The organism is Clostridium sp. LXY-7, from assembly GCF_056172015.1.
In genome coordinates this window covers 576,717-634,387 of record NZ_JBLLJL010000002.1, presented here as the reverse complement: position 1 = coordinate 634,387, position 57,671 = coordinate 576,717, and the positions used below count along the sequence as shown (strand labels likewise).

Here is a 57,671-nt window from a genome sequence, read left to right as displayed (position 1 = left end):
TCTAAAATTTTAAATTGTACTAAATGCACATGAATAGGATGGGGAAAATTAGTTAGATTAATTATATTCCATATTTCTATGCTATCTAAAGCAGGCTTCTCTGTAGTTGGGTCATCCCACATATGATTATTTAACATAAGCATAGGCCTGCCATATTGGTCACCACTAGCACTTAAAGTCAAATTCCTTGTTTTTTTCGCCATGGATTCATCTAGCATAGTCATAGGTCGTAGAGTTTCTGGAATCTTGCTATTATCGGTAGATTTTAAGGGAAGTATAACTCTGAATTGCATTATTAAGCTTGTGTTTGGATCAATATCATTATTTACTAAATTTATATATGCATCTTTTAGTTTTGAAAAATCTATAATAATATCTGTCCTTTCTGCTGGTTCTAAAGTTATGGATTTCAGTTCTACAGGTTTATCAAGTAATCCACCATCAGTACCTATTTGGTAGAATCCTTCTCCGTTAGATAAGCTTAATGTATAAGCTCTAGTATTTGAACCATTTAAAAGTCTAAGTCGATATTTTCTTGGTTCTACTTTTAAATGAGGCCATATCTTTCCATTTACTACAATAGTATTGCCTAAAAAAGCAGGGACTACAGAAGGTTTTACAGATACAGGAAATGGTGGAGCATCAGGGTAGAAAAGAGAACCATCCTTATTAAAACTCTTATCTTGAATCATAAGTGGTATATCATAATCCTTACTAGGCAGTTCAAGTCGATTTTCAAGAACATCTTCTATTATATAAAAACCCACTAAACCTGCATATACATTTAATCTAGTAGTTCCTAAACTATGATCGTGGTACCATAAAGTTGTACCAGGCTGATGGTTAGTATATTTATATATTTCTCTTTTAAAGGTCTTTCCCTTAAGCAAATAGTTGTTTGTAAACCAAGCATCTGGGTGACCATCACTATCTGAAGCCACATTAGCACCATGAAGATGAACCACAGTTCTTACTTCAGGAGAATCCATGGCACCATGCAAGGTAATATCCACAGGAAGAAAATGCTTATAGGGTAATTTGTTTATCCATTTCACTAAGATGGTTTGATCCTTAAATACTTTAAGCGTAGGGCCTGGATAACAGCCATTGTATCCCCATATAATGCTGCAAGGAAAATACTTGTGAAAGTAATGGATAGATTGTTTCATACTTATTTCATAATATTCTATTCCACCGAGAGTTGCTGTAGGTTTCAGTACATGAGGCTTTGGAACCTCGTCTACAAATTTAGGAATAGTATTAGGGTCAGAGGGGTCTACTTTATTATTAAAAGAATTATTAAATTCATCATCTTTACATTCATAACCATGATCTTTCAAATATATCACATCCTTATTTATGGTCATCTAGTACATAATATGGGAATAGAATTGAGGTGATACATTTCTTAGATACATAATACATGAATTTAAACTCTGTTTTAACATATAAACAAGAATTTAAAACAGAGTCTAAATTTAATCTACTAACACCCTTTTATATAGAAATATCAAGACTAATATTGCTACAACACCTATAGCTAGTAAGGGCATTAAGGCGGTTAAGGTTATTTCATTTAGGCTAGTTAAAATCTTCATGGCATGGGTGGCTGGTAAAACATTACTTAACTTTCCAAAGAAGTCTGGTAGCATATCCGATGGAAACATAATGCCACTAAGGAGCATGGTTGGTAAAAAGAACATCTGTGAAACCATAGTCATGGTGGAAGTTTTCTTGGCTAGTATACCAATAATTAGTCCTATGATTATGCTTACACTAATAAACAAAATTAAAAGTAAAAAATAACTTATATAATGAACTGGATACTCTACCTTAAATATAATTGGAGCAGAGATATAAATAATAATAGACACAATTAAAATATGGATTAGAGCAGATACAAAGTTTGTAAAGAGCATTACCCAAAGTGGAATGTTACCAACCTTATAGGTCTTCTTAGCATCTGATGCAAATAACTCTACCACAGGACCTGGTGATCCTAAAAGTGCTGCCATGGAAATTGCAAATATGGTCATAGATTGCATTATAGTGGCTTTTGAAAGTGGATTTATGCTTGAGAATACTGAGCCCATTACCACATAAAAAATTAGAGGTATTATATAATAGGTAAGTAATATTCCCTTATTTCTAAAATCTAGCTTCCACTGTAAAAATGTACTGTATATTAATGCCTTCATATTATTCCTCCTCCTTTTCCTCATTGATAATCTCAATAAATCTTTCCTCTAGTGAAGATCTTTCTACTTTTAAATCTACAATCTTATCTCCATTTTCCTTAACAATATAAAGTATTTCTGATAATGCCTCTTCAATGTCACTGGCAAGTAAGGTTATATATTCTTCTAAAAGATGTATTTTCTTGCTATGCTTAAGGAATATTTTGTTAAGAAGGGAATTGTTTAAAGTTTTTACACTTATTTTTATATCACTATTTGTAGACTTGATTTCACTAGGAGTTCCTATGGTGGTAATTTTTCCGCTTAAAATTATTGCAATTCTATCGCACAGAGTTTCTACTTCAGCCATATCATGACTTGTTAATATAATAGTTACTCCTCCTTGCTTTAACCTCCGAATTTCCTTGTGTAAGCTAACTCTTCCCTCTACATCTAATCCTGCTGTAGGTTCATCTAGAATTAAGAGTTTAGGTTCATGGGCTATGGCAAGGGCTAAATGTAGTCTTCGTTTTTGACCTGTGGACATATTTTCATATTGCTTTTTATAGCTCTCTCCTAATCCAAAGGTATCAAGAAGATCCTTCCTAATTGGAATGTTCTTCCACTTACAGAATAAAGTCATGGCTTCTAGGGCAGTAATATTACCTTGTAAGGAAGAGGATTGAAGTTGAACTCCAATTAACTTATTAATATCCACATTTTCTTTTACATCTTGTCCAAATATCTCAATGATACCACTATCATAAGACTTTATACCTTCAATACACTCAAGAGTGGTGGTTTTACCAGCACCATTAGGACCAAGTAATCCAAAAATCTCCCCTTCTCTTACTTCAAAATTAATATTGTCTACAGCGGCAACTTTTCCATAGGATTTCTTAAGATTCTTAACTTTTAAAATTATGCTCACAATTTACTTCCTCCTTGCTCTATTTATATATTCTAGATTTTAATTAGATTTTGTAATGATTAATATATATGAAATTTTTCCATAATTTATCATCTTAAGTTTATTATAATATATTACGACACATAGAATGCAATATATATTTGAAAAAATTTACTTTTTTTTAATAGTCCTCATTTTAATAAAGTGTTGATTTTAGAACTACATATTATTACGAAGCAAACCATTTGCAGGAAGCTTAGATTTACTTAGGCTATATGAAAGTAAAAAGCGTTAAGAAATACAACTTGTTCGAGAGAATCGAGTTGTTGTGTTTTAGCCTTTTACTTGAATAGAGCCTTAGTAAATCAAGCTTTCGAAACGGTTTGCGAGTAATAAGATGTAGTTCATTATCAACACTTTATTAAAACAAAGCCTTAAAATAAAAAGCCAGCGATGATATAAATTCATCTACTGGCTTTTTCAAATTTTAAGGCAATAGGTTATAATGGTTTAATTCTGATGGAATCACTACTATTAATATAATCCTTTATACAGCTCATAAATCTCTTCCTTACTAAGAGCTACATAGTTATTTGCTAGAAGCCTTTGTTGAGTCATAATTACATTCTCAGCAAATTCACCTATCTCTTTTTCTTCCATACCGTAAGCTCTTAATTTTTTTCTGCTAATTAAATTATTTAAAAGCTGTTCTAGTGAATGATACACATCTTCTCCCTGCTTAATCTTCAATAAATCTGCAAGTAGGGCATTTACATCCTTTATTTTCCCCTCTGGATTTTTCTTATTATAGTATTTAAATATTTGGATAAAAAATTGATAATTTGCTTCTCCATGAGGAACATGATATCTTCCTCCAAGAGGATAGGAAAGTGCATGAACAGCTCCAACTCCTGCATTACCAAAGGAGATTCCTGCATAGTTACTAGCTATTAAGAACTCTTCTATAATCTCTGTTCTATACTCTTTTCCCTTTTCTATTATTTCTTTATAACCCTTTATTATCATTCTTATTGCCTCTCTGCTATACATCTCTGTATAGGGTGTGGCCTTGGGTGAAACTAAGGATTCCATGGCATGGATAAGTGCATCTATGGAGCTATAGACAAAGAATTCATAAGGCAATCCTTTAACTAGCTCTGGTATTAAAACTGCATAATCCGCATAGAGTTCTGGCACTGCTAATCCCATTTTAGTTTTTTTAGCTTTTATTTCAGCAATGGATATATTAGTAACCTCACTACCTGTACCACAAGTGGTAGGTATAATTATAAGCTCTTTGTTTTTAACTGCAGCTACCTTCTTTTCAAATAATTCACTTACCTTTTCCACCTCTTTAAGTGCCAATAATTTTGATATATCTATTATTGAACCTCCACCTATAGCTATGACTCTCTTAAAACCTTTAGGAGCAATTTCTTTCATTATTTTATCTATTATATCATCGGAAGGCTCTTTTAAATTATAATCTTCTTGAAAAATATAAGAGCATCTTAGGTTTAACTCTTCAAGGAAAGTTTTGTGTAAGAATTTATTTGTAAATATTAAATCATATTCTCCAATAGAAAAATTCTCAACAAAATTTCTACAACTATTAAATTTTATAATCTCTGGTTTAATCTCTAATAACATCATAAAATCACCCTCTTATTATATATTATTGTGCCCATATTTCTTCATCGGTAGGTACCTTTGCATCTTCATTATAAAAACCTATCCTTGATACATTTATTAAATGTTTATAATCTAAGTTTTCTGATATACTGTTATTTCCCCAAGAGCCACAACCTAAGGTTGTAGTTGGTGCAAAGCCATTATATAGGCTTCCTCCTGCAGTGGTTGAAGAAGGTTGATTGACCACAAGTCTACTTACAGTTAATTTTCCTCCTGCATATTCTATATGCTCTTTATCATTTGAGTGTATAGCACAAGAATGCCCCTTTCCTTCTACATTTAAGTTAGTCTGAGCTATTTCCACTGCTTCTTTAAAGCTATCATATTCAAAGCTAACCATTACAGGGAACATTTTCTCCTTGCATAATGTATCATCTATACCTTTTCCTCTACCCTTTAAAATTATTACCTTAGTATCCTTTGGCACTTCTACTCCAGCTAAGGCTGCAATAAATTCAACGCTTTGCCCAACAATTTTTCCATTTATACTTCCTTGTATGAATAATACCTTTTCAAATTTTTCTATAATATCACTGTCCTCAGTATAATAAGCTCTATTTTTCACAAACTCATGCATTATTTCTTTATAATTTTCCTTAGGAGCTATTATACTCTGTTCGCCAGAGCATATTATGCCGTTGTCAAAGGTTCTTCCTGTTATTATTTTAGGAACTACCGCCTTTATATCTACATCTCTATCTATAATACACTGTACATTTCCCGCGCCAACTCCATAAGCTGGTTTCCCACTACTATAAGCTGATTTAACCATTCCCATACCACCTGTAGCGATTACTACATCTGTCTGTGTCATAAGCTCTGAAGTTAAGTCTATAGAGGGTTCTTCTATAGTTTGTATCAAATTCTTTGGAGCACCTAACTTTTTTATAGCTTCATTAAAAAGCTCTACCACATATTTAGCACATTTCTTTGCTCTAGGATGAGGTGCTATAATTATGGCATTTCCCCCCTTTAAAGCAAACATAGCATTACACATAGGAGTAACTATAGGATTTGTACAAGGGGTAACGGCTCCTACTACACCCATAGGTTTGGCTACTTTAATAAGTGCTTTATCTCTTTCTTCCCCTATAATTCCTATAGATTTTTTATCCTTTAAATTGTTCCAAATAACCTTGGACTTTCCTTTATTCTTTGTGACTTTGTGGTCGTATACTCCCATTCCTGTCTCTTTTATAGCCATTTTTGCTAATTCTTCAGCTCTGTCATATATTATTTTTCCAATTTCTCTAACTATCTTATCTACTTGTTCTTGAGTAAAGTTTTCATACTCCTTTTGTGCAACTCTTGCTTTATTTACTAAATTCTCTATATATATTTTGTTCTCCATCTTAAGTTTCTCCTTTTCATCTATTTTAACCTTATCTAATATTTCTTTAACATATAAACTATTTCCCATTTATCACTTCTCTCCTTTTCTACTTAAAATTAACTTGCTATCACCATGTTTATTCCTGCATTGAAAGCCAATAGATTTTTTTTAATACTAGCTTTTGGCACATTATCACATATAGCCTTCTCTAAATTTTCATAATCTATATCCTTAGTTAGTGCAGCTAGTATTCCAAGGCACAATATATTTATGGCTTGAGCATTATCAAGAACTTTTTCTGTACAATCAAAGATATCAAATTTTCTCACATTTTGTCCTTCAGAAACGTCTATACTACTATCAGTTATAATCATGGTATCCTCATCACAGAAATTTTTAAATTTATCTAAACCACTTTGACTTAAAGCCAATATTATATCCGCTTTTTCTACTCTTGGGTAACATATATCTTCATCAGAGATAATCACGTCAGCTCTACAACAACCGCCTCTAGATTCTGGTCCATAATTTTGAGTTTGAACTACATGCTTTCCTTCTAATACTGCTGCTTCTGCTAAAATTACTCCTGATTTTACAATTCCTTGTCCACCTAATCCAGTGAAGATTATTTCTTTTTTATTCATTTTCTTATCCTCCTAAAACTACTTTACAGATATTTGACATAAAATAGACATTAGTTATTTCTTTTGAAACTGCATTATATATTCTTCTACATATTCAGGTTCTACAGTATTCTTAAATATGCCTATTTCATATGTTTCCTCCTGCTTCTCACTGACCTTTTTTCTTAAATTGTCTATCATGTCAGAAGGTTTTCGTAGTGAATTTCTTCTTCCAAATTGAACGGGACAAGGTGTTAAAGCTTCTATTATAGAGAACCCCTTCTTATCAAAAGCCTGTTTTATAACATTTACTAGATGTTTATAATGTGCTACAGTACTTCTTGCTATATAGGTTGCTCCTGCTGCTTCACACAATTTGCATATATTAAAATCCCTACATATATTTCCACTTTCCGTAGTAGTAGTTCTAGCATTTAGTGGTGTGGTTGGAGAGCATTGACCTCCTGTCATTCCATATATGTTATTATTAAAAACAATAACCTTTAAATCTATATTTCTTCTACAACCGTGGATAAGATGATTTCCCCCTATAGCGGTACAATCTCCATCTCCAGTTAAGACTATTACCTCTAACTCAGGATTTGCAAGCTTTATGCCCTCTGCATAAGGAATTGCTCTTCCATGTAAGGTGTGTACTGTATCGAAATTCATGTACTGAGCAGCTCTTGAAGAACAGCCTATACCTGAAACTACACAAATCTTATTCTTATCTATATTTAGAGAATCTATGGCTTCAACTAGTGCACTTAATATTATTCCATTACCACAACCTGCACACCAAATATGAGGAAGATGCTCTTCTCTCATGTATTTTTTAACTAATGCTTCTTTCATATTTTCCCTCCATAATTGCGCTTTCTAATTCCTCAGTTTTAAAGATTTCACCACAATATTTATTAATACCTACAACCTTGCATCTATCTCCAGCGATTCTTTGAATTTCAAAGATTAATTGACCAGCATTCAATTCTGGTACAAATATCTTCTTAATGTTATTCTTTTCTATGATTGATAGTAATGCACTATCTGGGAAGGGCCATATGGTATAAGGTACAAATAGTCCAGTAGTGTTTTGCTTATCCTTTATAACTAGTTCTCTACATACCCTAGCTGTAGAACCAAAGGCAACGATTAATGACTTGCATTTAGCAGTTTTCACTTCATCATATTTAGCTATAGTATCATTATTTTTCTCTATTTTATTTAATAATCTTGAGGTTAACTTCTCTGCAACTTCATTGGAGTTAGAAGGATATCCCCACTGATCATGATTTAAGCCAGTTACATGAAATTTATATCCTTCACCTATGATAGCCATTGGAGGTATTAAATCTTCTGTATTTTTATAGGGTGCAAAGCCTTCTTTTACCTCATCTAAACTAGGCTTCTTTCTATCGATAATTTCTATGTGGTCCTTTAAATAAACACTTTCCCTCATATGTGCTATGACTTCATCAAGTAGTAAAATTACAGGTACTCTATATTTTTCTGAATAATTAAAGGCTTCAATAGTTAATTCATATGTAGAAGCCACACTATCTGGTGCAATTACTATAACTGGATGATCCCCATGGGTTCCCCATTTACTTTGCATTACATCTCCCTGAGATACAGAGGTTGGAAGTCCTGTACTTGGGCCTCCTCTCATTACATCCACTATTACACAAGGGATTTCAGCCATGGAAGCATATCCAATGACCTCTTGTTTTAAGGAAAATCCAGGACCGCTAGTTGCAGTCATTGCTTTAACTCCAGTCATAGCTGCCCCAACTACAGCAGCCATTCCTGCAATCTCATCCTCCATCTGTATAAATTTTCCGCCAACTTCTGGTAATTTTACAGAACTTATTTCTGCAATTTCACTGGCTGGACTTATAGGATATCCACCATAAAATTTCATTCCAGCCCTTATAGCACCTTCAACACAAGCTTCATTTCCTTGTATTAATACCAATTTACTCATCACTGTCTCTCCTTATATTTATAGCAAAATCAGGACATATATTTTCACATATACCGCACTTTATACACTTTTCTTCTTGAACAACTATAGCCTTCATATTCTTTTTTCCAAGTACCTTCTTTGGGCAATTATCTATGCATAGTTCACAGCCCTTACACCACGCTTTATTTATATATATCATTGTTCTAGCTCCTTTAATTATTTATGAATTTTATGATAAATAAAATAGTTAAATTGCTTATTAAATCTCTTCTCCCATTCTTCTATAAGTTCAGCTCTAAATTTAGGATGAGCTATGTTAATTAAAGCTCTTGCTCTTTCCTTTAAAGATTTACCTTTAAGTCCAGCTATTCCATATTCGGTAACGACATAATGTATATCATTCCTAGAGGTGGTTACTGCGGCACCCTTCTCTAAAAATGGAACAATTCTAGATATAGTACCCTTGGCTGCGGTGGATGGCATTGCTATTATAGATTTTCCACCCTTAGATATATTGGCACCTCTTATAAAGTCTACTTGTCCCCCTACTCCACTAAATTGCTTTAACCCCATGGATTCAGCAGCTACTTGGCCCATTAAATCTATTTGTATACAGGAATTAACAGATACCATGTTGTCATTTTTGCCGATAATATAAGGGTCATTTACATAATCTACAGGATGCATCTCTATCATTGGATTATTATCTATAAAGTTATAGAATTTCTTTGTTCCCATGAAAAAGGACACAACCATCTTATCCTTATGAAGAGTTTTTTTCTTGTTATTGATTACACCTGCTTCAATTAACTCTAAAACTCCATCTGAAATCATCTCAGAATGTATGCCTAATTCTTTTTTATCTTTTAAAAATAGTAGTACCGCGTCTGGAATTGAGCCAATTCCTAATTGAAGGGTAGAACCATCATCTATAAGCTCTGCACAATTTTTACCAATAGCTTTTTCGACGTCTCCAATTTCACTAGGTTTTATCTCCATTATGGGATAATTAACTTCTACTATATGATCAATATCTTTTACATGAATAAAAGAATTTCCTAAAGTTCTCGGCATATTAGGATTTACTTCAGCTATGACAATATCTGCACACTCTGCTGCTGGTTTTGTGTAGTCATTAGATACACCAAAGCTAAAGAAGCCATGTTCATCGGGGGTAGAAACTTGAATTATTGCTACATTTACCTTTAAATACTCTTCTCTAAAAAGTCTAGGAATTTCTGAAAAGAAACAAGGGGTAAAATCAGCTCTTCCATCCGATATAGCAACTCTTGTGGATGGACCAGCAAAAAGAGAATTATGTTTAAAGTTAAATTCCTTTTCCTCTTGTACATATCCACCTGAACCCATTCCTATCATGTGAACAATTTCTATATTTGAAAACTTATCACTATCCCTTACCATTTCATCTATAACTGCTTTAGGTTCTCCAGCTGCATGGCCTATTACAACTCTATATCCACTTTTAATTTTTTCTGTTGCTTCGCTTGCAGATATAATTTTTTGTTTATATAATTCTCTCCAATCCATTGTTTTCTCCTTGTGCTCTCAATTATTCTTTTATCTTCGCAATATTTTTAGCTAAATTCTTTTTATCCTCAAGTTTTCCTTGTCTTGAAATCATAATTCTCTGTGCCTGAGGGGAACCAGCTCCATGCATAGATTCTGTTCTATAACCTACTGCTGCAGTTCCTAAGGTTATGTTTTCTATAAGCCTTAAAATCCTCATTCTGTCTTCAGTCGATACACTTGCAACACCTTTTAAATACTTTTCTACATAAGGACCTATTTTGGGATCTCTAAGATCTTTTTCTGAAGGCATAGTTACCATTAATCCTCCTGCAATATCTTCTGCTAATCTAGCTATTTCATAAGGAAATCTAGTTATATTTTGCTTACATACATTGGCAAGTAATAAATCTATTTGATAGTTTCCAGATTTTGTTTTGTGCCCTTCAGAAGAGCATGCTATCCCACAGCTATATAGGGTTTCATTCAAATGAATCATCTCTATAAGCTTATCCTTTATGTGAGATGCTTTGTTTGCACCATTGTAATCTGCTGCTGTGGCTGCAGCTCCAATAAGCACATCTCCTACACCAACTTTACATCCGCCATAGCTTTGTCTATGATAACCTGCAAACCTTTCTACTAACATTCCTGCAAATTCAGTTTCTCCATTTAAGAAGATTCTTTCATTAGGTACAAAAACATCCTCAAAAATAGTTAAAGTTTCATGGCCTCCAAAATTTGAATTTCCAATATCTATGTCAGCATCTTCTTCAATTTTTCTTGTATCGCAGGATTGACGTCCATATATACTAAATATCCCTTCTGTATCTACTGGTACAGAAAATGCCACTGCCCAATCCACATCCTCTGGCCCCATAGCTATGGTTGGCATAACAAGTATTTCATGAGAATTTATCATTCCAGTTTGATGAGCCTTTGCTCCCCTTACTACTATTCCATCTTCTCTTCTCTCCACTACTCTAAGATATAAATCAGGATCTGACTGGTTGCTTGGAGATAACCCTCTATCTCCTTTTGGATCTGTCATGGCTCCATCCACCACTAAATCATTTTCTTGAACATATAACATATATTCTTTAAATTTTTTATGATAATTAGTTCCACATGCCTGATCAATTTCAAAAGTAGTGCTATAAACTGCATTAAAAGCATCCATACCTACACAACGCTGAAAGCAAGAAGCAGTTTTTTGACCACATAATCTCTGCATTTTTACTTTATTTATTAAGTCTTCAGCACTTTGATGAATGTGGCAAAACCTATTTATTTTTTTCCCTGTGAGATTTGATGTGGCTGTCATAACCTCTGAATATTCATCATGTTGTGCTAATTCATAGGTCATAGCCACTGAATTTAGGGATGGTCTAATCATTGGATGATCCACTGGATTTTCTACTAATTTCCCAAATAGATAAACCTTAGTTTTTAGCTTCCTCAAACTTTCTATATATTCTTCTCTAGTCATTAATCCCATAAAAATTCCTCCCTTTCATTTATCTAATAATATTAATAGCAACTTCCATGCCAATTTTTAATATCTGTACAAACTCCCTATTCCCCTCAATTCTTTCAATAAAAAAAATCATATAGCCTAAAATTATCACTGAAAAATTGCAATAATTGTATGCTATATGATATAAACCCTATATTTATCAACACTCTCCACGGTGATATGCAATAATGCAACTATGCAGCATTGCATGTGAAAAATTTATTTATTTAAAATCATTTTCTGATCTAATCCTCATATATTTTTGTCTCTTCCTAATTAGGGTTGATGGATCTATTTTTAAGGCTTTTGCTGCAATCTTTATATTTCCATATCTTGTTAAAGCATCTGTTATAATCTCCATTTCCACCCTGTCCATAATTTCCCTTAAACTATATCCCTTTATGGAATAGTTACTTATGCTAAGTATGTAATCCTGTTCCACTCTTGTATTGCTAATCTCCTGTGGTAAACTACTTTCTTGTACCATGGTATTTTCGTTAATTATAATTTGTCTTTCTATAACATTTCTAAGCTCTCTAACATTTCCTGGCCATTCATAGTTATAAAGATATTCTAAGGTATCTTCACTAAAGCTACATTTAGAATTATATTTCTTATTTATGCTCTCTGTAAAATGTTCTATAAGTAGTGAAATATCCTCTTTTCGCTTTCTTAAAGGAGGTATTTCTATAGGAAATACACTAAGCCTATAATATAAATCTTCTCTAAATAGCTTCATATTTATTAATTCCTTTAAATCTTTATTGGTAGCTGCAATTATTCTTATATCTATAGAAAGTGACTCTGTGCCACCAACCTTTTCGATTTGCTTTTCTTGAAGCACTCTTAAAAGCTTAACTTGGGTGGTTAAAGGAAGCTCTCCTGCCTCATCTAAAAATATGGTACCTCCATCTGCTAATTGAAATAGTCCTATTTTTCCTCCTTTGTTAGCTCCTGTAAAAGCTCCTGGCTCATAGCCAAAAAGCTCAGATTCGATAAGACTCTCTGGTATTGCTCCACAGTTTATTGTTATAAAGGACTTGTCCTTTCTTGAGCTATTATAATGAATGTACTTTGCAATTCCCTCCTTGCCTACTCCAGTCTCCCCCAAAATCAATGCTGTGATATCTGTTTTTGAAATTTTTGTAGCACTCCTTAAAACCTGAACCATAGATTCATCTTTTATGACCATACCGCTAATGTCATATAGCTTTTCTTTCATCTGATTTATCCTTTTATCTTCTATAGAATGTCCAACATAACATTTATCCTTCTCCATAATACACCTCCTCTAATTAGTGAGTAATACTTTTAAACCCGTAACCAAATACCTCATATACATTATTTACTGTTACAAAGGCCTCTTTATCTGTTTCATTGATATAACGCTTTAATTTTGCAAACTCTCTTCTTCCTATAAGTACCACAATTATATTCTTTTCCTTATTTGTAAAGCCGCCTTTTCCATTGTAGAAGGTGGATCCCTTATTTAAATCCTTGATGATAAAATTGTTAATTTTATCATATTCATCACTGATTATAGTAACTTCCTTAGAAATGTTAATTCCCTCTATAACTGAATCTATGACAAATCCATTTATGATTACTCCTAGCATTGCATACATGGATAGCTTTGGTCCAAAAGCAAAGGCTGCAGCTACAGTGATGCTCAAATCTGATAACAATACACCCTTTCCTAAATCAATATGAAAAAATTTATTTAAAATCTTGGCTATGATATCTGTGCCTCCAGTAGAAGCATCTTGATTAAATACAATTCCCATGCCCGCACCAGATATTAAGATTCCAAAGACAAGTTCCAAAAATAGATCCCCTGTAATTGAATGTGTCAAATTTACTGTTTTCTCTAAAATTAACACCATAAAAGATACTCCAAAGCTAGAGTATATGGTTTTAATACCAAAATTACTTCCGATAAAAATGAATGCTACTATAAAAAGCACTATATTTATAATTATCATTATAGTCCCCACTGAAATATTAGGAATAAAGTAATTAATAACTAGAGCTAATCCATTAGCTCCCCCTATAGCTAAATTATTAGTCATTAAAAAAAAGTACATTCCACATGCTACCATGATAATTCCTAGATTGATTAACATAAATTCCTTAATTTTTTTACTCATAAAAATCCCTCCATTGATATTCTGTATTTGATTATGAAATATATTGCCCAAAAAGAAGAAAACCTCTTAACTCAAGAGTTAAGAGGCATAAAACCGTACAGATAAAACCTATATAAAAGTACAATAAATAACGCTTTTATATAGCTATCTTTTTATGACACCCCCCATCAACCGTAGAGTAATTAGTGTATCAATAAAGGCAGGTCTTCTGACTCTGGTTCATAGTTGCTTCAGCCTTCCCAATATAAATCAGTGGCATCTGTTAAGAAGCTTCTCCCCATTACAGCGGCGGGACCGTATAAGATTTTCACTTATTTCCCTTTTAAACAAAGCATTTAAAGCTTTGTACCTCTATCTGATATATTAAATTTTCCAATTACAACTTAATAGAAATTTTTAGAATTCAAAATTTTCTAATAATTATCGAAGTTGAAACACATACTTTTAAAATATCTCACCAATCTGAGTATATCTCTTCCATTAGTTTAATTCAAGAGGAGGTTTAAATCTAATTAAGTATTTTTACATTTTAATACATAAGCTGGAGGTACATTAACAATAACTTTCTCTAAACTTATGTCTCTAAAATAAGTATTAATATACTCCTTTTTAAATAGAGTATATTGAAAAGTTATAAATAAGCCTTCTTGCTTTAATACGTCCCTAGTTTTGTTTAATATGTTGTTAGAAACATCTTTAGGCAAACTAGTAAAGGGTAATCCTGAAACTATATAATCTGCTTTTTCAAATTTATATTGTTTTAAATATTTATCTATATTTTCTGCAGAATCGTTTACTACTATAATATTATTAAAATCAATGTACTTTTTCTTTAATTTTTCACAGAAATTTTCATTATATTCCAGTAATATCAACATTGTATGTTCTTTTTTCTCCTTTACTAGCTTGTCTGTAAATATTCCAGTTCCAGGACCGTATTCTATTATACATTCTGCACTGTCAAAATCTATGGAGCTAACCATCTTCTCTGCAAGCTTTTTAGAACTCGGAGCTATGGCGCCTATAGTTCTTGGTGATTTAATATATTCTATTAGAAATTTTATTGTACCCATACTAAAACCTCTCCCATTATTTTAATTTACTTCATTATTTTAGTATAAAATACAATTATTAAAATTTCATGTTAAAAATTCTTAATTTTTTCTAAACTTATTGTTTTCTGACTTTCTATTACTTATGACTATAGGTCTTTAAATACTATCCTAGTACCTCTTTAGCAATTTTTACTGACTCCTTAGCATCCTTTGCATAAAAATCTGCCCCTATGTTAAGGGCATATTCACTATTTAATACTGCTCCTCCTACCATTACTACGCAGTTATTACAGGATTTTTTCAAATCAACAATAGTTTCTTCCATATTCTTCACTGTAGTAGTCATAAGCGCACTAAGTCCTATTAGTTTCACATTATATTTTAGTGCAGTTTCTACTATTTCTTCCTTTGACACATCTTTACCCAAATCTATAACCTCATAGCCATAGTTCTCTAATAATACTTTTACTATATTTTTCCCGATATCATGAATATCTCCTTTTACAGTGGCTAAAATCACCTTATCCTTTAGAATATTAATATTTTTATCCTCTTTTAAACTTTCTTTAATTATTTCAAAGGATGATTTTACTACCTCCGCCGATTGTATAAGCTGTGGAAGAAATATTTTCCCCTTTTCATATTTATCTCCAACAAAATCTAAAGCAGGTATTATGCTCTCATTGATAATTTCTAAAGGCTCTTTGTTGGATAAAAGCAGCTTTGTAAGGGCTTTAGCGTGTTCCTTTGTGCCTTTTATTATCACCTCATAGAGATTACTCTCCACTACTTCCTTTGAAGTAGTGCTCTTTGATATCTCCTTATCTCCACTATTATAATTTTTTACATATTCAGTGGCTCCAATATCTTCATTAGAAAGTACTTGAAAGGCTTTTATTGTATCCATCATGCTTTTATCTAATGGATTTATTATTGGTAAATCTAGACCTGCATATAAACTGTTAGCCAAAAATGTCCTGTTAATCAGCTCTCTATTAGGTAATCCAAAGGATACATTAGAAACTCCAAGCAAGGTTTTAACGCCTAGTTTTTCCTTTACCATAGTAAGTGCTTTTAAGGTCTCATTGATCTCTTTTTGTTGAGCTGCCGCAGTGAGAGTTAGACAGTCGATATAAACATCACTCTTATCTATTCCATACGCCTGTGCCTTTTTTACAATTCTTTCTGCAATTTTAAATCTCTCTTCCGCAGTATTTGGTATTCCCTTTTCATCTAAAGTCAATCCCACCACTGCAGCTCCATATTTTTTTACTATGGGTAGAATACTATCTAATACCTTTTCTTCCCCATTCACTGAATTTACAATAGCCTTACCGTTATAAACTCTTAAGCCCTTTTCTATAACCGCAGCATTGGTAGAATCTATTTGAAGAGGTGTATTTAATATGGATTGTAGTTCTTTAATTATTTTTACTATTATCTCTTCTTCATTTATATCAGGAAGCCCTACATTTACATCTAAAATATCCGCCCCTGCCTCTACTTGAGCTATAGCTTCTCTTAAAATATAATCAATGTCTCCCTTTCTTAAGGCTTCCTTAAATAGTTTTTTTCCTGTGGGATTAATTCTTTCTCCTATTACTTTTACTCCATTAATAAAGACAGTTTCTGAAGGAGTACATACAGCATTTAAGGGACTACATTCTAAGAGAGTTTGCTTTACATCTTTAACTGCCCCTGACAAATCTCTTATATAATCGTCGGTAGTACCACAGCATCCCCCAATTATGGAAACACCTTTTTTAATAAATCTACGTCCATAAATGGCGAATTCCTTAGAGGATACGTCGAAGATAGTTTTACCTTCTACCACCCGTGGAAGCCCTGCATTGGCTTGAACCATAACGGGGATTTTTGAAAATGACAAGATTTCATCAAGGATAGGCTCAATATCTCTGGGTCCTAAGGAGCAGTTTATACCAAGGGCATCTACTCCAAGCCCTTGAAGTACCATGACCATGGCAGAGGGACTGCAACCAGTAAAGGTTCTTCCATTTTTCTCAAAACTCATGGTACAAAATACAGGTAAGTTGGAGTTTTCTTTAGCTGCAAGGACAGCAGCTTTAGCCTCATATAAATCTGTCATAGTCTCAATTAATATTAAATCTACTCCACTTTTGACCCCTTGAGTTACTTGTCTTTCAAAAATTTCATAGGCTCTTTCAAAAGATAGAGTCCCCATAGGTTCTAATAATTCCCCAATAGGTCCTATATCTAAAGCTATAAGTGTTTCTTCATCCACTATAGCTTCTCTAGCATTACTTATTGCTTTGTGAATTACCTCTTCTACAGTAAATTCAGTATTCTTAAGTTTTATTTCATTAGCGCCAAAGGTATTTGAAGTTATAACCTGTGCTCCTGCTTCAACATAACTTCTATGAGTTTGAATTATTTTCTCTGCTTCTCTTATATTTAAAATTTCAGGTAACTCCCCAGTTTTAAGTCCTATCTTTTGGAGCATTGTACCCATAGCTCCGTCAAAAATTAAAATTCCTCTTTCCAATTGTTTTTTAAGCTTCACAACCCTTACCATCCTTTCTAAATTCGCAGGTAGAATATTTATTACAATTTAGACAATTTCTCTTTTTACTTTCATAGGTATTATCTATAATCCCTACCACTGCAGTTACTGATTTCCTAGGAAGTAATATGCTGTGGTCTGATACTGTAAGTCCTATGGTCTTATTGCCTTCAAGTACTGAGATAAAGTCCTTCTGTGAATCAATAGGTAAATCTCCATAACCTGGGCTAAATCTCCAAGTCAGCCTTTTGTTTTTAGCTATTAGCTCTTTTTCTATAGTCCCACAGATTTCATCACAGGCTTCCTCGATAGCAGTGGTAGCACAGGCATCTAATATAAGTGCCTTGGTCATATTTATTTTTTCATAGTATCTTATTTTCATATCTATCTCACTACCTAAAGTTACTGCTATTAATATGCACTGCTGTGATTTTTCTAAATGCTTATATATATCCCTTCCTAATAATTTCATCTTGGTATCTAGTAAAATTATTTCATCTTTACCTCTATCTATATTAAAAGGTTTATACACATACCTTACTTTTGCTAAATTTCTCATTTCTTCTATGGTTTCTTCAATTAAATTATTCATATCTTTTTCTAAGGTTTGATTTTTAAAACCTAAGTATCTTAGTACTTCTTCTTTTCTAATTGTTAGATATTTCATTATTCTTCACCGTAAATATTTAAACTAAACCCCTTCTCTAATATACATCTAGTATATTCTTTAGCACCAGATAAAGATAGGTCCATATAATTTCCACATTGAATTTCATTAGCAGCGGGAACAGCTTCTTTATTATTTATGGATTTCAATAGTGATGCAACGCCTTCACTTATCTTGGTTGCCACATAGGGATTATTCATTGTGTAAAGATGAATTCCTCTAACACCTGTGGAAATTAAATCTACTATTTGATCGATGGCATAGGCAATTCCAGCATCTCTTAGTGCTTCTTTGTCATGCTCATATCTATTTATTATCTTTATAAATTTTTCTGGGAGAGTAGCTCCACAAAGGGAAACTACTCTCTCAATTTGTTTTTTATTAGTTACAGGCATTATGCCCGCCTGTATAGGTAATTTAATCTTCTTTTGCTCCACTTTATTAGAAAAATCATAGAATAGATTGTTATCAAAAAACAGTTGAGTAATAAGATGATCTGCCCCTGCATCTACTTTCATCTTTAGAAATTCTATATCCCTGACTAAATTTCTATTTTCTATATGACCTTCTGGATAACAGGCAGCTGATAGATGAAACTTATTCTTTGATTTTATATATTTTATTAATTCACAGGCTTGATTAAAATCACCAATGTTTTCACTATCCCTTGAAATATCCCCCCTAAGTGCTAATATATTATGCACAGAATTTTTCTTTAAATTTTCTAAAACATTATCTATTTGCTCTATACTAGAGTTTATGCAGGTTAGATGTGCTAGTGGTTCTATTCCATATTTGTTTTTAACTAAAGAAGTTAATTCGCAGGTTCTATTATCATTAGTACTTCCTCCTGCACCATAGGTTACACTTATATAATCTGGGGTAAGACGACTTAAAGCCTCTATTGTGCTATAAACCGTCTCTATTGGGGAAGTAACCTTTGGAGGGAAAATCTCAAAGGATAGTACTACTCTTTTTTCTTCAAATAAATCTTTAATATACATGTTTTATCTCCTTTGCATTATCTTAATGTACTTATATAGTTCTCATATTATCTAGATGAATTCTGCACTATCTAGTTTTATTTAGGGCTTGGTTTAAGTCGTATATTATATCTTCCACATCCTCTATACCAATTGACAATCTTATCATATCTGGGGTTACACCAGCGGCCCTTTGTTCCTCTTCATTAAGTTGGCTATGAGTGGTGCTTGCAGGATGAATAACTAAGGATTTTGCATCTGCCACATTGGCAAGATGAGAAAATATTTCGAGGTTTTCTATAAATTTCTTTCCTTCCTCTACTCCACCTTTAATTCCAAAGGTAAAAATAGAGCCTGCACCCTTTGGTAAGTATTTTTGTGCTAATGTATAATATTTATTTCCTTCTAGACTTGGATAGTTAACCCAAGATACAAGAGTATGACTATTAAGAAACTCTACTACCTTTTTTGTATTAGCTACATGTTTTTCTATTCTTAGGGATAAGGTCTCTAGCCCTTGAATGAATAAAAAGGAATTAAAAGGACTAATAGCTGCCCCTGTGTCCCTTAATAGTTGAACTCTAGCCTTGGTAATAAATGCAGCTGGTCCTACATCTTGAGCATATCTTATACCATGATAACTAGAATCTGGTTCAGTAAGACCTTTAAATCTACCACTGCCTATCCAATCAAACTTTCCTGAATCTACAATAATTCCTCCTATGGAAGTTCCATGACCTCCAATAAATTTAGTAGCAGAGTGAACAACTATATCTGCTCCAAATTCTATAGGTCTTATAAGATAAGGAGTGCCAAAGGTATTATCAACAATTAGTGGAAGTCCATTTTCATGAGCAATTTCTGCTACTGCTTCAATATCTATTAAATTTATCCCCGGATTTCCTATGGTTTCAATGTAAATTCCCTTAGTATTCTCATTTATAGCATTCTTAAAATTTCCTGATTCATCTGGATTAACAAAAACAGTTTTTATACCATAGTTAGGAAGAGTAGTTGAAAAAAGATTATAAGTGCCTCCATATAAAGTGCTGGCAGCAACTATTTCATCTCCTGCACCTGCAATATTTAAAATTGCATAAGTTATTGCTGCAGAGCCTGAAGCCACTGCTAAGGCACCTATTCCACCTTCTAGAGCAGCAACTCTTTTTTCAAATACATCAGTGGTAGGATTCATGATCCTTGTGTAAATATTTCCTTCTTCCTTTAGTGCAAATAGGTTTGCTCCATGCTCAACACTATTAAACACGTAAGAGGTAGTTTGGTATAGTGGAACTGCTCTTGAACCTGTAGTTGGGTCTGGCTCTTGTCCTCCATGTACTTGTAATGTATCAAATTTTAACTTTCTTTCACTCATTTTAATCTCTCCTCAATATATTAATTTTTAGCTTTGTTTTAAATGGTAGTTCATTATCAACACTATATTAAAATAAAGCCTAATTTTTGAATAAATTTCATTTAAATTAAACAATTCAGCGTTGAAAATTACTTTTTATTTCCACTGATTAAATAAATTTTAACCTTGTAAATCTATAATAAATATTCATCTTTAAAAATAAGAAAAGCCCCCTTTCCCAAATAATTTTGATGAAAGAGAGCTATATTAATTAGCTTTATGAAGTAAATATCTTCTCCCTCATCTTTCTTTAGGTAAAACACCTAAGTAGGATTTAGCACCTTTTCAGACAAATGGGTCTGAAGGTTGCCGAGGTTTCATAGGGCCAGTCCCTCCACCTCTCTTGATAAGAGTATCTTATTAAATTTTGTATAACTTTTAATTAAAACTTCATAGCTTTAATTAAAATAAAAAAAACTCTTTGCTTGAAAGAGGTTTAATAACAATTATTCCTTATCTTTCAGCATTGCTGTAGGATTTAGCACCATGTATAATTAAATACTGGTTGCTGGGCTTCATAGGGCCTATCCCTCCGCCTCTCTTAATAAGATTTTTATTAATTTTCTAAAATTATAACAATTATCTGATAAATTGTCAATGGTAATATTTCATAAATGTCTTCTACAATAATTCAAACAATTCATATTCTTAATAATATTACTTAATATCCTAAATTTGTATTTACTTTATTACTTTAATGTGGTAATGTTTTTATATGCTGTACTTTCCCTTTAGAATTGAGTTCTTTACCGTTAATGCATTCAGAAAATCCTAAAAGGTAGCTCTTAGACAAGAGCTACCTTTCCTCCTTTATAGAGACTTATGTTTTTGATGCGTTTTAAGTTGTTATTAGTATTTACTCATCTCTATATCTTGTTACTCACATGGGATCTAATATACTGTACTAAATAAGCTATTTTCTTAAGAATATTCCATCTATTAAACCGTATTCCTTTGCTTCTTCTGCTGACATAAAGAAATCTCTCTCCATATCTTTTTCTATCTTTTCCACAGGTTGCCCTGTGTTTTCGCTATAAATTCTATTTATTTTGCTTTTTGTCTTTAATAACCAATCTGTGTGTATTTTTAAATCTGTAGCTTGACCTTGCATTCCTCCACTGCTAGGTTGATGAATTAATATTTCACTATTTGGCAATGAAAATCTCTTTCCTTTTGCACCAGCAGCTAACAAGAAAGACCCCATACTTGCAGCTAAACCCATACATATGGTGGAAACGTCTGATTTTATATATTGCATTGTGTCATAAATTGCAAAGCCAGCGGTAACTGATCCACCTGGACTATTTATGTAAAAATAAATATCCCTATTTGGATCTGCAGATTCTAAATATAACATTTGAGCAATAATTAGACTTGCAGTAGAATCATCTATAGTATTACTCAATACAATTATTCTATCATTTAATAGCCTTGAATAAATATCATAGGAATACTCTCCACGGCCAGTTTGCTCTACAACAACAGGTACATAACTCATTAAAACTCACTCCTCATTTACATTAATATATTAGCTAAATATTATACATTTATTAAGCGGCCATCTTCATTGTGCTTTCTATTCTAGTAGGAGATGCTACATCAACTTTTATAACATTTGCCTTTTCATAATAAATAATCTTCCTCTCAGCATTTCTGCATTCCCTAGGAGTTATACCATAAATCTTCTTAAAAGCCCTTGAAAAGGATTCCTCTGAACCAAAATTATATTTTAGCGCAATATCAGTAATCTTATCCTTTGTTTCAACTAACTCTACTGCTGCCTCCGCAAGTCTTCTTTTTCTTACATAGGTCATGATAGTTTCTCCAACTATACTACTGAAAAGCTTATGAAAATAAAACTCTGAAAAATAGCATTGCTTAGCTAGGTCACTCAATTTTATTTCATCACATAAATTATCTTCAATATACTCAATAGAGTTTTGAATTCGTGCTTCATAATCCATGATATATCCTCCTTGTGTGCATCTTTATTAATTATTATATTACATTGATAATGAAAATACCTGTCATTCCTTGCTGTGTTTATTTATTATGGTAATCAATATTTTATGAGAAGTTTTTCTATAATATCTAGGGTAATTATACTACCTACCATTAAAATGATACAATAAATTTCGTGAAAATATTCATGATAAATTAAGCCTAAAAATAAAAAAAGACTCATAGAGTCTCTTCAAATTATATATGTATATATTCAAACTAATTCTTATAGTTTTCCATTTTAATCAAGAGATGTCTATTATTTAGTCTCAATGCTAAAAGGAACTCTATTATCCAATCCATTGGCTATAGCTTGACCTATTTTATCAGAACCTAATTTATCATATAAATCAGTATCAACCTTACTATCTAAAAAGAAACATTCTACTATTATTGCTTCACTATTAGTGCTATTTAATTCAAATAGGTTTTTAGAATATTTTATACCTCTATTCTTGAAACCTAATTTCTCTAAATTACTTAATATAGCCTTTCCTTTTTTTATAGCCTCGGCAGAATTACTATCATAAACCCACACTTCACTGCCAATAGCATAATCTTGAACTGTGCTATAAGCTTTATTTAAGTGCACTGAATAAAAGAAATCTGCATTATTGTCATTTGCTTTATTTACACCATATTTTAAATCATCAACTTGATTCGGTGGATCATGGTATGGTGTACAATCAATGATGTCAGTAACAGGGTTAAGATGATTGAAAGAGCTAGTAAATATTTTTCTAGCTTCCGTAGATTCATCCAGTATTAAACTTGAACCTACAGCCTTAAAATTATGCCCTGCACGACCAGCAAGTTTGTAGTTACGGTCTATTGGAACAATGGCATTTACTCTTGTCATTAATCCGTTAGCAAAGTTAATTACGCCTTGATTATTTTTTGCTGTTAAAAGGCTATTAACACCTTGCTTTGCAGTTGCTATATCATTAGTTTTTTTAGTACTTTCTGCATTAGTGACTAATTTAAGCACATTTGCCATTAACATCTGTTGATATTTGTCTACTGCTGAGGACCAAGCAGCAGTATAGGGTTTGTTTCCTTCATATGTATCGAAACTTATTACTAAATCCCTAGCTTTGTTTACATCAGTTTGAGGTATACTAGTCTTAGGCTGATTATTCTTATCAAATAACAGTCCCATAAAATCTTCAAACAATTTTTGTTGCACCATATCTGTTTGTTTTGAAAATTCACCAATAGCCCAAGAAGCGCTACTGCCTTTTAATTGATTAATTGCATATCTTGCCTTATTTATAGATTCTTGAGTATAGCTATTCTTACATAGAGTTACAGCTTCAAAAGCATTTGCATATAGCTTGTCCGCACTTGGAGCAGCCGCTATAGCATTTGTGAATGTACTTAATAAGAATAGAACGCATATTACCATGCTCATTACTGTAATTTTTAGCTTTTTATTCTTCATCAAATTCCTCCTTTGTATAATTTAATTCCTCACTATCTTAACATTTAATAAAAGATTATACAATAAATCATAAATAATATATAAACCTATAATATATGTTTAATATGTAATAGATTTATATATTATTTGCATTTTTATAGACTTTCATATGGTTACATGATACTATAATACATAATAAGTAGTATTTAAAACTATTTTTGAAAATCCAAAAATATCAAAAGATCCTTTTATGTAAAGGTAGTACTTTAATAGTACTACCTTTTCCTTTTATATTACTAGCCTATAATGTCTTGTTTAACATCATATAATAGTATAGTTATAGTATCTTTTTCCCTTATTTTCGTCTTAGGTTTTACTGTAGTATTATTCACAAGTATTCTTCCGCTCTCTATCCAATGTATTATTTCTCCTCTACTCTTATCACATATTCTCCCTCCTAAAAATTTATCTATTCTCACGCTGTCAGTAAGCACATTAAGACCAATTTGTATTTCTTTAAAACCTTCAGTTATAAGCTGATTTATTATCAAAATTTCTTGAAGACTTAATCTGTTTTCTATATACTCAGGGTTGTTCTCCAATTTTGGGATAGCCTTAAATATACTAATTCTTTTGTTCCACGTATGACCATTAACACATTTGTAAATAGCAAAATAGTGAATATTTTTTCCATTTGCATTTTGTCTTCTTTTTAGTGAATCTTCAAAAATCACCTTTTTACCACAATTATGACAGTATCTTTCCTCTTTTTGTACCTCTATATTGAATATCTCCCAATTTAAAGTTAATATATTTCCCATATTCCTTACCTCCATATATTCTAAATTCATGGCAAGGAATATAAATATTATTTATATTTATTTGTTGTTTTGGTAATGATTTCATCTTTAAATTTTATACTCCTTCCATTTAACGATTACAATTCATTACCTTATTTGATGGTGTCATATAGTGCTTCCCTCCTCTCTTGTAGTGCACTATTTAGTTAATAAAGCTGTAAAATTAAAAAGGCTGTAAGAAGGCATATCTTCTTACAGCTCTTAGTATTGTTTTTGAAATTTTCTACCATAGAATCATTACTAAATAGACCATAGTTATCTAGAATTTCTACTCTTAAGAAGAGTTCATAATCCTAGAATTCCTTGGTAATTATAAATTTTCTATATTAAAAGTAGAAACCATCTATAAAATCTAATACTGAAATGCAAGTTATCTCCTACATTGCTTTATTTCATAAAAGAGTACACTAAACTAACCTAATTAGCATTAGTCAAAAAGCTCTCTTAGAAAATTTTATTCACTTAAGTTTAGCGAATATTAGCAATGTGCTGGTTTCATAACCTACACTCCTCCTTTACTACAACATTATTCTTATAGTAACATAATTAAATAGAATATTCAATATATTTCAAAAATAACCTTCAGTGTCTAAATTCACACCAAAGGCTTTAAAGTATTTATCTTATTATGTTTTAATCTTCAATAAACTTTACTAGCTCTCTATTAAATTTCTCCTTCTCTTCCCAAAATAAACCATGGCCACTATTTTCAAAAGGTATAAGTTTAGAATTCTCAATTTCTTTCTCCTGTGCTATTGCTAATTGGAAGAAACAAACTTTATCATGAACGCCATGGAAAATCACAGTAGGAACATGTATTTCTTTTAAATCTGAGAATAGTGTCTCATCTCTCAGTGAAATTGCTAATTTTGCTGTGGACCATCCTGCTGCTTGCAATCCCATTTGGAAGAACCAATCTGAGAATGGTGCTGTTATATATTGAAAGAAAAACATATCTCCAAATCCTTCTAACATTTTAGGTCTGTCATTATAAGTATCTTGAATCATCTTATCCACAGCTTCTTTATCCTGTCCATAAGGAAAATCTGAACGTTTAGTAAAACTTGGAGCTGCTGCAGCAAAAAGAGCAAGCTTTGATACTCCATAACCATTGTGACGAGCCATATACCTAATAGAAATAGCTCCACCTACAGAATGTCCTGCTAATGTAAAATTTTTTAATTTAAGTGTTTCAACTATACATCTAATATCGTCAGCTAGTCTGTCATAATTGTATCCTGACCAAGGTTTATCCGAATTCCCAAAACCTCTAATATCAATTCCTATACATCTATAGCCCATTTTGGGAAGTTTATTAAATTGATATTCAAAGAGATTATGGTTTGCTGGCCAGCCATGTATAAATAATATGGTTTTATCTGCATCTGGATTAATATCCTCTACATAAATTTTTACTGTTGGTTCTACTTTAACATAGTATCCCAAAGGTATTCCTCCATTAATAAAATTCTTTCATTAACATGTTATTCATTAAATATAAATAGGTGAGCTATTGTAAGAATATTTCCATATGTCTTATAGCGATTTTAACCTAAACAGATTACCCTGTATCAACAGTTTAATTGGTAAGAAAATTATCTTTTAGTTTACAAAATCTTTGTTATAAATACGAAATTAGTCCCTTGTTACTCCTTCCATATAATTAATTCCTCATTTAAATTGGAATACTGAGGGTAACATCAGTTCCCTCTCCCTCTATGCTTTTAATTGACAGCCCTTGTCCATATTCATTAAGTAGCCTCTTATTAACATTTTTCAATCCAATACTACCTGTTAAGTTGTTATTATCTAGTAAACTTTTCAACTTTTCAGTGGATATCCCTAATCCATCATCATGAACAATAATTTCAAGAGTATTATTATTAATAGTTACAGATATCCATACAGTTCCTCCAGAAATACGATTCATGAGGCCATGACGTATTGAATTTTCAACTATTGGTTGGATTATTAATGCAGGTATATGGTATCCTAAAACTTCATCTTCAACATCAAATTCAACCTTAAGTCTATCTCCAAATCGTGCTTTTTCAAGTTCTATATAGGATTTAACGAGAGATATCTCCTTTCTTAAACTGATATATGAATTATATGGGTCAAGGTCAAGGTTGCAACGTAAATAATTGCTTAATTCGCCAATGAGCCTTCCAGCTCTCTCTCCATCACTATAGCACAAGAACATGATTACACTTAAGGCATTATATAAAAAATGTGGTTTTATTTGAGATTGTAAAAATATTGTCTCAACTTTAATAGCTTCCTTTACGACCTCTTTCATTTTTTCAAGGGTCCCTACCCTAGCCTTTAACTCTTTACCATCAAAAGGTTTAACCAAAAAATCATTTGCACCAGCTTCAAGTCCAGTAGCTATATCCTCTGAAGTATTTCTCACAGTCATAAGCAGTATAGGTAACTCAAAAATTCTATATTCTTGCCTAATCTTTTTACACACCTCATAACCTGAGAGACCAGGCATCATCACATCAAGTAATACTACGGATATATCTTTATGAATTTTTATTAGTTCTAAGGCTTTAAAGCCATCGTAGGCAATTAATATCTCATACTTCTCCTCATTAAATATCTCCTGCAGCACTTTGATATTAGAAACCTCATCATCAACAATTAAAAATTTAACCTTTTTAAGATTAACTTTATTATAGTTATCCTTCATTTCTACACTAGAAAGTTCTCCATTACCATGCCTAGCATTGATATTTTTACTTTTATTCTCTCGCTTTTCTTCATTCAGTTTTTTCCTTTGGTCTTCATTAGCTATAGGAATTTTTACAACAAAGATTGAACCTAAATTAGGTTTTGACCACTTTAAATACAAATCTCCATCTAGATTTGAAGCAAGTAATTTTGAAATAGAAAGTCCTAGTCCTGAAGAAGTATATTCAGTAAAATTTACATCTTGATTACATTTATTTTCTATAAAAAGTTCCTTCTGAGCATTTTCATCAATTCCTATACCCGTATCTACAATACTTATATGTATGAAATCGTCTATCCTCTCTGCACTAATTTCCACATAGCCTTTTTCAGTATATTTAAGAGAATTGCTTATGAGATTTACAATAATTTGCTTAAATCTATTTTCATCTGTATAGATGTAATAAATTCCTACTGGTATACTATTTATAAGTTTTATACTATCATCTTTTCGCATGTATTTTAAAACCTCAATCATAGCTTGTACAGTCCCATTTATATCAAATATCTTTTTATTTAATCTAATGCTTCTAGTTCTCAAACTTTGAAAATCAATTATGTCATTTACTAGGCTAGAAAGCCTTGTTGCCATAGAAACTATATGAGATAAATTTTCTTCTTGCCTTTCTGTCATAGAACCTTCATTGGAAGTCAATGTAGCTTCAGCAATGTTTATTATGCCATGCAAAGGGGTCTTAAATTCATGAGAGGTATTTATTAAAAATTCGTCTTTTATTTTATCTGCGGCTATTAACTTATGGCTCATGATTTCTAACTCTATATAGGCCTTTCTGTATTGCCCTAGAAGCATAATAGCTATTCCAATCAATAAGAACAATAAAGTAAATAAGTGTATGATATTGTTAGTTATTATAGAATAGTAATAAAGTATATTGCTAACATATTGAAACATAATAATCATGATTCCCACCAATATAAAGAAGGCATTTTTTCTATTTAAATAATTGTATTCTTCATAGATAACAGCTCTTAAAATTAAAGCTGCTATGAAAAAATAGGTTGATACACTTGATAGTGCTGTAATTTTTTCTATTATATAAGTTATGTTTATAGGTGATAGTAAAGCTAAGGTAATATTGATGGACATAGTAATTATTATAAATCTAAGAGTTTTAATAGGTATAAGGCTTTCATCTATTTCACTTATAAATAAACTTGTTAAGATTAAATTCAAACACACAGCGGCTATCTTTACTTTTATAATTATCATAAAAGGAATCATAGTAAAAATCTGATTAAAGATTTTTTCGTTACTGGTAGCAATAATATAAGCATAAACCATACAGGAAATGCTGAAGTATAAAAACCTCTTATCATCCTTTTTTTTAGTGTAAATTCCAAGATAATAAATACCTGTTAATAAAAGAAAGGATATACACATAGTATCCAAGGTATTTAACTTAAATTTATAATCCAATATATTTTTATCATTTCCCAAATAGATACTCTGTATAATTCCACCATTATAATAGTCTAGATTAGCTACTTGAATGATGATATCTATGGTGCTTCCTTCATAAGGGAAAAAATTAACCTGCGGTATTACATTTCCTATATACCCTCCTTCAAAGCTTGAAGATGGATTCCCACTGCCGCCTATCTCTTTTCCATTTATAAAAATCCTATTTGAGGTTCTTATGTTTATTGTCTTTAGTCCGTACATCTGAGCATTGTGATTTACTTTAATCTTAAGTCTATATGTTCCCACACCTTTATCAGAAATTATATTCTTCATCTCTTTTGTGTGCCATGGATTGGGAACCTTTATATAGAAATCTGGTAATAATAATTTATCCTCAAAATCTATGGGAGCTAAAAGTTCATTAGGATAAAATTCCCAATCACCATTAAGCTTTACATTTCCATTTTCACTAAAATTCCAATTAGTAAGATCCATAACTCCCTTTTCACATAAGGGAGCCCCAATAGTAGAGTTCTTGTTTATAAGGTGACCTATAATTATAATAACTACGATTATTGATATAGTAATAATTTTTCTTATAGAATTATTTTTCATTTTCTATGAATCCTCACTCTCTTAGATACAGATGTATCTTAAATTTTTCAATAAACTTTTACTAAAACTATCTATATTAATGTTTATATTGAAATTAAATACATCATTGCATATATTATACAAAGTTGTTGTTCTATTGTACATACTAGAGCTTTTTTTAGGCTTCCTATATGAAACTGTAGCTAAAAGTTGTAAAGTTATTTACTTATAGAGATAAGTTTAAAAAGGACAGTATCATTTTTTGATACTGTCCTTTATTCTTCATGTCAGAAAAGTGTAAAATTTCATTATAATTTTGCTAAATTAAAACTTAGTTTTTATTTTATAAAATTCTTAATTCGTCTGTGTAGAACCAAAGAATTAGTATCTACATCGAACTATAGTTAGCTAACTATGGGTTTATTATTTCAATTTGACATGTGCTTACGAAATCTACGTTATTACCACTGGTAAATACAACGACGCCAAATTCACTAGCAACAACAGTACCTGTAGCTACACTTTGACCACCAGCCCTAACATTGTTAACATTAATGCCTACTGGAAGTAAGCTTCGGATAGCTGCTTCGCAATCTGTATCACAACCTGGTGGTAGTGGATCAGGCACAGGGATATATTGAATTGTTGGATCATAAACAGCACTAGTTACCTTGATAGCTGCAATTCTACAAATATTATTTGAAGATGTTACAGTAGTTCCAGCAGCATTAGAAAGTTGGAATACTCCTGGATTAGCAGCTGTTACAACTGCAAATGGACGACCAGTAGAAGTGTTACCACTTTCCATAGTAACAACAACATTATCTGCACCATATCTTGTAATTATTTGCGGTAAAAGATTTTGAAGCTGTTCAATACAAGGACATCTTTGAGCGGGACCAGTCGGGCCAGTTGGACCAGTCGGACCAGTTGGACCTGTCGGGCCAGTTGGGCCAGTTGGGCCTGTTGGGCCAGTTGGGCCTCCTGATGGACCAGTTGGACCAGTTGGGCCAGTTGGACCTGATGGACCTGATGGACCTGTCGGGCCAGTTGGGCCAGTTGGGCCTGATGGGCCTGATGGACCTGATGGACCTGTTGGACCAGTAGGACCTGTTGGGCCTGTCGGACCAGTTGGTCTTACAAAAGCACAAGCATTTGGACAAAAGGATTCATTTCCGTTACTTATACACATTTATTTATAACCTCCTGTTGATTTCAATGAAATATGGATAGAGTTCAATCAAATATGAATATGGGTTTCGTTATAATATATTCTCAAATAAGTAAAAATGTTCACTTTAAAAATCTACCGTTGTTTTAGGTTTTTAAAAATTTCCATTATACTTTATTTCTAATACATAGTCGACACTATGGTCGCTAAAATATTATAAGAAGAACCACAGATAGTTTTTAAATATTATATAGCCTTTGTTTTGGTAATTTCTTCATTTAAGTGAAATTAAATATAATTACTAATATTATTGTTTCAGCAATTATCAGTTTAATAATTATACTTAAGTTAGAGCAATAATATTTATAATAGGTCCAATAATTTTTGTAGGATCTGTCTGACCAAAAGCTACTTGGAAAAGACTAGGTCTTCCATTACTTATACATATTTATTCATAACCTCCTATTAAACTTTAGATGTCATTATAATGTATTTAAAGAGTCATATTGCATAATTTTTTGTTATGAGTTAAATTTGCTTTTATTATAATATATTCAGATGTAGAAGAACTGTTAAAAGAATATATGATTTTATTTCAAAGTTGTTCTCTTAATCTTATAATATACTTTTTCAAAATCAATGTCCTTTTGTTTTATTTCCTCAATCTCTTCTTTATAATCAGCAAACAAATCCTTATAAATAAAAAGACGGTATGTTTCCATACCATCCCTATAGTTTCATGTTAAAGAAGTATAAATTTTATTATAATCTTAATAAATTAAAACTTAGTCTTTATTTTATGAAATTCTTATTCTATTGTAATTCCGGCACTTGCAAATCCTTCAATATCATTTAGAACTGATACTCCTGTAGCCGTTGCAGAAAATACTATTAATACACGTGTTTCTGCAGTAACTGCTATTGACAAGCCTGTGGCAATGTCACTAGTTATAGTTGCTATAGCAAGTGGTGCTGGAAGTGTTGGACTTAAAGCTAGAGTTGTAGCTAGTGTAAAGGTATTATTTGGTGGAGGTGGTGATACAAAGATGCTTGCACTAATAGTAACAACTCCAACTCCTACATTTACTACTGTAAGTGCGTTAAAGAATGCTGCAAATGCTGTTATTGTACCATCACGAGGAACTGAAAAAGCAAAGTCACCTGCGGCTACTGTAAGATTTAGTGGGTTTGCAAATGCTATAACACCTGAATTACCAAAACCTATTAATCCAGCAGTACCTGCTACTCCGCCAGCAATTGTTGATAGTGTTACAGGTATTGTACCTGATGCAAATGGCATTATTGCTCCTGTACCATTTGGGCCAGTCGGACCTGTCGGGCCAGTTGGACCTGTTGGGCCTGTTGGGCCAGTTGGACCTGTTGGGCCAGTTGGACCTGTTGGACCAGTCGGACCTGTTGGGCCTGTCGGACCAGTTGGGCCTGTCGGGCCAGTTGGACCTGTTGGGCCAGTTGGACCTGTTGGGCCAGTCGGGCCAGTTGGACCTGTTGGGCCAGTCGGACCTGTTGGGCCAGTCGGACCAGTTGGGCCAGTTGGACCAGTTGGGCCTGTCGGACCTGTTGGGCCAGTCGGACCAGTTGGGCCAGTCGGGCCTGTCGGGCCTGTCGGGCCTGTTGGGCCAGTTGGACCTGTTGGGCCAGTTGGACCAGTTGGACCAGTTGGACCAGTTGGGCCTGTTGGGCCTGTTGGGCCAGTTGGACCTGTTGGGCCTGTCGCGCCAGTTGGGCCAGTTGGACCAGTTGGGCCAGTTGGGCCTGTTGGGCCTCCTGATGGACCAGTTGGGCCTGTTGGACCAGTTGGACCTGATGGACCTGATGGACCAGTTGGGCCAGATGGACCTGTTGGACCAGTTGGACCTGTCGGGCCAGTCGGGCCTGTCGGACCAGTTGGACCAGTTGGGCCTGTCGGGCCAGTTGGACCTGTCGGACCTGTTGGTCCTGTTGGGCCGCTTGGTCTTACAAAAGAACAAGCATTCATACAAAAGGACTCATTTCCGTTACTTATACACATTTATTTATAACCTCCTGTCGAGTTTCCAATACGGATAGGGTTTTCATTATAATATATTCAAAGATAAGCAAAAATGTTCACTATCAAAGTCCCGCATTGTATTTAGTTCTTTTAGAAAACTAAATATTACTTAGAAATAAAATCTTAAAATTTAGGGTATTTTTATTATCTGCCTTTGACTAACTTACTTGCAGAGAAATTTACAAATATAGTTAGCTTAGCTTTTGAATCAATATAGAGGCATTGGCATTAATTCTAGTTCCGCCTGCTAGCGTTTGCAAGGTAACTGCCGCAGCACTTGTATGATTTTTCAAGGTTAAAACATCACCTGAGGCTGCAGTTATAATTACCATACCTGGGTTTGGCTGAGTTCCAGCACCGGAACCGTAAATAGCCCCGGCAACAGGAGCTCCATTTTGGAAAACTGCAAATTGGCTTGGTTGTACACCAGAAGCATTAAACCAGACAGCATAGTCTCCTGCAGTGCCAATAGCAATTGTAGATGTTCCAGGTGCATGGGCAATGGTACCTACAATGACACCGTTAGTGCTAAAAATTACATCTGCTTCTAATGCAACAACTTGGGCTAGTACATTATAAATATAGGCATATTCAGATAATCCCTGAGAGCCGGTTGGACCTGTTGGCCCAGTGGGACCTGTTGGGCCTCCAGCTGGTCCTGATGGACCTGTGGGTCCAGTGGCACCTGTGGTTCCTGTAGCGCCTGCCGGACCTGTTGGTCCTGTGGCGCCCGTAATTCCTGCCGGTCCTGTTGCTCCTGTGGGACCTGTTGGGCCTCCAGCTGGTCCTATTGGACCTGTTGGTCCAGTGGCACCTGTGGTTCCTGTAGCTCCTGCCGGACCTGTTGGTCCTGTGGCGCCCGTAATTCCTGCCGGTCCTGTTGCTCCTGTGGGACCTGTTGGGCCTCCAGCTGGTCCTATTGGACCTGTTGGTCCAGTGGCACCTGTGGTTCCTGTAGCTCCTGCCGGACCTGTTGGTCCTGTGGCGCCCGTAATTCCTGCCGGTCCTGTTGCTCCTGTGGGACCTGTGGGTCCTCCAGCTGGTCCGATTGGGCCTGTTGGGCCTGTTGGTCCTGTTGGGCCTCCAGCCGGTCCGATTGGTCCTGTTGGCCCAGTGGCGCCCGTAACTCCTACTGGTCCTGTTGGTCCTGTGGCTCCCGTAACTCCTGCCGGACCTGTTGGTCCTGTGGGACCTGTGGGTCCTCCAGCTGGTCCGATTGGACCTGTTGGCCCTGTGGCGCCCGTAACTCCTACTGGTCCTGTGGGTCCTGTGGCTCCCGTAGCTCCTGTTGGACCCGTTGGACCTCCTGATGGTCCTGTTGGTCCTGTTGGGCCTGTTGGTCCGCTAGGTTTTACAAAGGAACAAGCACTACAAAAGAACTCATTTCCATTACTTATACACATCTGTTTATAACCTCCCATTGAACTTTATATATTTAGTAGGGTTTTCATTATAATATATTTAAAGAGTCATATTTCATAATTTTCTTTTATCTGGTTAAATTAACTTTTAATATAATATATTCAAAGATAGGCGAACTGTTAAAATACATAGATAATTTTGGTTCAAAGTTCTTACATTAATCCTATAATGTAAGATTTAAGTTCCTGTATTAACATATTGTTGATATAAGAAAAATCGGTACTTTGAGATCATTTATATTGATAATCTCAAAATACCGATTTGTATTTTTACTATAAAATAATTTTTAGTTTTCTGTTTACTAACCCATATCAAGAACGAACTACTTAGATTAGATTGTCTACTAAGAAACTTATCAAAATAAATAGATTTCATTTATTTGCTTGCCATAGCACGCTTTATAGGTGATAGCTTCAATATGACAGAAAGTATAGAAGCCATGGCTCTATGACTATAAAAGGCTTTATTATCAAAGATCAGATCTTGAAGGGTTCCTTTTTCTATTGCCATAAGTACTGTTCTATGTACAGTATTTGCTGGGGTTAAAATTCTTTTTTCTCTTGATACAAGCTTCATAGCTTTTGTAGGACAATTTCTTACACATACCTCACATCCAAGGCATACTTCCTCATTTATCACTGGTTTTTTATCTATTAAAGAAATAACTTCAACAGGGCATGCCTTAATGCATTTTCCACATCCAACACATTGACTGTCCTGAATCTTAGGAAGGGAATTAGTAGTTTCAATAGGGTGAAGAGCGCCAAATTTTTTTACAGCTTTTAATCCTTCACAACAGCATCCACAACAATTGCACAAAAAGCTAATTTGATTTCTTACATTTTCTCCACACTGTACTAAGTTTGCCTCATAAGATTTTTGAAGTACTTCCAAGCATTCTGAGGAATCTATACTCCTAGCATAACCGTGTTTAATTAATGAGTATGCAGTACTATCAAAAGTAAGGCAAGTATCCATAGGGGCAGTACAATCCCTTCCCAGATGATGCATTTTATGCCTGCAATAGCACATACTTAAACCTATGTGTTTTGCTTCTTTTATAAGATGGCTTGCTATCTCATAATCTAATATAGTTAGTGAATCTTCACTATTATTTACTTCTGGTAATACATCTTCAGATACAAAAACTCTTCCAAATCTTGTTTCCGTGCCTAAAAATAATTCCTTTATAAAATCTTCCTGTACATTTAAATATTGATGAAATAACTGAGAAAGTAGTTTCTGGTCCATAGCTTGGCTGGTTCTCATCAGTGTAAATTCAAAGAAACCTGCCATGGGAGGTGAAATAATAAATTTTCTTACTCCATGTTGATCAATATCTAAAATTAAAGCCTTAGCTGCAAGGCCGTCTAAGGCCTTCTCTGTCTCAGAAGAACTTACTTTCCATATCTTACTTGCAGTTTCTATGGTGAAAGGTTTTATAGGAAGCTGAGCTACCAAACTTGCTTCTCTTTCAGTATATAGAAACTTTAATATTTTATATAAAGTCTCTGAAGGTGGAGCACCTTGTGGAAATCTATTTATTCTTTCTTCTAGGCTTTTAAAAGCACTTTTTCCAACTATATGAGACAATTAAAAATCCCCCTTCTTTTGTTTAAATCTATTTGGTTTTCTTCTCATCTATATAAATATCCAGTGCTTTTATGCCCCTATGAGCAAGTTTTACAAATAAAATAAATCCATAAATACTGATACCTAGCAATATAAGAATAATAATTAAATTTAAAAGTGATAAGAATATAACTCCAACATTCATATTCATAATGTAATTAGCCTCCTCAAAAAATTTCAACTTATTTTATAACTTCAAGAAATTATTACTTCTCTTCTAATCCTCATTTGTAGAATGAAGCTTATGAGTTAAATTATACCATTAATTTCATAATTATAACAATTGAATCCATCCATAGTTAATTCTTAAATTTGAACATATTAGAACTTAAAATAAAGACTAAAAAAAGATTTAAGTAAAATCTCTTACTTAAATCTCTAACTATAATTTAATAACTATGAACTGGAGTTAGACTTTTTATCATTTCTATAATTTGATTTTTTTCAATTCCAGCCTGTGAAGTTATTGAAAAACCCTGATTATCCTGAGTCCATTCTGCCACATAAACTAAGCTATTATTGCCTTTAATCGTTATCTCATTATCTCCAACCTTGATTTTTTCAGTTGCAGGATATTTATTATAATCTCCGCTAAGAGATTCTTTACCCTGTGCAGTTCTGTATACCATATCATATTTGCCATTAGTATAGATTATAGAAACGATCTTATCGCCTATAGTGGTTAAGCTATCTTGTTTATAACCTTTAGGAATCACTGTAGGCACCATAAAGTCATATCCAACTGCATCTCTTACCTCTTTCAGATTATCATATTTCTTTATTGGATTAGGAATATATACCTCTGAAAGAGTCTCTTTAGAATTTAGGACTTTGCTACCTGGCATATTAGCTCTTACAGATAATCCCATCATCCCACAGAACACTATTACTCCAAGGAGCTTAAAGCACTTTAACATACAGTTTAAGTGTTTATCACTAATTTTTATTTTAGTCATATTTAATCATTCCTTTCTTCATATCCATAGTTTTCACTTATTATCTTCATTTTTAAGCTTAATTATTATTGGTTTATCATCTATGATAAAAATAAAAAGGCATTGCTGCCTTTTTATTTGTCTTATTCATTTGCACTATTGTGAAATTTGTCCTAGAACAATTCATTGAAACACCATCTATTCTATGATACCTTTTACCTGAAGTTCTCTTTTTGGATACTTGCTAGCTTGTATTGTTAATTCTTCAATCCAAGTATTAAAATCATTGTAGTTACAATTGATTAGTAAACTAGTATATCCTATTCTATCTTCATCCCATAAGGATTTATGTTTACATTCTAATATTACCATAATCCGGATGTATTTTTCTCCATAGGATTTTAATTCAAAAGAAATTGTAGGTTCTATGAAATCTATTCCTTTTAATACATCCTCTTTATTATATATACTTTTTAACCAATGAATAAGTTTTATCATTTCCCATGTTAATAGTGCCGGTTCTATTCTACTATATGTTTTCCCTTCTCTTACTACATCAAACTTTATGTTAAGCCAATTTGCATCATATATCTCATCTATTATATTAGGAAATTGATAACCTGTTATTTCCATGGAAAGTTCATTTCCATTTATCCCTATTAAATTCATTGGATTCACTCTTTAAATCCTTTCACTTAAATATTTTATATTTTTCATTTAAGCTATTGTTACACTTCTTTTTTCTAATATGCAATACAAGCTCTATGAGTAAAATACCAAATATATTTAGTATAAGTATTGGGGTATTCTTAAAGGAGTTAACAAATATACTCCAAATCAATATGCTGGCTGTGTTAGTATATATAATTATTCCTCCTATGGAAGTGAAATATTTTCTACTTTTTATTAGCCTTAAAGATAAATATGCAAGTGCAGCAAATAATGCCACATATATCATAAATCCTACTATTCCTAGATCCTGAAAAGACTCTGGAATAAAGGTCATAGCATTTAATCCTACTTCTGATTCTAAATGTGGTACATAGCGACCCTTACTCATTAACCAGCCTTTAAATATATCTCCTTTTCCAAGGAGGTTAGCAAACAATTTTACAAAGGGATAGAATAAATTTCCCATGAGTGTAAATCCTAAAATTAACTGATGAGCTAAGGCATAGGCAACATTTTCTAGAGTGCTTGTAAGATATACATATATCCAGAGAAGTCCTGAAGGTATCCACATTGGCATTCCATAATGCTCCCACAGAGTTCTTTTATATACTTCCTCTAATACGAATTTCATTCTCATATTTCCTATGTATCCAAAAAACCATATAAAAGCTAATATTGTTACAATAAACCCTCCATATATAAACCACTTTTGCTTTTTAGTTAATCTTTCTTCTATATTTATAAAATTAAACACCTCATATATGCCTATGGTTATAAATAAGAATGCTATAGGGCCTCTATTTAGAGTTAAATATAAAATTCCTATACTCCCTAAAAGTACTAGCAAATCTAACCATTTTCTATAGTTTCTAAATAGTATGTATTTTATTTCTCCACAGAGAACTAACATGTAGATAATATATCCTGCATAATGATCTAGTCCTTGCTTATCTATTTTATTCTCCTCTAATATGGCGAAGCCATGTTTTTTTACATTAAAAATGAATACCACCGCAGCAATTATAAAAATCATATTTGATACTAATGCATATAGCTTATAATAATCCTTATTATTAAAATCCTTAAATAAAAGATACACATCATCCTTCTCTAAGAAAGCAAATTTAGTCAGAATTAAAAAACTTCCCCAAATAATCGTAACTATTATATTTATTTGAATAGTTGGATCATACAAAGTACTCAGCTGTAAATCATAGAGCATCAAGGCTACTATCCAAAGTATAAACATTATCTTCACTTGATCCACTAATATTACTACACCTTTTTCTTTTATAAACTTTCTTATAATAACTATAAAAATTAATAATTGTAATAGTGCTAATAATTGATACACATCTATTCCCCCTTTCTATACATCCACAATGGAAGTGCTTTAATTATAATCCATTATGCTTTTCATAAAGCACTTCAAACTCACTTATAGTAAACTGGTTTTCATACTGATTCTAATAACTAATTTTCCTGTATATGTATATGTTACCATATATTTTTTCAAAATATAATCTTAGCATATAGAATTAATAATATGTATCTTTAAAATCAGCACTATATTAAAATAAAGCCTATTTTTGAAAGCTGTTAAATTTTATTGTGATAGTTATATTTCATATTAATTGGACATTAACAAGGAGGCTTTATTTATAAAATATTGAAATAAAGCCTCCACAATTTATTTATTATTTTTATTTTGTAATATAGTTACTAATCTCATATTAATATTGTCCTAATAGTCCTTTTTTCTTTGCTATTTTACTACATTGATTAAAAATTAATAATCCTATAGTGAAATATATAGCAGAATTCCCAATTATAATTCCAAAGTCACCCAGTGAAAAATCTATAAGGGTTTCTCCACCTAGAGTTATATCGTATATTTTTTCAATGGCTGGCCTAAAAGGAAGTATTGATGATGCTAATGAACCTAATTGATTGCTCCCTAGAATAACTAAGCCTATTAAAAAATATTGGGTTATATTTAATAGGGATTGAACTTTCTTAAATATAAGAGCCAACCCTCCAAATATTAGTCCAATTCCCAGTATACTAAAGATACCCATAAATATTACAATTGTCAGCTCAAATACATTTATATTTAGCCGTAAGTTTTCCATATTTTTTAACTAAATTATTGACTTCTATAGCTTTCATCTTGCCATCTTCATCTCAATTATTTAACTTTTTAGGAATTGTACCATGTACAAATTTACAATTAAAAAGTAGAGTTTATTAATTTAGCTTCTACCCATACAAAATTCAAATATTTCACATCTTTTAATTAATCTTAAATTAGCGGCCTTAACTTTATAGCTTGGCAAGTTCTTCTCGTAGCTCTTCTAATAATTTTTCTTTTTCTATAGGGTCATTATGACCTTCTATAGCTATGTTAAATTCTATTCCAGATAAAATACGGATGGCTTCTTCTAGCTTAGGTTTATCATAATGAGCTTCACCATGATATAAATCCTCACATACACTGTCACCAAGAAATAGTATTTTTTCCTCTGGTAAATAAAAGATTGTAGAATCCTCACTGTGGGTACCGCCAATTCTCAATATGGCACAGGTAATCCCCCCTAAATCTAAAGCCATAAAATCCTTAAACACTATATCCGCACTAGTAATTTTAATCTTTTCTCTTTTCTCATATTCCTTTTTAATCATACTACTGCAAAATTCGATCTCCTCACCTGAGTATACCCGCTGATCCATGGAGTTATCATCCCATCTCCAATTTCTCATCTTGCATAGCTGCTCATGAGTTAATGAACTTGCAATTATTATTGCATCTGTGGCTGAGAGTCCAAAAGTATGATCCCAATGCCAATGAGTAACTGCCACAATCTCTGGGTGTGGTAATTTCCTCTTATCTAACTCTTCAATATAAAGCTCCACATGTTTGTCCGAATTACCACCATCTATCATTAGGCAATATTTATCTCCCTTAATATATCCTAAAACAGGTCTGTCCGTATGTGGGTTGTGCTCCAAATAATAGACCCTTTCACTTAGTTTATTAAACATATTATTTCCCCTCCTATGACTTCAACTTTTTGAACATTTTCTTTTTAATTTTAAAGAATCATTTATATGACCAACTTGATGACGTGTTATAGGCATAAGTAGTATTCCTGCAATGTCTTTTCTACTCCAGAAGTCCAAAAGCCATCTTGAATCATCAATTTCAAGAACACTACCTTCATTTAAAATACGTTGTAATCTTCCAGGTTCTACTTTCTTTTTTAAATCTTCAGGTTTTAGCCTTGCTATTATCTCATGAGTTTTTCTTCCAACAGCTATTCTATAATTTCTTAACTCTTTCATATCAATAGATGAGCTTAAAGAAATAATTTCCTCATCACTCATAGCGCTTCCAGTGTCATAAACCTCAACATTCATTTTTTTATCCAATTATTGCTGTTTATTATCTGCTCTTCATCACTAATAAGTATATTTGAGGTTAAGTCTTCTATTCGTGTTATATGCCAAAGATTCCAAGCGATAGTTACATCCTTAATAGTTGGCATAGTTCTAAAAGCTTTTTCCTCTAATCCGTCCCAAATCTCATCTTCAAGGGTTCTAATATGGCTATGAGACATTTCAGAGGTGTGTACCATAGAGTGTAAATCCAGTAATAGCATCCTTGACTCTTCAAAATTATCTAAATTTCTAATTAAGCTTTTTAATAATGCCTGCTTAGGATTCCATTGTTTAGCTACACTAATCATATTATTGTAATATCCTTTCTAAAACTTATTTACGAACATTTAATTATATATTTCACATTTCTTTATTAATTCTAAATATTGAATATCACCTAGTCCATATTTAGAAAATCTTTGAAATAAGTTTTGGAGTAAAAGATCTTTTTTTAGCTGTCCATGCTTCTTAATATATGAAGCAATCTCATTTTCATTTTTCAGATATTCAAGATAAAGTTTGATTCCATTATACATTACAGGCAGAGGAACGTTACTTGGGAGTTGTCTATAAAGCATAGCCTGCCTATATATTTCTTTATAGCCTTGTATATCCACTTCAAAACATTCAAATTCTTTAATGGTCTCCCTCACTAGGTGGAAAACTATTTTCCCACTATAATTTGTTTCATCTAAATAAGCAAGAATTGTAAGAAGGTTTATTTGACAAAACATATCATCACCAAACCACACTGCAATATAGTCATATTGGCTTTCAAATAAACCTTGTAGGGGTTTTAACACAACCTCCCTGTATTGCTCCAGAGTTACACTATGTGCCTCACAACGGCATGTTATAAACTCTTCAGAAAAAACACTTTCACTAGCCTGTCCTACACACATTGCTTCATTAAAAGGAATATATACCCCCTCTTTCATCAGGTTATTTTCCTTAAAACTATCATACATACATTGTCCATTTAATATATTTAATAGGTTTTTACCATGTTTCTCATATACCTGTTGTTGTGCCTTTTGTATAGATACCTTTTCCTGTTTATCCATTGCATTCTCCACTCCTTCATTAATATTTACTTTAAGAAAGATAACATTTTGTTTATCATAAAGCTGCATTGGCTTTGGATTTTTTGTATAGTATAATTCCACTGTTCCAACGGTTAGCCCTCCTTGTAAAGATAGTATAACAGAATAAAAAATCAAAAATTTGATATAAGTTGTGAAATTATTTTAGCATTATTCTTTGCTTTCCCATTCACTTCTTAAAATTCCCATTTTCACTCTATCATAGAAAACACCTTTTACTTCACACCCATTTCTAATTCTTCCTTCTTCAATAAATCCTAGTTTTTCTCCTAATTTAATCATTCCTTTATTAAGTTCCCAGGTTTCAAAGCCTAATCTTGTAAAATTTCTTTCTGTAAAAAGATAATCTATCCATAAGGTCAAAGCCTCTTCACCTATTCCACATCCCCAAAAATCGTCTTCCACAATATCTATTCCAATCTCTGTCATATGTGGATCTAAATCATTATGATATACATTCACCCATCCAATATGAATTCCATCCTTGGTTTCTATCTCCAAGAATTTATATGGAGGTTTTTTATCTCCCATAATCCATTTCTTATTTCTATTAATAACTGCACTTAAATCCTCATTGTACCATGGACCATCAAATTCCCAGGCTCTTAAGTCTGAACTGTTCCATCTTTTATAATCCACAATATCCTCTTCTACTATGGTCCTAAGATTAATATTCTTTCCTTGAATTTTAAAACCCTTATCCATATCTGTTATCTCCATAATTTTTTATTTTACATTGTGGTCTAAAGCTTAAGCTTTATCTCTCTCTCAATCCGAATAATATAATTTCTCATAAATTCTACAAGAGGAATAGCTATATCAGCCAGTTAAGTAATTTCACATATTTAAAATAATTCATCGAGTAAAATATAATAATTGATCTTTTCATAATTAGTTCTATATCTAAATAATAGAAGAATAAATCTATGTATTTCTTACTTTGAAAATTATGCTCTAAAGAACGAACACATAGAGAAATAATCTTTTATTCCGTATTTTCTTATAATGTAAGAATTAATTTTAAGAAAATTATACCATATTATACTATATATCCATCTATAAATTTGATAAATTTGGTAAAAGAATATTTCTAATACCCTATTATTCAGCTTTCAAAGAACCTTATTTTCGTATTTAATAGTTATATATTTTCTTGTATTGAACTAGTTCCATTCAAATATTCAATCAAAATTTCGTATTTTTCCTCTGCTGTATATTTAGTTCTTCTGGACATAAAAATACTCCCCTTTACAGTGACAGATTTTTATTTTTTAATCTGTCTACTCTAAGGGGAGCATATCATCATGAATAATACGGTATTAATCAACTTAATATTAAACTTTTAAACGCAGTACTTTGTATAAATTATAGATTATTGTCCAATTTAGCTTTAGATTTTACAAGCCAGCTTATAGCTATAAAGTAGCCAATAATAGGGGAAATGCCATATCCCATTAAAGAAACTGGAAAATTTCCAAATTTTGTAGAGATTAAAACAATTATATAATAGATTCCAACTCCTATTGACGCTATATTGGAATCCTTTGGTGGAAATAATATAAATGGTAGTGGTAATATAGAAAGAGAAATAACTCCTAAAATAAACCACACTAATCCCATATTAGCAACTAAATTAAGTATTTCTTCCACATAAACTACAGGCGGCAACTTGTCTAAAAATATCCACGTAGAAATAACGAAAGCCAAAAGTAGAACTGTAATACCAAAGTGGTAAATATTATTTTTAGCCTTATATCCTAGAATGATTATCATTGGAATGATAAATGCGGTTGCTTGTGATGCATCAGGTTGAAACACAAGTAAAAGTGATATTCCTACTGTTAGAATAGCTGAAAACCACCAATCTAGTACTTGTAGAAGTCGCCATAATTCTATGATTATAAATGGTAATATTATGCTTGATATATAGAATCTTAAAGGTCCAATAGATATCCATCTATGAATTCCTTCCATACCTGAATCAAAGAAAGTAAGTATTAAAAATATTATTGAAACAATAAAGGCAACAAATTTACTTCTCCTATTTTTCTGCTCATTTGACAATACAAAATAAGAAATTAATCCTGATATAAATAAACAAGCGACATTTTTACCCCAAATAGTTATTGGAACTTTATTGAGGTGCATTGCTATTGCACCAATCATAACCGATGGCATTGCTATAATTAGTGGTATAAAATTCTGTAACTTTAATTTTTTCATCTTTAACTCCTTGTAAAAATATCAATATGATAGCCTTCATTCTCTTCAAAAATTAATATTTGTTCTCAATGCAATTTAATGCTTAGAGGGAACCTTTCAATAATATACTCATCAAATTTCCTCATATTTACTAACAGATAATATTATTTAATTCTAAACCTCTTTATAGTTTCCAGTTATTTCAATAGTATTGCCATCCGGGTCATCTACTACAAACATATAGTAAGGTGATGCTATATTCAAATACATTATTTCTGACACCTTTCCTATGTTCAAATTTACTAGTCTTATACGCTCTTTTTTTAAATCTTCTATCCAAAAATTTAAAACCATGTTATTTCCGTAGGTAATGTTACGTTTCTTGATGTATTCTAAATAATTGTTATCATAATGGTTTTCTAAATCATCATTTTTTTCAATCATTCTTTCATCAAATTTACTATTAAATAAGGCAATACACTTATTATCAAAATTAAACTGTGCCCAACGATCATAATTTTGTGATGATACTTTCATCTCTAATAATTTTTCATAGAAATCTATAGATTTTTCCATATTTTTAACAATAAGATATGTTGAACCTAAATATAACATTTCACTGAACCTCTCCAATCTTAATAAAGATATATAAATATCCTGTACTTTTCCTTATATTTGAAAAGTTTATCTTCAACTACTTAGAAGTTTTTATATTTCTTTTTTGAAATATATACACTACTATTAAAGCAAGTAATGAAATTATCAATATATGTAGAATTATATGGTATAAATCTGGTATCAGTATACTATCAGACGATGGGATAATATGGTATGTATTAGCAAAAAAATTATTATATCCCCTCAACTTTATTTCAGTTGCACCAAAGATTGTGTAATTCCAATGTGAAAAATATTGAATTATAGCCCAAGCTGTGAGAAATACTGACAATACATATTTCCCTTGTTTTTCTTTTAAGAAAAATAATATAGAAGAAACTACAAAAATTACCCACCAAGCAGTATCAACACTCAGTATACCAGGACTTTCAACTAAGCAAAAGTTTCCTAAAGAAAATCCTGTAATATCTAACGTAAACCAAAAAAGTAAAACACATAATAATATATTTATATTTCTTTTCATAAATCCTCCATTTATATAAACAATTTTCATAATTTAAAACTGTTATGTTACAATTTCTTAAAATTATTCTGTTCTATAGTTGATATACCTTATATTCAGGTTATGACTTAGTCCACTCTTCTCTTAAAATCCCCATAATAATTTTGTCATGAAACCTGCTATCTCTATAAAAGGCTTGTCTCATAATACCTTCTGTTTTGAAATTAGCCTTATTATAAGATGATTTATCTAATAAAAGTCCATCAAACCAATTTGATATTTCATCATTACTTTTCATTTTCTGAAATATAGATAAGGAATATCTTATTACCTCTTTGTCATTTATCCAGGAAAAGAAATATTTTTTATCAGATGGCTGTAAATCTCTTAATTTAATATTCATACAACATCTCTCCTATCGGTATCATACCAGTCTCTATTTAGAACGAAATATCTTACAATGTAGGATTAGCATTAAGAATATTGTACTAAATACATATCAATATATTTGTAGGACGAAACAAAAATACCGCATATTCACGTTGAATAATAATGTGTTACGCCTTATAAGGAGATAATGAAGCAATTCTGTTGTGTTTTATGCTCATGACCTCTATTTGTTGTTGAGTATATAATAGATTTCATTGTCAATCCAAATACCGTCTTCCATAATAAATTTTTCTCTGATACATTCAAATTTAAATCCTGCAGAGAGAACAACCTTTTTTGAGATCTCATTATCTATATTAATGTGTGCTTCCAAACGATGAAAGTTTAGGTCTTCAAATCCAATTTGGACAATTGCACGGATGGCCTCTTTTGCATATCCTTGTCGCCAAAACTGATTAAAAATCGTATATCCAATTCGTGCATATTGAAAATCTTCTCTCATATGAGTAGTTATATCACAGTATCCAACTGATGCGCCATTAATTTTTGAAAAAATGTTCAACATATAGCTGTAGTCTTTTTCACCAAGTTCCTCACGCTCTTTAAGCTTGTTTTTAAACCATTCCTCTGTTAAAGAGGATGTATCAAACCACCCATCATCAAACTTTGTTTTAGATGGTGATTGTCCATTAAACCCCTCAAGCCAGTTTTTGTAATCGTCCATATTTAATGGTCGTATTTGCAGACGATTAGTTTCCTTGCAAATATCCAAATATTTAATCATATAAACCTCCCAAACTAATGTAAATAATCTTTGCTCACTGTTTTCTATAATGAAGAATCAATTATAGAGAAATTGTAATATATAATCGAAAATGTTGATTTGCATAATGTATGTCTTCTACTGGAATATCAAGGTCATAATATTCCTTCCATATTTTTGAGAGTTCTTTTCGTTGGTCATTATCTTTTAAATTTGGTGCAAATGCTTTGCATAAATCACAACAATACCCACATCTTGTTATATTCATCATAACTACACTCTCTTTCTATTTGGTTTTTTCTTTATTAATAATAATCTTTCTATATCTTTGATTAATGTGTCATTTATTATATCTAAATATAACCATTTCCCGTCATGATACTGATGCGTATTATCATAGAAGTTATTAATATGTTCAGAGAAGTCTCTCCTTGATGTTTCAAACTCCTCCCGTTCACTCTTTCAAAATATAATTAAAACACGTAGACCTTTTTCTCTTGGATACAACGCACAAAATGTTTTCGCACTTTTACGATACTTTAGTTCAAAAATACCTGTTTTTCCACCATTATCCCATAATATATCCATATTGTAATTATTATTTATAAAATTATTGATAGAACACCAAGTTTTAAATGCATTCTCCCCCATTAATTGATTCAATTCTTCTTCTGTGGGTAGCTTTTCAAGCATAAGTATATCCCCCTTTAATGAATTTAAATAATTGAAGATTATATAATCATAGCTGCCCCTTGCGGATAATTATGTATATTAAATAACCTTTATTTAGTTCGAAATTATATACAATTGTAATTTAGATGCGTTTATTTTATCCATATTATAACATTATTTCAAATACTGTACTATTCAATTTTCAAAGAATGATTTATATAAGGATGGAAGGTTGTCCTACACCCTTAGTTATTTCTATTTATATTTGTATTACGACGTAAAAAAATATCGCAAATTCATCTCTGGATAATGCGATACTCTAATATGCTATTTATCTTTTTAATTTAATAATGTATGAACTAATAAGCTCATCAACAAACTGGAATTTATATTTATTGTTTAACCTTGAAGACCATTGGACTGTCGTTCCATATTTTCTACAACAATATCATGAATATCACCTAATGAAGCACAATACTCAAGCACTTTCCATGGAGTATTTGTGTGAAAATGAATTTTAATCAATTCCTCATCACCAACCGCAAGTAAGCAATCGCCTTCAATATTTTTTGTAATATACTCGTTTATTTTATCTTCTGAAAGATTTTCTCCTTCAATCAATAACTGCGTATCAAATCTGTATTCAAGCATAATTATTCTCCTTTTCCGTTTTACAAATTACAATTTATCTTTTAGTTAATTATAGCATATCTTGTAAATATCACACTATTCAATTTCCAAAGGACTTTTTTAAAATTTACTTCATCAAATATACATATTGCATACTTTATTTGAATTATAAACTACTTATTTAATAATTTTGCTCTATCTTCATCTGTATCAACTTCAAAGATTAACCAATCTTCATCTTCCTCAACAGATGATTTTTCATATTTATTTAGAAATTTCTTTTATTTCCAAACCTTTTTTTATTACTTCTTGTATAATTGGGCTACAGCATTTTCCTAAAGGATTTTTAGTTTCGCATTCACCATTTTTCATTGCACCTGTTAACGCTATTATATCCTTAATATTTTTCGCCACCTTATTAATAACTGCTTCTATAATTTGCTCTTCAGTTACTTTATTACAATAACAAATATATTTAGGATTAGAGTTACTTTTAAACCAAATAGGTTCTTTTAGATCTTCCACGTTAAATTTAATATCAGATTCTCGACTAAAATATGTTACACAACAAGCTTCATTCATACATAAATAATAGTCATTATCCCCAACACAATCTTTTAATAAATTAAGTACCATGTTCTTTACAGTAATATTTTTTACAAATTTACCTTCTTCTTTACATACTGGACATAAGCTGTTTATTTCTACCATACTGATAGATTCTGTTTTGCTTCCTCAACAAGATTTATTTAGAAAGTTATTTTCCATTAGTGTTCTTTATCTCCTTTGATTTGATAATTTTATTTTTAAATATTTCACAAGTGCATATTTTATCTGTATTTACTTCTGCTATGGATTGTCCTAATTGAATAGTCGCTATTATTCTTTCATCTTAAATAGAATAATAAATATTTTTTTCTCCATTTATTAATGAAAGAATAATTTTATCTCTTGTTTAATCTCCAAGTTAGGCATAAAATTCTTTATTTTTTCATAAGTTAATTAATAGGGTCTCATCTATGTTTGCAATTAATAAATTTGTTTAAATTAACGCTTCTGCTTATTCTAGTCCTAATATAAACATTAAGATGAGCAACTTAAACCCATTCAAATTCATTTTAAGTAGCATTCTTCTTATTTACATTAGAAAGGAGTTTAAAATTATGAATCATTTATCTTTTAATCAACAGACACATCCTTTATATATAACTACAATCCCCTCTGCATCTGCTCAAATTGGAAATTATCATACATTAACAGATACAGTATCATCTTTAGCAAGCTCTAACTTTTATTCTATAAGGCTAAATAATCTTAGTGGAAGTGGTAAAAACATATTTATTGCAGATTTATATATAGCTGATAATCGTACTACTGTATCATCCAATATTACACTATATAAAAATGCCACATTATCTGGTTCACCCACTAGCCTAACACCGCAAAACACCAACTTTGGGTCTTCAAAGTCTTCTGTAGGAACTGCCCAAAGAATTAGTGGAGCAGCTAATCCTATAAGTGGTGGAACTGCTTTTGAAGCTATAATTCAAGCATCTCCTATCTATAGTGTTTCATATAGTGGTAACTTAATTCTTACACCAGGAACTTCATTAACTATTTTAGTACAGAATCTAACAGGGGTTGCAACTATAAATATTAGAATAAGTTATTGGGAACAGTAAATGTTATTTATTATAATAAATAGAGGATAAGGACTACATAGATTTTTAATATTTACAGTCCTTATCTAAAGCCTCATTAAATCAATATAATTAACTCATCTTTTAGATAAACATATTTAAAATCTAAGTTTACTTCATATCCATATAAAAAACACGTCAAACTTTAATTCGCCCTATGATGCAATTGTGATTTAAACACGCTGATTTTACCCACATTATAATATATTTTCAAATACATTACTATTTAATTATCAAAGAACATCTCTATTACTTATTTCGTTCTATAACCATATTGCGTACTTTTTTTGAAATACGACATAAAAAATACCGCAAATTCACTCATGAATACTGCGGCATTTTAATATATTATTTTATACTTATTTTTTAAAATTGAAATTTGTCTAGCTTCGAATTATACTCATAATCTCATCGAAAAACTGGAATTTAACCTCTTTTACTAATTTCATCTGTTATTAATGATTTTGAAATATACATCGCTTTTATTATGTTATTAAAGCGCTTGTGATGAGAGGTACCCTCCTCAAATTTTAGCTGTGCTTTTTCACATTTGCTGATAACTGAAGATACGGGGCGTAGTGCTTCTATCAATTCTTCTTTTGTATATTTGTCCATAACATTTCACCTCAAATTCATAATTTATCTAGTTTGTATTATAATACAATTGTTCTTAATGAAAAATAGCTCACTGACAAATTCCTATTTATCTATATGTCTTATAAAAATAATTTTTACTTAAGATTATTTTACTATCACAAATCAATTATAACATATTTTATAAATACCACATTATTCAATTTTCAAAGAGCCCTTCTATTAATTCGTCATAGCATCATAAGTGAAGTAATAGTTGTTTCTCTCTTTATTTGAATTGCAACGTAAAAAATATCGCAAATTCATTTCTGAATAATGCGATATTTAAATATGTATTTATTTTTACTAGACTTATTGATAAACTGTAATTTTTATAAACAACACTTATAATAAAAACATTGCTGTATCATTTCAAATCTACATTAAAATTCCAAACGCATATCATACCAGACTGCACCAGCAAGTTTAGATTGTGATACCCCCTCATTTTTATATCCAAATTTTTTATAATAATGTATTAACTCCTCTTTGCAAGTTAAAATACAACCTTTTCGTCCTTGCTTTTTCGCATCCACTATAACCTGTTCCATCATTTTAGTGGCATATCCACACTTTCGGTATTTAGGAACTGTATTTACTCCAAATATAGCCTGCCATGCTCCATCTTCCTCATGCAAAGAAGCATTTTTAAACATTACATCTCGAATTTTTGTCTCATTTGTTACCATTCCATTGATAAAACCTATTAATTCTCTATTATTTTCCAAAATCCAAAAATGATTTGGATACACTTTCAATCTTTGTTCAAACTCCTTCTCTGTCGCTGCTTCTTCAGGTGGAAAACACAATTTTCCGATTTTTGTAATAACAGATAAATCATTTAATGTAGCGGTACGGATTTCCATACATTAACCTCCTCTTTTCTAAACTGCTGATTTTTCAAGTGCTTGGGTTTTCCAACACCCTCATCATCACTTCAAATTCCAATTTAACCATCAACTTTAAATAAATTATAACATATTTTGCATATCACATTATTCAATTTTTAAAGAACACTTGTATCACGTCAAATCTAAGTCTTTCATCATAAAATGCTAAAATCATACTTTTATTTTGAATTCTCTGTAGTGCCTTAAATACTTTACTTGCCAACTAAATTTCACCATAAATAAATTTACAATTACTATCTTTTATAAAATATCTTATGTGTTAAGGTTTTTATAAACATCAACATTTTTATGCTTATTAATAAATAAATTATTCTGTTTTATGGTAAGTGCTTATATTAAGTTTGTTCTAAACATTATTCTCAATTTTTTCTCATCAAATCCCACTCTCTTTTAAGAACTGCATATAAATAGCTGTTCACATATATCGAGTTTCCATAACTATCGTCTTTGAAAGTTACATCTTCAATAAAATGACCTTCTCTTCTCATGCCTATGCGCTCTAATAATTTAATTGATGAAAAATTATCATCATTGCACTCTGCATATACTCTTCTACCTCCGACTTCGTTAAAAATGTGATCAACCATGGCAATACATGCTTCTGTTGCATATCCTTTATTCCAAAATTTTTCATTAAAGTCATAGCCAATTTCGTAAGTTCCATTCTCTCCTTCTTCTGAGAAGTTCACATCACCAATCATCTTTTTCCCATCTTTCAAAATAACAGCCATTACGTTGTCCAACGGAATTCTTCGTTTTACAGAATATATACACTCTTCATATGTCAACGGCTCAAAATCTTCATATTTCGCCGTGCTTTCTAAACTCATATATTCATAAAAGTCATCAATGTCTATCTCACTGAAATTTCTCAATATCAGCCTCTCTGTTTCTAACTTTATCATATACTTCCCCTTCCTCATTAAAAGAAGATGATACACCAATCTAGTTTCCTCAAAAATGCGTCTTCATAGTAAAATCATTTAATAGGATACCATCTTAAATTTTCTTTTTTTATATAATTAGTATCTTTTTGATATCTATATTCATAAAGTGGTACTCCTTCTTTTGAATATGCTATACCATTAAAATCATTCCATCTTATAGATTTATCCCATGAAAATATTATTGGATTACCTTCATTTGTGTATCTTCTAATACGATCTGACTGAATTCCAATTTCTATGTATGAAACTTTTTCATCTTTTACTTCCACGGCATACGCAGTTGCTTTATCACCAAAACTCGCCCATCCGACTGTTTTTATTAAGTCAGAGTTCTCATACATATAGAAAGAACTCCTTGATCTCCAAAGTAATCCATTTCTTTCTGATATTGCTGTTCTATATCCCTTCTGTGTGTTAAAAAAATATATAGTTCCCCATTTATAAGATACTTTCTCCAGAAGTTGAGCGCCACTATCTATATCTGAATGTATCTTTGCAGCCTGAATACCAGTAAGTCTATATCCTGAAATGAACAAAATAGCCAATATAAGTATGATTATAACTCCTACTCTTTTAAACGTATTTTTATTTATTTTCATAAAATGCTCCTATATCAAAATCTTATTTAAAAATGTGGATTTTAGGTTTGAGATTACTTCATTTGCAAGGTTTTTCTAAGTGCTGAAGGTGTATTCCTATATGACCGATACCAAGAATTATTATAGATATAATCAGCCAAATTACTTTCCCATATATTCCTAGAAATAAAAATGCAATAACTGGGAGAGTGGCACCGGGAACAGGTATGCCATAGAAACTACCATAGAATTTTTTTAAAGTATGTTCTCCTCTAAAGTACCTAATCCAATACATTTCGTATAGAATCATCAAAAGGAAAGATATAATTAACCATAAACTCCATAAAGAAAAGGAAGTAAGATTGAAATCAGAAAAAATCAAAACACAACATGTTACACACACTTGGCCAATACGTTCAAATAGCAACAATAATTTATTTTCATTATTATAAACATAACCTGATGGCTGATGCTGTGTCCATATAATGTTTGGTATAAATAACATCAACAAATAAACTAATCCTATATATGAAAATCCTAAATGTCCTAGCATAAAAACTCCTCCAAATTCCAATTTATCTATCTATTATATTATCTCAAGATATTATAAGTAATTTATGGAGATAGGTGATTGATAGATTCCTTTCAATAAAAATATCTTCATCAAGGTTATATCCAAATCTCTATCACTTTACAACAGGATTCTTTTTAAAAGCCAACAATCGTATTATTTCTGCAATATCTTCATCTGCCTTAGGTCTATAATTAATCCATCCACCATCACTACAAGGATATCTATTTCTCCATGCTTCTTTTGTTAAAGATAACCCTTCAGTAATAACTTCATTGAGTTTTCCTTATCTTTTGAACTTATTTGCATCATTATATCTATTTCACCACTTTCAAAAAAGACATAACATAAATGCTTGGTTTTATGCGAATATTTTATTTATGGTCGTTAATTCGCCTTATATTCATAATGCGATCTTATCATCTTAAAAATAATAATTACTTAAACAAATCCATTTCAAATTCAATTTCGTGTTTTAAAGATATATTAAAATCTCCGAGTAAAGGAATTGATGGCTTTAATTTTCTCGAAGTATCTAATGCATTACGATATATATTTACCATATCAAACCCTCGTTTTTGGTAAAAGCATATAGCATTTATATTATCATTTGTTGTAATCAATTTTACTTTCGTACATTTCTTCTCACTTGCTATTTCAATAATTTTATTTACAAGAGTAGTACCAATTCTTTGATTTTCATTCAAGCTGTCTAAAGACATAATCTCACATTCATTGCTCTTAATTCTATATGTAATTAATCCAATAATAGTTTCTTTATCATATATAATAAAACCGTCCAATCTTGTCATATCAACTAATTCTCCTCTAACTACAATATCAGTGGAAAACCAATGGGAACTAATAAAATCATTAGTTTGTTTTCTGTTTTCAGTAGATATTATTTTTATATCAATGTCTCTATCCCCTTTTCATAAATATTATCTATTTTATAATAATTTACCATTACAAATTAATTATAACATATTTTGTAAATACCATATTGTCCAATTTTCAAAGAACATTTTTTATTAATTACTTCGTCCCATGATGCAATTGTGATTTAAATACGCTGATTTTACCCACATTATAATATATTTTCAAATACCGTACTATTCAATTATCAAAGAACATCTCTATTACTTATTTCGTTCTATAATCATAGGGTGAATTAATGGTTATTTCACCCTTTATTTGAATTGCGAACATAAAAAATACCGCATATTCATGTTAAATAATACGGTGTTATGAATAAATTATTCGGTTTTATAGTTTAGTTGTTAAATAAGAAGGTAGTGAACCAACTTAACTTCATATTATGCTTATACTTCGAGTTTATGGCTTTCTTGCCAAATACAAAACTATTGTGTCATAAAGCTTTATATTATTGCCAAAATTCAAAATAGCGGTCTTGATTCCTGCGTAAAATTTTGATTTATACGGTTCCTGCAGAGTTATATGACAAGCATGTGTACTTATCCATGAGACATACTCGTCAGCGTTAAGTTCTCTTGTTTTGTGATAATGACGGCATTCAATATCAGTAAAGCCATATTTTTCAGTATTGTTGTAATTTAAATTGCATGTATATTCTGTTTCTGGATGAAAATATTCAGAGTATATTTCCTGTATCTTCAAATATAAGGGTTCATTAGCACTTTTTTCATCTGTTCGAGTTAACATCATCGCAAATGTTCCATTGCTTTTTAGTATATCATAAACTTTTGGAAAGCCGATTTCCTCAGGTATCCATTGGATTGTCGCGGCTGAATAAACCAAATCGAATTGATGATGCCCAAAATCATATGTTTCAAAATCAGCATTTACAATTTGAAAATTATCATATGAACTAAATTTATTCTTTGTATACTCTGTAAGATTTTCGCCAAGTTCAATCGCCAAATACGAACAGTCTGTTTTCAATATCGGTTCGGTAGCCTGGCCTGTTCCGGGACCAATTTCAAGAGCTGTTTTGCCAGAGTCGAGCTTTGAGTATTCTATAACGTCGGCGAAAAGTTCATTACAATAACGGGTTCTCCATTTGTCAAATTCTTCAGGAATGCTGTCAAAAACCTTCCTAAAATTCATAATAATACCTCCAACTAATATAAATAATTGTTAGTTCACATTTTTTTACTATTTTATCTTAACTAATAATAAGAGTATAACATATTCTCTATTTTATTACACTAATTCCCATAATTATGGTGCAATTTTAATTTTCAAGCACCATATTATTCGATTATCAAAGAACATTATTCGTAGTCTAAATCTCATTAATTACGTCGCTTTTTATTCATGTTGCGTACTTTTTTTGAATTGAGAACTAAAAAATACCGCAGATTCATTTCTGAATAATACGGTATTTGCCTAGATTTAATTTAAAATTTCATATTCGTAATCCCTCTGTTACACATGTCTATTGTTGGTATTATGCTTATAATTTCTGCATGCAGCACACTGTAACATGAAACGATTCGTTACCTGGCATTACTCCAGAACATATATCAATGGTTTCAAAGCCCATTGACTTATATAAATGCGTGGCGGGCTCATTTTTTGCCAAAACTTCCACACAAAGAGGTCTTTTCGCCGTGTTTTCAACTACATACTCAACCAGACATTTACCAATACCCTGATGCTTATATACTGGGTCAACGTACAACCACGCAAGCTCATCATCTGAATATGCAACAAATCCAAGCACTTTACCGTTCACCAGAGCAACGCAAACGGTATAATCAAACAGTCCTTCGTTAAAAGCAGCCTCAGCAAGTGGAATAAATGCATCACTTAGTCCCGCAAGCCGTAGCTCAACCAGGCGGGCATTGTCGTGAATTTCTATCAAACGCGGCCAATCCTGCTCCTGGTATTCCCGAATAACAATCCCTTCCATAGATCAATCTCCTCTCTAAGTACCATGTAATAAATTCCTGTTTATATATTAGTTTAATAAAAAACTATCTTGCAATTTATTACAATTATGATTTAAACACGCTGACTTTACCCACATTATAGCATATTTTCAAATACTGTACTATTCAATTTTCAACGATACATGACTTGCTTCACAGCTGCCAATGAAAATAAAAACTGTTCTATTTTCATAGCAAAGAACATTATTTGTTTCGTCAAATATTCAAATTACAAAGCAAAAATACCGCATATTCATGTTGAATAATACTGCATTATGAATAAATATTATGTTGTTACTCTTAAATCAGCATCTTATTATTTGTCATTAGATGTGATAATACTATATTTATATAATGTTTCATTTTCCTCTTCATCAAAAATAGTCCCTAATAATTTACCATTATTCTTTTCAATAATTTTTCTTGAAAATGCATTATCTATGTTACAAGTAACCATTACCTCTTTTATACCAATTTTCTCTGCTTCAACTAATGCTAATTTTAGAATTTCAGTACCATAGCTTTTTTTTCTATAATCTGGTGATATATCATAGCCTATATGCCCATCTGTACCTACATCTTGATGCCTAACTCTTACTACTCCTACAACTTCATTATTATCAATTAACCAAAATGTTGAAGTTATTACCCATCCTTTAGGTAAATCTATTCCTTTAGAATACTTGTATAAATCATCTACATATTCATTAAAATTTTCCATTCCTTTTTTATATTTAGTAAAATAATAATTATCATCTGCATTTTTATATGCTATAACATAATCTTCAAAACTCTTTTTATATTCTTTGCTCGGCATAGATAAAAATAAATCTTTCATAAGGTTCACTCCTTTTTTAAAATACACTAATTCTCCTTAAAATACTGTTACGTCATAAGTGAATTCTATAAACATAGTTGCCATAACCCATTTCAAATCCGTTGATTTTATCTTGGTATTTATTAAAATTACTAAAATAAATTTCCTTTACTATTAAATTATTTACCTTTATTATTTTCTCCTTTGAATAGTTTATTTTCTCTTCCTAGTGAGAATATGCTAATAAATTAGCATATATCACATACACTTGCCCTCCCTGAAGTAAATAATAACTAACTTTCTTATTCACAATTTTTTTTATAACATTTCAACATATCTAGGACTTTTACACCATTAATAGTCATTCCATCTATATTACAATCTTCAATCTTTAGATCTTGAAGATTTGAATCTACTATTTTGCTATTCGCTAAGTCACATCTTTCCATAACAATATTAGCTTTTTCTTCTACATCTAAATTAATATCATGTATGTAAGCTTCTAACAATGAAACATGACATATTTCTACTTCATTCATTTTAGAATCAGCAAATATTGAGTTATTCATATTTACGTTTGTAAATCGATTATTGCCCAAATATGAATTTATATATAGATTCCCAGATAAATTTGTATTTGAAAATTTTGAATTACTAATATTAAATTGATATAAATCAGCAAATTTCATATTACATTCTCTAAAATTATTATAACTTAAGTCTTTACGATGCCAGTAACTATCTGAATCATATCTCACTCCATTCACATGTGTTTTCTCTCTAATTCATAATAATTCAAATCTAATTAAATCA

General features: G+C 31.6%; 58 protein-coding genes, 2 pseudogenes and 3 riboswitches (1 of these 63 only partly in view). Of the genes and pseudogenes, 1 reads left to right on the top strand and 59 read right to left on the bottom strand.

From position 1 onward, the window contains the following. The 48 genes and pseudogenes from ACI48Q_RS10140 to ACI48Q_RS09905 all read right to left on the bottom strand — a co-directional run. On the bottom strand, window positions 1-1,340 hold the 5' portion of the coding sequence (locus ACI48Q_RS10140) for a multicopper oxidase family protein (RefSeq protein WP_474918963.1). Its footprint begins 256 nt before the window's first position; the window shows 1,340 of its 1,596 coding nt (coding positions 1-1,340); the start codon lies at window positions 1,338-1,340; its stop codon lies off the left edge, out of view. Window positions 1,341-1,478: 138 nt separating this feature from the next. Next, a complete protein-coding gene (locus ACI48Q_RS10135) occupies window positions 1,479-2,198 on the bottom strand; it encodes an ABC transporter permease (protein WP_474918962.1) in 720 nt (239 codons plus the stop codon). 1 nt (window position 2,199) lies between these two features. Next, complete coding sequence (locus ACI48Q_RS10130) at window positions 2,200-3,108, bottom strand: ABC transporter ATP-binding protein (protein WP_474918961.1); 909 nt, start codon at window positions 3,106-3,108, stop codon at window positions 2,200-2,202. A gap of 513 nt (window positions 3,109-3,621) precedes the next feature. Then, on the bottom strand, window positions 3,622-4,740 hold the full coding sequence (locus ACI48Q_RS10125; protein WP_474918960.1) for a 4-hydroxybutyrate dehydrogenase: 1,119 nt from the start codon (window positions 4,738-4,740) through the stop codon (window positions 3,622-3,624). Window positions 4,741-4,762: 22 nt separating this feature from the next. Next, on the bottom strand, window positions 4,763-6,130 hold the full coding sequence (locus ACI48Q_RS10120) for an aldehyde dehydrogenase family protein (RefSeq protein WP_474919515.1): 1,368 nt from the start codon (window positions 6,128-6,130) through the stop codon (window positions 4,763-4,765). 98 nt (window positions 6,131-6,228) lie between these two features. Next, entirely contained in the window at window positions 6,229-6,756 is a 528-nt protein-coding gene (locus ACI48Q_RS10115; RefSeq protein ID WP_474918959.1) for a 2-oxoacid:acceptor oxidoreductase family protein, read from the bottom strand. Between the two features lie 54 nt (window positions 6,757-6,810). After that, window positions 6,811-7,590, bottom strand: a complete 780-nt coding sequence (locus ACI48Q_RS10110) for a thiamine pyrophosphate-dependent enzyme (protein WP_474918958.1) — start codon at window positions 7,588-7,590, stop codon at window positions 6,811-6,813. After that, on the bottom strand, window positions 7,571-8,719 hold the full coding sequence (locus ACI48Q_RS10105; protein ID WP_474918957.1) for a 2-oxoacid:acceptor oxidoreductase subunit alpha: 1,149 nt from the start codon (window positions 8,717-8,719) through the stop codon (window positions 7,571-7,573). The genes ACI48Q_RS10110 and ACI48Q_RS10105 overlap by 20 nt, the downstream gene beginning before the upstream one ends. Beyond that, window positions 8,712-8,900, bottom strand: a complete 189-nt coding sequence (locus ACI48Q_RS10100) for a 4Fe-4S dicluster domain-containing protein (protein ID WP_474918956.1) — start codon at window positions 8,898-8,900, stop codon at window positions 8,712-8,714. The genes ACI48Q_RS10105 and ACI48Q_RS10100 overlap by 8 nt, the downstream gene beginning before the upstream one ends. A 17-nt stretch (window positions 8,901-8,917) precedes the next feature. Then, window positions 8,918-10,249 carry an acetyl-CoA hydrolase/transferase family protein gene (locus ACI48Q_RS10095; RefSeq protein ID WP_474918955.1) on the bottom strand — a complete coding sequence of 444 codons (1,332 nt, stop codon included), beginning with the start codon at window positions 10,247-10,249 and terminating at the stop codon, window positions 8,918-8,920. 22 nt (window positions 10,250-10,271) lie between these two features. Next, on the bottom strand, window positions 10,272-11,726 hold the full coding sequence (locus tag ACI48Q_RS10090) for a 4-hydroxyphenylacetate 3-hydroxylase family protein (RefSeq protein ID WP_474918954.1): 1,455 nt from the start codon (window positions 11,724-11,726) through the stop codon (window positions 10,272-10,274). Between the two features lie 241 nt (window positions 11,727-11,967). Next, the gene (locus tag ACI48Q_RS10085) at window positions 11,968-13,023 is read right to left on the bottom strand and encodes a sigma-54 interaction domain-containing protein (RefSeq protein ID WP_474918953.1); all 1,056 of its coding nucleotides are present in this window, start codon (window positions 13,021-13,023) and stop codon (window positions 11,968-11,970) included. Window positions 13,024-13,039: 16 nt separating this feature from the next. After that, window positions 13,040-13,891, bottom strand: a complete 852-nt coding sequence (locus ACI48Q_RS10080; RefSeq protein ID WP_474918952.1) for a YitT family protein — start codon at window positions 13,889-13,891, stop codon at window positions 13,040-13,042. Window positions 13,892-14,073: 182 nt separating this feature from the next. Continuing rightward, window positions 14,074-14,259, bottom strand: a riboswitch (cobalamin riboswitch). Between the two features lie 144 nt (window positions 14,260-14,403). After that, window positions 14,404-14,964: a class I SAM-dependent methyltransferase gene (locus ACI48Q_RS10075; RefSeq protein ID WP_474918951.1), complete on the bottom strand. Its 561-nt coding sequence runs from the start codon at window positions 14,962-14,964 to the stop codon at window positions 14,404-14,406. A gap of 145 nt (window positions 14,965-15,109) precedes the next feature. Then, window positions 15,110-17,488 (bottom strand): homocysteine S-methyltransferase family protein, encoded by a 2,379-nt coding sequence (locus ACI48Q_RS10070; protein WP_474918950.1) that lies wholly within the window; start codon window positions 17,486-17,488, stop codon window positions 15,110-15,112. Then, entirely contained in the window at window positions 17,478-18,155 is a 678-nt protein-coding gene (locus ACI48Q_RS10065) for a methionine synthase (RefSeq protein WP_474918949.1), read from the bottom strand. Before ACI48Q_RS10065 ends, ACI48Q_RS10070 begins: the two co-directional genes overlap by 11 nt. After that, window positions 18,155-19,159 (bottom strand): methylenetetrahydrofolate reductase [NAD(P)H], encoded by a 1,005-nt coding sequence (gene metF / locus ACI48Q_RS10060; RefSeq protein WP_474918948.1) that lies wholly within the window; start codon window positions 19,157-19,159, stop codon window positions 18,155-18,157. The genes ACI48Q_RS10065 and metF overlap by 1 nt, the downstream gene beginning before the upstream one ends. A 67-nt stretch (window positions 19,160-19,226) precedes the next feature. Beyond that, on the bottom strand, window positions 19,227-20,513 hold the full coding sequence (locus tag ACI48Q_RS10055; RefSeq protein WP_474918947.1) for a homocysteine synthase: 1,287 nt from the start codon (window positions 20,511-20,513) through the stop codon (window positions 19,227-19,229). Between the two features lie 276 nt (window positions 20,514-20,789). Next, window positions 20,790-20,905, bottom strand: a riboswitch (SAM riboswitch). Between the two features lie 97 nt (window positions 20,906-21,002). Continuing rightward, window positions 21,003-21,103: riboswitch (SAM riboswitch) on the bottom strand. A 362-nt stretch (window positions 21,104-21,465) separates the two neighbouring features. Continuing rightward, the gene (gene clpP / locus ACI48Q_RS10050) at window positions 21,466-22,050 is read right to left on the bottom strand and encodes an ATP-dependent Clp endopeptidase proteolytic subunit ClpP (RefSeq protein WP_474918946.1); all 585 of its coding nucleotides are present in this window, start codon (window positions 22,048-22,050) and stop codon (window positions 21,466-21,468) included. 52 nt (window positions 22,051-22,102) lie between these two features. Further along, a complete protein-coding gene (locus ACI48Q_RS10045) occupies window positions 22,103-22,516 on the bottom strand; it encodes a helix-turn-helix transcriptional regulator (protein ID WP_474918945.1) in 414 nt (137 codons plus the stop codon). 296 nt (window positions 22,517-22,812) lie between these two features. After that, window positions 22,813-23,994, bottom strand: a complete 1,182-nt coding sequence (locus ACI48Q_RS10040; protein ID WP_474918944.1) for an N-acetylmuramoyl-L-alanine amidase — start codon at window positions 23,992-23,994, stop codon at window positions 22,813-22,815. A gap of 275 nt (window positions 23,995-24,269) precedes the next feature. After that, the gene (locus ACI48Q_RS10035) at window positions 24,270-24,794 is read right to left on the bottom strand and encodes a S4 domain-containing protein (RefSeq protein ID WP_474918943.1); all 525 of its coding nucleotides are present in this window, start codon (window positions 24,792-24,794) and stop codon (window positions 24,270-24,272) included. Window positions 24,795-25,466: 672 nt separating this feature from the next. Continuing rightward, window positions 25,467-26,279, bottom strand: a complete 813-nt coding sequence (locus ACI48Q_RS10030; RefSeq protein WP_474918942.1) for an alpha/beta fold hydrolase — start codon at window positions 26,277-26,279, stop codon at window positions 25,467-25,469. Between the two features lie 229 nt (window positions 26,280-26,508). Further along, complete coding sequence (locus tag ACI48Q_RS10025; protein ID WP_474918941.1) at window positions 26,509-29,607, bottom strand: hybrid sensor histidine kinase/response regulator; 3,099 nt, start codon at window positions 29,605-29,607, stop codon at window positions 26,509-26,511. A gap of 391 nt (window positions 29,608-29,998) precedes the next feature. Then, on the bottom strand, window positions 29,999-30,778 hold the full coding sequence (locus ACI48Q_RS10020) for a collagen-like protein (RefSeq protein WP_474918940.1): 780 nt from the start codon (window positions 30,776-30,778) through the stop codon (window positions 29,999-30,001). A gap of 569 nt (window positions 30,779-31,347) precedes the next feature. Further along, window positions 31,348-31,479 (bottom strand): hypothetical protein, encoded by a 132-nt coding sequence (locus ACI48Q_RS10015; protein ID WP_474918939.1) that lies wholly within the window; start codon window positions 31,477-31,479, stop codon window positions 31,348-31,350. A gap of 86 nt (window positions 31,480-31,565) precedes the next feature. Further along, the gene (locus ACI48Q_RS10010) at window positions 31,566-32,786 is read right to left on the bottom strand and encodes an exosporium glycoprotein BclB-related protein (RefSeq protein ID WP_474918938.1); all 1,221 of its coding nucleotides are present in this window, start codon (window positions 32,784-32,786) and stop codon (window positions 31,566-31,568) included. A 212-nt stretch (window positions 32,787-32,998) separates the two neighbouring features. Beyond that, window positions 32,999-34,210: an NTTRR-F1 domain gene (locus ACI48Q_RS10005; RefSeq protein WP_474918937.1), complete on the bottom strand. Its 1,212-nt coding sequence runs from the start codon at window positions 34,208-34,210 to the stop codon at window positions 32,999-33,001. Window positions 34,211-34,604: 394 nt separating this feature from the next. Continuing rightward, window positions 34,605-35,822 (bottom strand): 4Fe-4S dicluster domain-containing protein, encoded by a 1,218-nt coding sequence (locus ACI48Q_RS10000; RefSeq protein ID WP_474918936.1) that lies wholly within the window; start codon window positions 35,820-35,822, stop codon window positions 34,605-34,607. 28 nt (window positions 35,823-35,850) lie between these two features. Next, window positions 35,851-36,012: a hypothetical protein gene (locus ACI48Q_RS09995; protein WP_474918935.1), complete on the bottom strand. Its 162-nt coding sequence runs from the start codon at window positions 36,010-36,012 to the stop codon at window positions 35,851-35,853. A gap of 238 nt (window positions 36,013-36,250) precedes the next feature. After that, window positions 36,251-36,817 (bottom strand): DUF4367 domain-containing protein, encoded by a 567-nt coding sequence (locus ACI48Q_RS09990; RefSeq protein WP_474918934.1) that lies wholly within the window; start codon window positions 36,815-36,817, stop codon window positions 36,251-36,253. A 177-nt stretch (window positions 36,818-36,994) separates the two neighbouring features. Beyond that, window positions 36,995-37,465: a WapI family immunity protein gene (locus tag ACI48Q_RS09985; RefSeq protein ID WP_474918933.1), complete on the bottom strand. Its 471-nt coding sequence runs from the start codon at window positions 37,463-37,465 to the stop codon at window positions 36,995-36,997. 22 nt (window positions 37,466-37,487) lie between these two features. Beyond that, the gene (locus tag ACI48Q_RS09980) at window positions 37,488-38,822 is read right to left on the bottom strand and encodes a hypothetical protein (RefSeq protein ID WP_474918932.1); all 1,335 of its coding nucleotides are present in this window, start codon (window positions 38,820-38,822) and stop codon (window positions 37,488-37,490) included. A gap of 379 nt (window positions 38,823-39,201) precedes the next feature. After that, window positions 39,202-39,501 (bottom strand): hypothetical protein, encoded by a 300-nt coding sequence (locus ACI48Q_RS09975; RefSeq protein WP_474918931.1) that lies wholly within the window; start codon window positions 39,499-39,501, stop codon window positions 39,202-39,204. 289 nt (window positions 39,502-39,790) lie between these two features. Further along, entirely contained in the window at window positions 39,791-40,510 is a 720-nt protein-coding gene (locus ACI48Q_RS09970; RefSeq protein ID WP_474918930.1) for an MBL fold metallo-hydrolase, read from the bottom strand. A gap of 21 nt (window positions 40,511-40,531) precedes the next feature. Then, on the bottom strand, window positions 40,532-40,885 hold the full coding sequence (locus tag ACI48Q_RS09965; RefSeq protein ID WP_474918929.1) for a hypothetical protein: 354 nt from the start codon (window positions 40,883-40,885) through the stop codon (window positions 40,532-40,534). Then, entirely contained in the window at window positions 40,882-41,214 is a 333-nt protein-coding gene (locus ACI48Q_RS09960) for a hypothetical protein (protein ID WP_474918928.1), read from the bottom strand. The genes ACI48Q_RS09965 and ACI48Q_RS09960 overlap by 4 nt, the downstream gene beginning before the upstream one ends. A gap of 39 nt (window positions 41,215-41,253) precedes the next feature. Next, a complete protein-coding gene (locus ACI48Q_RS09955) occupies window positions 41,254-41,970 on the bottom strand; it encodes a hypothetical protein (RefSeq protein ID WP_474918927.1) in 717 nt (238 codons plus the stop codon). A gap of 189 nt (window positions 41,971-42,159) precedes the next feature. Next, window positions 42,160-42,714 (bottom strand): GNAT family N-acetyltransferase, encoded by a 555-nt coding sequence (locus ACI48Q_RS09950; RefSeq protein WP_474918926.1) that lies wholly within the window; start codon window positions 42,712-42,714, stop codon window positions 42,160-42,162. Between the two features lie 660 nt (window positions 42,715-43,374). Then, window positions 43,375-44,232: a cell division protein gene (locus ACI48Q_RS09945; protein ID WP_474918925.1), complete on the bottom strand. Its 858-nt coding sequence runs from the start codon at window positions 44,230-44,232 to the stop codon at window positions 43,375-43,377. A gap of 153 nt (window positions 44,233-44,385) precedes the next feature. Continuing rightward, window positions 44,386-44,826 (bottom strand): VOC family protein, encoded by a 441-nt coding sequence (locus tag ACI48Q_RS09940; protein ID WP_474918924.1) that lies wholly within the window; start codon window positions 44,824-44,826, stop codon window positions 44,386-44,388. A gap of 79 nt (window positions 44,827-44,905) precedes the next feature. After that, the gene (locus tag ACI48Q_RS09935; protein WP_474918923.1) at window positions 44,906-45,352 is read right to left on the bottom strand and encodes a hypothetical protein; all 447 of its coding nucleotides are present in this window, start codon (window positions 45,350-45,352) and stop codon (window positions 44,906-44,908) included. A 100-nt stretch (window positions 45,353-45,452) separates the two neighbouring features. After that, window positions 45,453-45,734 (bottom strand): hypothetical protein, encoded by a 282-nt coding sequence (locus ACI48Q_RS09930; protein ID WP_474918922.1) that lies wholly within the window; start codon window positions 45,732-45,734, stop codon window positions 45,453-45,455. A gap of 210 nt (window positions 45,735-45,944) precedes the next feature. Continuing rightward, on the bottom strand, window positions 45,945-46,505 hold the full coding sequence (locus ACI48Q_RS09925; RefSeq protein ID WP_474918921.1) for a GNAT family N-acetyltransferase: 561 nt from the start codon (window positions 46,503-46,505) through the stop codon (window positions 45,945-45,947). A gap of 61 nt (window positions 46,506-46,566) precedes the next feature. After that, a complete protein-coding gene (locus ACI48Q_RS09920) occupies window positions 46,567-46,755 on the bottom strand; it encodes a hypothetical protein (RefSeq protein WP_474918920.1) in 189 nt (62 codons plus the stop codon). 2 nt (window positions 46,756-46,757) lie between these two features. Next, window positions 46,758-47,177: pseudogene (locus ACI48Q_RS09915) on the bottom strand (DUF3788 family protein). Between the two features lie 378 nt (window positions 47,178-47,555). After that, complete coding sequence (locus tag ACI48Q_RS09910) at window positions 47,556-47,807, bottom strand: kinase to dihydroxyacetone kinase (protein WP_216438644.1); 252 nt, start codon at window positions 47,805-47,807, stop codon at window positions 47,556-47,558. 243 nt (window positions 47,808-48,050) lie between these two features. Then, window positions 48,051-48,554: a Csac_0668 family 2Fe-2S cluster-binding (seleno)protein gene (locus ACI48Q_RS09905; RefSeq protein ID WP_474918919.1), complete on the bottom strand. Its 504-nt coding sequence runs from the start codon at window positions 48,552-48,554 to the stop codon at window positions 48,051-48,053. Between the two features lie 395 nt (window positions 48,555-48,949). Between ACI48Q_RS09905 and ACI48Q_RS09900 the strand changes: the two genes are divergently transcribed. Further along, on the top strand, window positions 48,950-49,468 hold the full coding sequence (locus tag ACI48Q_RS09900; protein WP_474918918.1) for a hypothetical protein: 519 nt from the start codon (window positions 48,950-48,952) through the stop codon (window positions 49,466-49,468). A gap of 444 nt (window positions 49,469-49,912) precedes the next feature. Here the strand turns inward: ACI48Q_RS09900 and ACI48Q_RS09895 are convergent. The 11 genes and pseudogenes from ACI48Q_RS09895 to ACI48Q_RS09845 all read right to left on the bottom strand — a co-directional run. Further along, window positions 49,913-50,107 (bottom strand): annotated as a pseudogene (locus ACI48Q_RS09895) (hypothetical protein); the annotation flags it as partial. A 395-nt stretch (window positions 50,108-50,502) separates the two neighbouring features. Then, window positions 50,503-50,985: a GNAT family N-acetyltransferase gene (locus tag ACI48Q_RS09890; protein ID WP_474918917.1), complete on the bottom strand. Its 483-nt coding sequence runs from the start codon at window positions 50,983-50,985 to the stop codon at window positions 50,503-50,505. A 404-nt stretch (window positions 50,986-51,389) separates the two neighbouring features. After that, entirely contained in the window at window positions 51,390-51,935 is a 546-nt protein-coding gene (locus ACI48Q_RS09885) for a GNAT family N-acetyltransferase (RefSeq protein ID WP_474918916.1), read from the bottom strand. A gap of 74 nt (window positions 51,936-52,009) precedes the next feature. Next, window positions 52,010-52,576 carry a hypothetical protein gene (locus ACI48Q_RS09880; RefSeq protein WP_474918915.1) on the bottom strand — a complete coding sequence of 189 codons (567 nt, stop codon included), beginning with the start codon at window positions 52,574-52,576 and terminating at the stop codon, window positions 52,010-52,012. 58 nt (window positions 52,577-52,634) lie between these two features. Next, window positions 52,635-53,108: a hypothetical protein gene (locus tag ACI48Q_RS09875; RefSeq protein WP_474918914.1), complete on the bottom strand. Its 474-nt coding sequence runs from the start codon at window positions 53,106-53,108 to the stop codon at window positions 52,635-52,637. 264 nt (window positions 53,109-53,372) lie between these two features. Beyond that, window positions 53,373-53,504 (bottom strand): DUF3788 family protein, encoded by a 132-nt coding sequence (locus ACI48Q_RS09870; protein ID WP_474919514.1) that lies wholly within the window; start codon window positions 53,502-53,504, stop codon window positions 53,373-53,375. A gap of 59 nt (window positions 53,505-53,563) precedes the next feature. Continuing rightward, complete coding sequence (locus tag ACI48Q_RS09865; RefSeq protein WP_474918913.1) at window positions 53,564-53,938, bottom strand: GNAT family N-acetyltransferase; 375 nt, start codon at window positions 53,936-53,938, stop codon at window positions 53,564-53,566. A 523-nt stretch (window positions 53,939-54,461) separates the two neighbouring features. Continuing rightward, entirely contained in the window at window positions 54,462-55,214 is a 753-nt protein-coding gene (locus ACI48Q_RS09860) for a class I SAM-dependent methyltransferase (RefSeq protein WP_474918912.1), read from the bottom strand. A gap of 349 nt (window positions 55,215-55,563) precedes the next feature. Continuing rightward, window positions 55,564-56,022 (bottom strand): N-acetyltransferase family protein, encoded by a 459-nt coding sequence (locus tag ACI48Q_RS09855; protein ID WP_474918911.1) that lies wholly within the window; start codon window positions 56,020-56,022, stop codon window positions 55,564-55,566. Window positions 56,023-56,357: 335 nt separating this feature from the next. Further along, on the bottom strand, window positions 56,358-56,879 hold the full coding sequence (locus ACI48Q_RS09850) for a GNAT family N-acetyltransferase (RefSeq protein WP_474918910.1): 522 nt from the start codon (window positions 56,877-56,879) through the stop codon (window positions 56,358-56,360). A 281-nt stretch (window positions 56,880-57,160) separates the two neighbouring features. Further along, on the bottom strand, window positions 57,161-57,625 hold the full coding sequence (locus tag ACI48Q_RS09845) for a pentapeptide repeat-containing protein (protein WP_474918909.1): 465 nt from the start codon (window positions 57,623-57,625) through the stop codon (window positions 57,161-57,163). Between the last annotated feature and the right edge of the window lie 46 nt (window positions 57,626-57,671).

What these genes read in the sequence shown, in the direction of transcription:
- ACI48Q_RS10135 (WP_474918962.1), bottom strand. Translation starts at nt 2,198, where the DNA reads ATGAAGGCATTAATATACAGTACATTTTTACAGTGGAAGCTAGATTTT.
- ACI48Q_RS10125 (WP_474918960.1), bottom strand. Translation starts at nt 4,740, where the DNA reads ATGATGTTATTAGAGATTAAACCAGAGATTATAAAATTTAATAGTTGT.
- ACI48Q_RS10120 (WP_474919515.1), bottom strand. Translation starts at nt 6,130, where the DNA reads ATGGAGAACAAAATATATATAGAGAATTTAGTAAATAAAGCAAGAGTT.
- ACI48Q_RS10115 (WP_474918959.1), bottom strand. Translation starts at nt 6,756, where the DNA reads ATGAATAAAAAAGAAATAATCTTCACTGGATTAGGTGGACAAGGAATT.
- ACI48Q_RS10110 (WP_474918958.1), bottom strand. Translation starts at nt 7,590, where the DNA reads ATGAAAGAAGCATTAGTTAAAAAATACATGAGAGAAGAGCATCTTCCT.
- ACI48Q_RS10105 (WP_474918957.1), bottom strand. Translation starts at nt 8,719, where the DNA reads ATGAGTAAATTGGTATTAATACAAGGAAATGAAGCTTGTGTTGAAGGT.
- ACI48Q_RS10100 (WP_474918956.1), bottom strand. Translation starts at nt 8,900, where the DNA reads ATGATATATATAAATAAAGCGTGGTGTAAGGGCTGTGAACTATGCATA.
- ACI48Q_RS10095 (WP_474918955.1), bottom strand. Translation starts at nt 10,249, where the DNA reads ATGGATTGGAGAGAATTATATAAACAAAAAATTATATCTGCAAGCGAA.
- ACI48Q_RS10090 (WP_474918954.1), bottom strand. Translation starts at nt 11,726, where the DNA reads ATGGGATTAATGACTAGAGAAGAATATATAGAAAGTTTGAGGAAGCTA.
- ACI48Q_RS10085 (WP_474918953.1), bottom strand. Translation starts at nt 13,023, where the DNA reads ATGGAGAAGGATAAATGTTATGTTGGACATTCTATAGAAGATAAAAGG.
- ACI48Q_RS10080 (WP_474918952.1), bottom strand. Translation starts at nt 13,891, where the DNA reads ATGAGTAAAAAAATTAAGGAATTTATGTTAATCAATCTAGGAATTATC.
- ACI48Q_RS10075 (WP_474918951.1), bottom strand. Translation starts at nt 14,964, where the DNA reads ATGGGTACAATAAAATTTCTAATAGAATATATTAAATCACCAAGAACT.
- ACI48Q_RS10065 (WP_474918949.1), bottom strand. Translation starts at nt 18,155, where the DNA reads ATGAAATATCTAACAATTAGAAAAGAAGAAGTACTAAGATACTTAGGT.
- metF (WP_474918948.1), bottom strand. Translation starts at nt 19,159, where the DNA reads ATGTATATTAAAGATTTATTTGAAGAAAAAAGAGTAGTACTATCCTTT.
- ACI48Q_RS10055 (WP_474918947.1), bottom strand. Translation starts at nt 20,513, where the DNA reads ATGAGTGAAAGAAAGTTAAAATTTGATACATTACAAGTACATGGAGGA.
- clpP (WP_474918946.1), bottom strand. Translation starts at nt 22,050, where the DNA reads ATGAGTTATGTACCTGTTGTTGTAGAGCAAACTGGCCGTGGAGAGTAT.
- ACI48Q_RS10045 (WP_474918945.1), bottom strand. Translation starts at nt 22,516, where the DNA reads ATGGATTATGAAGCACGAATTCAAAACTCTATTGAGTATATTGAAGAT.
- ACI48Q_RS10040 (WP_474918944.1), bottom strand. Translation starts at nt 23,994, where the DNA reads ATGAAGAATAAAAAGCTAAAAATTACAGTAATGAGCATGGTAATATGC.
- ACI48Q_RS10035 (WP_474918943.1), bottom strand. Translation starts at nt 24,794, where the DNA reads ATGGGAAATATATTAACTTTAAATTGGGAGATATTCAATATAGAGGTA.
- ACI48Q_RS10025 (WP_474918941.1), bottom strand. Translation starts at nt 29,607, where the DNA reads ATGAAAAATAATTCTATAAGAAAAATTATTACTATATCAATAATCGTA.
- ACI48Q_RS10020 (WP_474918940.1), bottom strand. Translation starts at nt 30,778, where the DNA reads ATGTGTATAAGTAACGGAAATGAATCCTTTTGTCCAAATGCTTGTGCT.
- ACI48Q_RS10015 (WP_474918939.1), bottom strand. Translation starts at nt 31,479, where the DNA reads ATGGAAACATACCGTCTTTTTATTTATAAGGATTTGTTTGCTGATTAT.
- ACI48Q_RS10010 (WP_474918938.1), bottom strand. Translation starts at nt 32,786, where the DNA reads ATGTGTATAAGTAACGGAAATGAGTCCTTTTGTATGAATGCTTGTTCT.
- ACI48Q_RS10005 (WP_474918937.1), bottom strand. Translation starts at nt 34,210, where the DNA reads ATGTGTATAAGTAATGGAAATGAGTTCTTTTGTAGTGCTTGTTCCTTT.
- ACI48Q_RS09995 (WP_474918935.1), bottom strand. Translation starts at nt 36,012, where the DNA reads ATGAATATGAATGTTGGAGTTATATTCTTATCACTTTTAAATTTAATT.
- ACI48Q_RS09990 (WP_474918934.1), bottom strand. Translation starts at nt 36,817, where the DNA reads ATGACTAAAATAAAAATTAGTGATAAACACTTAAACTGTATGTTAAAG.
- ACI48Q_RS09985 (WP_474918933.1), bottom strand. Translation starts at nt 37,465, where the DNA reads ATGAATTTAATAGGGATAAATGGAAATGAACTTTCCATGGAAATAACA.
- ACI48Q_RS09970 (WP_474918930.1), bottom strand. Translation starts at nt 40,510, where the DNA reads ATGTTTAATAAACTAAGTGAAAGGGTCTATTATTTGGAGCACAACCCA.
- ACI48Q_RS09965 (WP_474918929.1), bottom strand. Translation starts at nt 40,885, where the DNA reads ATGAATGTTGAGGTTTATGACACTGGAAGCGCTATGAGTGATGAGGAA.
- ACI48Q_RS09960 (WP_474918928.1), bottom strand. Translation starts at nt 41,214, where the DNA reads ATGATTAGTGTAGCTAAACAATGGAATCCTAAGCAGGCATTATTAAAA.
- ACI48Q_RS09955 (WP_474918927.1), bottom strand. Translation starts at nt 41,970, where the DNA reads ATGGATAAACAGGAAAAGGTATCTATACAAAAGGCACAACAACAGGTA.
- ACI48Q_RS09950 (WP_474918926.1), bottom strand. Translation starts at nt 42,714, where the DNA reads ATGGATAAGGGTTTTAAAATTCAAGGAAAGAATATTAATCTTAGGACC.
- ACI48Q_RS09945 (WP_474918925.1), bottom strand. Translation starts at nt 44,232, where the DNA reads ATGAAAAAATTAAAGTTACAGAATTTTATACCACTAATTATAGCAATG.
- ACI48Q_RS09940 (WP_474918924.1), bottom strand. Translation starts at nt 44,826, where the DNA reads ATGTTATATTTAGGTTCAACATATCTTATTGTTAAAAATATGGAAAAA.
- ACI48Q_RS09935 (WP_474918923.1), bottom strand. Translation starts at nt 45,352, where the DNA reads ATGAAAAGAAATATAAATATATTATTATGTGTTTTACTTTTTTGGTTT.
- ACI48Q_RS09930 (WP_474918922.1), bottom strand. Translation starts at nt 45,734, where the DNA reads ATGAATATTAAATTAAGAGATTTACAGCCATCTGATAAAAAATATTTC.
- ACI48Q_RS09925 (WP_474918921.1), bottom strand. Translation starts at nt 46,505, where the DNA reads ATGATTAAATATTTGGATATTTGCAAGGAAACTAATCGTCTGCAAATA.
- ACI48Q_RS09920 (WP_474918920.1), bottom strand. Translation starts at nt 46,755, where the DNA reads ATGATGAATATAACAAGATGTGGGTATTGTTGTGATTTATGCAAAGCA.
- ACI48Q_RS09910 (WP_216438644.1), bottom strand. Translation starts at nt 47,807, where the DNA reads ATGCTTGAATACAGATTTGATACGCAGTTATTGATTGAAGGAGAAAAT.
- ACI48Q_RS09900 (WP_474918918.1), top strand. Translation starts at nt 48,950, where the DNA reads ATGAATCATTTATCTTTTAATCAACAGACACATCCTTTATATATAACT.
- ACI48Q_RS09890 (WP_474918917.1), bottom strand. Translation starts at nt 50,985, where the DNA reads ATGGAAATCCGTACCGCTACATTAAATGATTTATCTGTTATTACAAAA.
- ACI48Q_RS09885 (WP_474918916.1), bottom strand. Translation starts at nt 51,935, where the DNA reads ATGATAAAGTTAGAAACAGAGAGGCTGATATTGAGAAATTTCAGTGAG.
- ACI48Q_RS09880 (WP_474918915.1), bottom strand. Translation starts at nt 52,576, where the DNA reads ATGAAAATAAATAAAAATACGTTTAAAAGAGTAGGAGTTATAATCATA.
- ACI48Q_RS09875 (WP_474918914.1), bottom strand. Translation starts at nt 53,108, where the DNA reads ATGCTAGGACATTTAGGATTTTCATATATAGGATTAGTTTATTTGTTG.
- ACI48Q_RS09865 (WP_474918913.1), bottom strand. Translation starts at nt 53,938, where the DNA reads ATGACAAGATTGGACGGTTTTATTATATATGATAAAGAAACTATTATT.
- ACI48Q_RS09860 (WP_474918912.1), bottom strand. Translation starts at nt 55,214, where the DNA reads ATGAATTTTAGGAAGGTTTTTGACAGCATTCCTGAAGAATTTGACAAA.
- ACI48Q_RS09855 (WP_474918911.1), bottom strand. Translation starts at nt 56,022, where the DNA reads ATGGAAGGGATTGTTATTCGGGAATACCAGGAGCAGGATTGGCCGCGT.
- ACI48Q_RS09850 (WP_474918910.1), bottom strand. Translation starts at nt 56,879, where the DNA reads ATGAAAGATTTATTTTTATCTATGCCGAGCAAAGAATATAAAAAGAGT.